Annotated in this window: 47 protein-coding genes; 19 read left to right on the top strand and 28 right to left on the bottom strand. The window is 62.0% G+C overall.

The annotated features are described in order from the left end of the window. Positions 1-546: 546 nt before the first annotated feature. From PMI24_RS21990 to PMI24_RS21950, 9 genes are all read right to left on the bottom strand, one after another. A complete protein-coding gene (locus PMI24_RS21990) occupies positions 547-1,587 on the bottom strand; it encodes an AI-2E family transporter (RefSeq protein WP_007957818.1) in 1,041 nt (346 codons plus the stop codon). Between the two features lie 70 nt (positions 1,588-1,657). Next, a complete protein-coding gene (locus PMI24_RS21985) occupies positions 1,658-2,464 on the bottom strand; it encodes a DUF4892 domain-containing protein (RefSeq protein WP_007957816.1) in 807 nt (268 codons plus the stop codon). Between the two features lie 127 nt (positions 2,465-2,591). Beyond that, the gene (locus PMI24_RS21980) at positions 2,592-3,446 is read right to left on the bottom strand and encodes an alpha/beta hydrolase (protein ID WP_007957814.1); all 855 of its coding nucleotides are present in this window, start codon (positions 3,444-3,446) and stop codon (positions 2,592-2,594) included. Beyond that, positions 3,443-4,249: an alpha/beta fold hydrolase gene (locus PMI24_RS21975; RefSeq protein WP_007957812.1), complete on the bottom strand. Its 807-nt coding sequence runs from the start codon at positions 4,247-4,249 to the stop codon at positions 3,443-3,445. Before PMI24_RS21975 ends, PMI24_RS21980 begins: the two co-directional genes overlap by 4 nt. Positions 4,250-4,367: 118 nt before the next feature. Next, positions 4,368-4,811, bottom strand: coding sequence for a hotdog fold thioesterase (locus PMI24_RS21970; RefSeq protein WP_007957810.1), 444 nt, complete (start codon positions 4,809-4,811; stop codon positions 4,368-4,370). A 31-nt stretch (positions 4,812-4,842) separates the two neighbouring features. Beyond that, on the bottom strand, positions 4,843-6,498 hold the full coding sequence (locus PMI24_RS21965) for an AMP-binding protein (protein WP_007957808.1): 1,656 nt from the start codon (positions 6,496-6,498) through the stop codon (positions 4,843-4,845). Positions 6,499-6,579: 81 nt separating this feature from the next. Continuing rightward, positions 6,580-7,032 (bottom strand): phosphohistidine phosphatase SixA, encoded by a 453-nt coding sequence (gene sixA / locus PMI24_RS21960; RefSeq protein ID WP_007957806.1) that lies wholly within the window; start codon positions 7,030-7,032, stop codon positions 6,580-6,582. Then, positions 7,029-7,376, bottom strand: a complete 348-nt coding sequence (locus PMI24_RS21955; protein ID WP_007957804.1) for a DUF4389 domain-containing protein — start codon at positions 7,374-7,376, stop codon at positions 7,029-7,031. Before PMI24_RS21955 ends, sixA begins: the two co-directional genes overlap by 4 nt. 18 nt (positions 7,377-7,394) lie before the next feature. After that, positions 7,395-8,420: an NAD(P)H-dependent glycerol-3-phosphate dehydrogenase gene (locus tag PMI24_RS21950; RefSeq protein ID WP_007957803.1), complete on the bottom strand. Its 1,026-nt coding sequence runs from the start codon at positions 8,418-8,420 to the stop codon at positions 7,395-7,397. Positions 8,421-8,616: 196 nt separating this feature from the next. On the opposite strand from PMI24_RS21950, the gene PMI24_RS21945 reads away from it, so the two are divergent. From PMI24_RS21945 to PMI24_RS21920, 6 genes are all read left to right on the top strand, one after another. Further along, complete coding sequence (locus tag PMI24_RS21945; RefSeq protein WP_007957802.1) at positions 8,617-10,740, top strand: TonB-dependent receptor plug domain-containing protein; 2,124 nt, start codon at positions 8,617-8,619, stop codon at positions 10,738-10,740. Then, positions 10,741-11,673: a hypothetical protein gene (locus tag PMI24_RS21940; RefSeq protein WP_007957801.1), complete on the top strand. Its 933-nt coding sequence runs from the start codon at positions 10,741-10,743 to the stop codon at positions 11,671-11,673. Next, positions 11,670-13,571, top strand: a complete 1,902-nt coding sequence (locus PMI24_RS21935; protein ID WP_007957799.1) for an ATP-binding protein — start codon at positions 11,670-11,672, stop codon at positions 13,569-13,571. Before PMI24_RS21940 ends, PMI24_RS21935 begins: the two co-directional genes overlap by 4 nt. A 247-nt stretch (positions 13,572-13,818) precedes the next feature. Continuing rightward, positions 13,819-14,334 (top strand): 3-hydroxyacyl-[acyl-carrier-protein] dehydratase FabA, encoded by a 516-nt coding sequence (gene fabA, locus PMI24_RS21930; RefSeq protein WP_003227150.1) that lies wholly within the window; start codon positions 13,819-13,821, stop codon positions 14,332-14,334. 11 nt (positions 14,335-14,345) lie between these two features. After that, positions 14,346-15,566: a beta-ketoacyl-ACP synthase I gene (gene fabB, locus PMI24_RS21925; RefSeq protein WP_007957797.1), complete on the top strand. Its 1,221-nt coding sequence runs from the start codon at positions 14,346-14,348 to the stop codon at positions 15,564-15,566. 276 nt (positions 15,567-15,842) lie between these two features. Beyond that, on the top strand, positions 15,843-16,031 hold the full coding sequence (locus PMI24_RS21920) for a hypothetical protein (protein ID WP_007957795.1): 189 nt from the start codon (positions 15,843-15,845) through the stop codon (positions 16,029-16,031). Between the two features lie 97 nt (positions 16,032-16,128). Here the strand turns inward: PMI24_RS21920 and PMI24_RS21915 are convergent, their stop codons facing one another. From PMI24_RS21915 to PMI24_RS21885, 7 genes are all read right to left on the bottom strand, one after another. Then, positions 16,129-16,671: a DUF2058 domain-containing protein gene (locus PMI24_RS21915; protein WP_007957793.1), complete on the bottom strand. Its 543-nt coding sequence runs from the start codon at positions 16,669-16,671 to the stop codon at positions 16,129-16,131. A gap of 26 nt (positions 16,672-16,697) precedes the next feature. After that, entirely contained in the window at positions 16,698-17,531 is an 834-nt protein-coding gene (gene mazG, locus PMI24_RS21910; protein WP_045121848.1) for a nucleoside triphosphate pyrophosphohydrolase, read from the bottom strand. 5 nt (positions 17,532-17,536) lie between these two features. Beyond that, on the bottom strand, positions 17,537-19,780 hold the full coding sequence (gene relA, locus PMI24_RS21905; RefSeq protein WP_007957789.1) for a GTP diphosphokinase: 2,244 nt from the start codon (positions 19,778-19,780) through the stop codon (positions 17,537-17,539). Positions 19,781-19,868: 88 nt separating this feature from the next. Then, positions 19,869-21,254, bottom strand: coding sequence for a 23S rRNA (uracil(1939)-C(5))-methyltransferase RlmD (gene rlmD, locus PMI24_RS21900; protein WP_007957786.1), 1,386 nt, complete (start codon positions 21,252-21,254; stop codon positions 19,869-19,871). Beyond that, on the bottom strand, positions 21,254-22,156 hold the full coding sequence (gene cysM / locus PMI24_RS21895; protein ID WP_045121847.1) for a cysteine synthase CysM: 903 nt from the start codon (positions 22,154-22,156) through the stop codon (positions 21,254-21,256). The genes rlmD and cysM overlap by 1 nt, the downstream gene beginning before the upstream one ends. A 169-nt stretch (positions 22,157-22,325) precedes the next feature. Next, on the bottom strand, positions 22,326-23,750 hold the full coding sequence (locus PMI24_RS21890; RefSeq protein ID WP_007957782.1) for a sensor histidine kinase: 1,425 nt from the start codon (positions 23,748-23,750) through the stop codon (positions 22,326-22,328). Next, entirely contained in the window at positions 23,737-24,459 is a 723-nt protein-coding gene (locus PMI24_RS21885) for a response regulator transcription factor (RefSeq protein WP_007957780.1), read from the bottom strand. The genes PMI24_RS21890 and PMI24_RS21885 overlap by 14 nt, the downstream gene beginning before the upstream one ends. Before the next feature lie 216 nt (positions 24,460-24,675). On the opposite strand from PMI24_RS21885, the gene PMI24_RS21880 reads away from it, so the two are divergent. Both PMI24_RS21880 and PMI24_RS21875 read left to right on the top strand, forming a co-directional pair. Then, entirely contained in the window at positions 24,676-27,429 is a 2,754-nt protein-coding gene (locus tag PMI24_RS21880) for a response regulator (protein ID WP_007957774.1), read from the top strand. An 83-nt stretch (positions 27,430-27,512) separates the two neighbouring features. Continuing rightward, the gene (locus PMI24_RS21875; protein WP_007957772.1) at positions 27,513-28,502 is read left to right on the top strand and encodes a 2-hydroxyacid dehydrogenase; all 990 of its coding nucleotides are present in this window, start codon (positions 27,513-27,515) and stop codon (positions 28,500-28,502) included. 10 nt (positions 28,503-28,512) lie between these two features. On the opposite strand, the gene PMI24_RS21870 is transcribed toward PMI24_RS21875, so the two are convergent. Beyond that, a complete protein-coding gene (locus PMI24_RS21870; RefSeq protein WP_007957771.1) occupies positions 28,513-28,953 on the bottom strand; it encodes a hypothetical protein in 441 nt (146 codons plus the stop codon). A gap of 133 nt (positions 28,954-29,086) precedes the next feature. Between PMI24_RS21870 and PMI24_RS21865 the strand changes: the two genes are divergently transcribed. Both PMI24_RS21865 and PMI24_RS21860 read left to right on the top strand, forming a co-directional pair. Further along, a complete protein-coding gene (locus PMI24_RS21865; protein WP_007957770.1) occupies positions 29,087-29,521 on the top strand; it encodes a hypothetical protein in 435 nt (144 codons plus the stop codon). After that, a complete protein-coding gene (locus PMI24_RS21860; protein ID WP_007957769.1) occupies positions 29,521-29,925 on the top strand; it encodes an META domain-containing protein in 405 nt (134 codons plus the stop codon). Before PMI24_RS21865 ends, PMI24_RS21860 begins: the two co-directional genes overlap by 1 nt. Before the next feature lie 127 nt (positions 29,926-30,052). On the opposite strand, the gene PMI24_RS21855 is transcribed toward PMI24_RS21860, so the two are convergent. Further along, positions 30,053-30,520, bottom strand: a complete 468-nt coding sequence (locus tag PMI24_RS21855; RefSeq protein WP_007957768.1) for a TlpA disulfide reductase family protein — start codon at positions 30,518-30,520, stop codon at positions 30,053-30,055. Positions 30,521-30,634: 114 nt separating this feature from the next. Between PMI24_RS21855 and arsC the strand changes: the two genes are divergently transcribed. The 3 genes from arsC to PMI24_RS21840 are packed head-to-tail and all read left to right on the top strand — an operon-like array spanning position 30,635 to position 32,008. Next, complete coding sequence (gene arsC, locus PMI24_RS21850) at positions 30,635-30,988, top strand: arsenate reductase (glutaredoxin) (protein ID WP_007957767.1); 354 nt, start codon at positions 30,635-30,637, stop codon at positions 30,986-30,988. Then, positions 30,985-31,581 carry an NAD(P)H:quinone oxidoreductase gene (wrbA, locus tag PMI24_RS21845; protein ID WP_007957765.1) on the top strand — a complete coding sequence of 199 codons (597 nt, stop codon included), beginning with the start codon at positions 30,985-30,987 and terminating at the stop codon, positions 31,579-31,581. Before arsC ends, wrbA begins: the two co-directional genes overlap by 4 nt. Before the next feature lies 1 nt (position 31,582). Then, positions 31,583-32,008 carry a DUF2069 domain-containing protein gene (locus PMI24_RS21840; protein WP_007957764.1) on the top strand — a complete coding sequence of 142 codons (426 nt, stop codon included), beginning with the start codon at positions 31,583-31,585 and terminating at the stop codon, positions 32,006-32,008. A 99-nt stretch (positions 32,009-32,107) separates the two neighbouring features. Here the strand turns inward: PMI24_RS21840 and PMI24_RS21835 are convergent, their stop codons facing one another. Together PMI24_RS21835 and ttcA are read right to left on the bottom strand one after the other, a co-directional pair. Next, positions 32,108-32,782 (bottom strand): DNA-3-methyladenine glycosylase I, encoded by a 675-nt coding sequence (locus tag PMI24_RS21835; protein WP_007957763.1) that lies wholly within the window; start codon positions 32,780-32,782, stop codon positions 32,108-32,110. 132 nt (positions 32,783-32,914) lie between these two features. Then, entirely contained in the window at positions 32,915-33,739 is an 825-nt protein-coding gene (ttcA, locus tag PMI24_RS21830; protein WP_007957762.1) for a tRNA 2-thiocytidine(32) synthetase TtcA, read from the bottom strand. A gap of 289 nt (positions 33,740-34,028) precedes the next feature. On the opposite strand from ttcA, the gene PMI24_RS21825 reads away from it, so the two are divergent. Together PMI24_RS21825 and PMI24_RS21820 are read left to right on the top strand one after the other, a co-directional pair. Then, positions 34,029-34,631 (top strand): Yip1 family protein, encoded by a 603-nt coding sequence (locus tag PMI24_RS21825; protein WP_007957761.1) that lies wholly within the window; start codon positions 34,029-34,031, stop codon positions 34,629-34,631. A 158-nt stretch (positions 34,632-34,789) separates the two neighbouring features. Then, a complete protein-coding gene (locus PMI24_RS21820; protein ID WP_007957760.1) occupies positions 34,790-35,284 on the top strand; it encodes a SprT family zinc-dependent metalloprotease in 495 nt (164 codons plus the stop codon). 8 nt (positions 35,285-35,292) lie between these two features. On the opposite strand, the gene PMI24_RS21815 is transcribed toward PMI24_RS21820, so the two are convergent. Continuing rightward, a complete protein-coding gene (locus PMI24_RS21815) occupies positions 35,293-36,474 on the bottom strand; it encodes a CaiB/BaiF CoA transferase family protein (protein WP_007957759.1) in 1,182 nt (393 codons plus the stop codon). Positions 36,475-36,617: 143 nt separating this feature from the next. After that, the gene (locus tag PMI24_RS21810; RefSeq protein ID WP_007957758.1) at positions 36,618-37,952 is read right to left on the bottom strand and encodes a dicarboxylate/amino acid:cation symporter; all 1,335 of its coding nucleotides are present in this window, start codon (positions 37,950-37,952) and stop codon (positions 36,618-36,620) included. Between the two features lie 353 nt (positions 37,953-38,305). On the opposite strand from PMI24_RS21810, the gene PMI24_RS21805 reads away from it, so the two are divergent. Continuing rightward, positions 38,306-39,304 (top strand): AraC family transcriptional regulator, encoded by a 999-nt coding sequence (locus tag PMI24_RS21805; protein ID WP_007957757.1) that lies wholly within the window; start codon positions 38,306-38,308, stop codon positions 39,302-39,304. Positions 39,305-39,308: 4 nt separating this feature from the next. Here PMI24_RS21805 and PMI24_RS21800 read toward each other — a convergent pair whose 3' ends face one another. From PMI24_RS21800 to PMI24_RS21790, 3 genes are all read right to left on the bottom strand, one after another. Continuing rightward, positions 39,309-40,655 carry an ATP-binding protein gene (locus PMI24_RS21800; RefSeq protein ID WP_007957756.1) on the bottom strand — a complete coding sequence of 449 codons (1,347 nt, stop codon included), beginning with the start codon at positions 40,653-40,655 and terminating at the stop codon, positions 39,309-39,311. After that, a complete protein-coding gene (locus PMI24_RS21795; RefSeq protein WP_007957754.1) occupies positions 40,652-41,329 on the bottom strand; it encodes a response regulator transcription factor in 678 nt (225 codons plus the stop codon). The genes PMI24_RS21800 and PMI24_RS21795 overlap by 4 nt, the downstream gene beginning before the upstream one ends. A gap of 104 nt (positions 41,330-41,433) precedes the next feature. Further along, a complete protein-coding gene (locus tag PMI24_RS21790) occupies positions 41,434-42,039 on the bottom strand; it encodes a hypothetical protein (protein ID WP_007957751.1) in 606 nt (201 codons plus the stop codon). Between the two features lie 140 nt (positions 42,040-42,179). Here PMI24_RS21790 and PMI24_RS21785 point away from each other — a divergent pair, with 140 nt between their 5' ends. Both PMI24_RS21785 and PMI24_RS21780 read left to right on the top strand, forming a co-directional pair. After that, on the top strand, positions 42,180-42,971 hold the full coding sequence (locus PMI24_RS21785; RefSeq protein ID WP_007957749.1) for a dienelactone hydrolase family protein: 792 nt from the start codon (positions 42,180-42,182) through the stop codon (positions 42,969-42,971). A 151-nt stretch (positions 42,972-43,122) separates the two neighbouring features. Next, the gene (locus tag PMI24_RS21780; RefSeq protein ID WP_007957747.1) at positions 43,123-43,848 is read left to right on the top strand and encodes a 4'-phosphopantetheinyl transferase family protein; all 726 of its coding nucleotides are present in this window, start codon (positions 43,123-43,125) and stop codon (positions 43,846-43,848) included. 6 nt (positions 43,849-43,854) lie between these two features. Here the strand turns inward: PMI24_RS21780 and PMI24_RS21775 are convergent, their stop codons facing one another. Continuing rightward, positions 43,855-45,465, bottom strand: coding sequence for an ATP-binding protein (locus PMI24_RS21775; RefSeq protein WP_007957745.1), 1,611 nt, complete (start codon positions 45,463-45,465; stop codon positions 43,855-43,857). Beyond that, positions 45,462-46,184, bottom strand: a complete 723-nt coding sequence (locus PMI24_RS21770; RefSeq protein ID WP_007957742.1) for a response regulator — start codon at positions 46,182-46,184, stop codon at positions 45,462-45,464. Before PMI24_RS21770 ends, PMI24_RS21775 begins: the two co-directional genes overlap by 4 nt. A 735-nt stretch (positions 46,185-46,919) precedes the next feature. Here PMI24_RS21770 and PMI24_RS21765 point away from each other — a divergent pair. Further along, on the top strand, positions 46,920-49,814 hold the full coding sequence (locus PMI24_RS21765) for a ribonucleoside-diphosphate reductase subunit alpha (RefSeq protein WP_007957741.1): 2,895 nt from the start codon (positions 46,920-46,922) through the stop codon (positions 49,812-49,814). Between the two features lie 228 nt (positions 49,815-50,042). On the opposite strand, the gene PMI24_RS29535 is transcribed toward PMI24_RS21765, so the two are convergent. Then, positions 50,043-50,303 (bottom strand): hypothetical protein (locus tag PMI24_RS29535; RefSeq protein ID WP_238553856.1); only part of this gene is annotated, 261 nt, incomplete at its 5' end.

The following is a 50,303-nucleotide window of genomic DNA, read 5'->3' as shown; positions in this document are numbered from 1 at the left end:
GGAGAGGGAACTGACCGAGGTGATTGTGAGAGGTACGCCGACGTGAGATACCGAGGTGAACTCGGGTTTTGAAGCACATAAGTTCACTACTGCCTCCGCGCCAGCACCAACACCAACACCAACGTCAGAGTCAGCTTCCACATCAACTTCCGATTTCGCTTTGGCTTTGGCTTTGGCTTCCCACCACTCAACACAATGAGCGTTAGCTCGAGTACCGCTCTTGACGTGCCGGCCCCGTTGGAAGGCTGAGTGGAGGGATTTATCCGGGGGTGGGAGCGCAGCGACCGTGCGGCGCAGCCGCATGCATCGAGAGGAGGTGCAGCGAAGCAAACCGTAGGCGATGCCCCCGGATGAATCCCGGAGCGAAGGAACGCCGAGCCTCAGCGAGGGGCCGAACGCAGGGGCCCAGACCTTTGGTTCCTTTGGGGCGTTTGCCAAAGGGACTCGCCGTAAGGGCGAAACCATAAGCCACCGTTACCGAAAAAACGGATATGTACACAGTCAACCCAAAACCTGGTCGGCCTTGAGGCCGCCAAGTCCAAAGCCTCAAACCCGAGCCTGACTCTTACTCCAATCCGTCAACAAACTATAAGCAACAGCCAAAAGCGTAGGCCCAATAAACAACCCGATAAACCCAAACGCAATCAACCCGCCAAACACCCCAAGCAACACAATCACCAACGGCAGATTCCCGCCCCGGCTGATCAGATAAGGCTTGAGCACGTTATCCACGCCACTGATGATGAACGTCCCCCAGATCCCGAGAAACACCGCCATCCCGTACTCACCCTTCCAGGCCAGCCAAGCCGTAGCCGGAATCCACACCAGCGGTGGCCCCATCGGAATCAAACTGAGCAGAAACGTCACGATCCCCAGCACCAGCGCCCCCGGCACCCCGGCAATCAGGAACCCGATCAGCGCCAGCACCGCTTGCGCCGCCGCCGTACCGATCACCCCGTTGACCACCCGCTGCACCGTACCGGCCACCAGATCGATGTAGTACCCGGCCCGGTCACCGATCAAGCGCTCCAGCAGACTGTGCACGAACGCCGCCAGTCGCGGCCCGTCGCGGTAGAAAAAGAACACGAAGACAATGCTCAGGGTCAGCTCGAGAATCCCGCTGCCGATCTGCGCACTGCGCGCCAGCAACCAGTTGCCGACCTGCCCCAGATAAGGTTTGACCGTCACCATCAGGGCCGCGCCCTGCTGATCGATGCTGTTCCAGATCCCGACAAGCCTCTCGCCCACCACCGGCACGCCGCCCAGCCAGCTCGGCGCCTCGGGCAATCCGTCGACCTGCACATCCTTGATGAACGCCGTGGCATCACGCACGTGATCGGCCAGGTTAAAGCCGAGCCACACCAGCGGCCCCGCCACCAGCAGCATCCAGCCCATGGTCAGCAACAGCGCCGCGAGGGATTCCCGGCCATTGAGCCAACGGGTCAGCAGGCGCATCAGCGGCCAGCTGGCAAACGCCAGCACCGCACCCCAGAACAGCGCCGACCAGAACGGCGCCATCACCCAGAAACTGGCACCAAACAGCACCAGCAACAGGATCTGCACCAGCAGACGATCATTATTGGGCATGTGAAATCTCGAAAAAAATCAGTCAGGCAAAGAGTAGGCGAACACGTCGAGCGTGTCCGCCAAAGACACCTTATCGCAACAGATCGATACGCAGACCTTCGCCATCGACACTGCCGGTTTCCATTCGCGCGGCGCGCACGCCTTGCCCGATCAGCGCTTGCCGCCAGGCCTCGGCTTTCGGCCCGGACACCGTCACCCGCAACGTGGTGTCGAGGTTCAGGCCACGGGACAACAAGCGCAGCCAGGTGTCATCCGGATCGCCAGCGAGCTTGGGAAAGTCCAGTTCGCCGGTGCTTTTCAGTTCCCGCAGCAGCGTGGCCGAGGTCGGCAGCAGGTCACCGAGCGGTGCCAGCGCCTCGAACTGTTCGACGTGCAGATAGGCTTTGCGATTGCCGCGGGTGATGCTGTAAAGCGCCACCAGCGTGTTGTCGCGCGGGGCCGCGAGCCTCAGCAGCAGATAGGCCTGCTGCTCGTCGGCACCGTACAACTTGGCGTTGCCGAATACCTCGTTGGCCCACAGGCTGCTCTCGCCGCAATCCCGGGCCTGGCACCAGAACAACAGCTGCGCATCCTGCTTTTGCAGGGCTTCGCGAGCGAGAGTGAAGGCTTCGGTGGCGGAATGTTCCGGCGGCAATTCGTAGGTCACCGAGGTGGTTTGCCCCCGGGCGCTGACCTGGCCGTCGAAACGCAACTGGCCGCTGATCTTGCGGATCGAGCCGAGCGGGTAGATCCGCTCCAGCTCCACGGCGGGGCGATAGTCGACGATCTGCGCATCGGCCACACGCGGCACGATCGGCAGGTCCTGACTGCCCGGCAGGTCGGCAGCGAATAGAAAGGGACTGAAACAGCACAGCGCCAGCAGACTGATAGATCGCATGGACAGGCTCATCGCAGGGGCATGGCCTGGGTGCCTTGAGGGCAGTTCGAAGTCGCAGCGGTGTAGAAATCCATCTTGGTTGTCTCCCATTTCAACCTGCCCAGCCTCGACAGTTGCCGGGAGCAAGTCAAGGAATGGCGAAGAACCGATTGAAACAGTCTGCGACAAGGTCGGCCCCCGCCTCATCGTTAAGGTGCAGATGGTGCCCGCCCGGCAGCTGTTCCCGGTCAAAGGGTAGACGTTCCAGCAGCTCCGGATGTTTGGCCAGCATGCCGTCGGCGGCGACCACCAATTGTGCGGGGCAGGCAATGCGCTGCACGAACGCCATCGCCTGTTCCTGGGTCAGACGCAGCGGCGACGGCAGGGTCAGGCGGTTGTCGGTGCGCCAGGTGTAACCGCCGGGCACCGGCATCAGACCGCGCTGCGCCAGCAGTTCGGCGGCTTCGCGACTGACCGCCACCAGCCCTTTCATGCGCGCTTCGATCGCCCGGTCGAGGGTGTTGTAGACCGGTTTGCGCTTTTCCCGAAGATCGAGTTGCGCCTGTAAGGCCATGCCCATGCGCTCGGCGGCGTTTTCGCCTTTGTCGGTAGGAGGAATCACCCCGTCGATCAACGCCAGATGGGTGATGCGTTCGGGCAACGACCCGGCCAGCACCAGCGAAACAATCGCGCCCATGGAATGCCCGAGCAGGCCGAAACGTTTCCAGCCCAGTTGTTCGGCGACCTGCAGCACGTCATGGGCGTAATCCCACAGTGCATAACCGGCGCCGTTCGGCCGGTGCCCGGAATGCCCGTGACCGGCCATGTCCAGCGCCACGATGCGCAAGCCTTTGAGCTTCGGCGCCAGGCGCGCGAAGCTGTTGGCGTTGTCCAGCCAGCCGTGCAGGGCGATCACCGGCAACCCGTCTTCCGGGCCGAACAGGTGCGCCGCCAGTTCGATATGCGGCAGGCTCAGGCGCACTTCTTCGACGGCGGGGTTCATGCGCAATCCTTGTCTTGCCGGCGCTCCCAGCGATCGAACAGGTTTTTCAGTAATTGCGCGGTGTCCTGCGGACGCTCAAGCGGAAACATGTGACCGCCAGGCACGGTCAGCGACTCGCCTTGAGGCAGGCGCCCGACGAAGCGGGTGTGGTGGTTCATCACCACACGGCTTTTGTGCCCGCGCACCACCGCCAGCGGCACTTTCAATTGCCGGGTATGCGCAGGACTGGTGTGCGGCACGCCGCGATAGATGCTGATCTCGGTCGCCGGATCGAAGCGCAGGCGCAGCTTGTCGCCGACCTTGTGCAGGCCGTGCTGCAAGTAGGCATCGAAGCATTCCGGATCAAAGCTGCGGAACAGGGTCTTGCCGGCAAAATAACCACGGGCGCTGTCCAGATCGGCAAACTCTTCGCGCCGCCCCAGCGTACGACCGGCCGGGGTCAGTTTGTCGATGAAACCAAAGCGCTTGGCGGCGCGGATCACCCATTGATCCGTGCGGGTCAGCACCGGCGAATCGAGCATCACCACGCCCCGATACAGTTCAGGGCAACGCAGTGCGGCGTGCAGATGCAACATGCCGCCGAAGGAATGGCCAACACCCCACACCGGTTCATCTTGCTGCTGCAAGTGATGGGTGAGTTCATCGACCAGGTGGTACCAGTTGTCACCCGCCGGGAAACGCGGGTCATGGGCGTGTTGTTCCAGATGCGCGACCCGGTACTCGGGCGCCAGCGCCGCGAACAGTTTGCCGTAGGTGCCCGAAGGGAAACCGTTGGCGTGGGCGAAGAAGATCGGTTGCGACATACCGGCAAATCCATGAGCGGAAAACAGGCGTTGATTGTCCGTAAGACCGCGTCCCACAGCAATGACCGTAACTGCCAGGAATGATGACAGTCCGGTCAGGGCTATGACGCTTCGGCCATCAACGTGCCGGCGGTTGTTCTCCCAGCGGCACCACCGCCATGGTCAGGCGCGACACACAACTGGCCTTGCCTTCATCGCTGGTCAGGCGAATGTCCCAGACGTGGGTGGTGCGGCCGATGTGGATCGGTTTGGCCACTGCCGTCACCCGTCCGCTGCGCAGTCCGCGCAAGTGGTTGGCGTTGATTTCCAGGCCGACGCAATAGAACTTGCTGGCGTCGATGCACAGGTAACTGGCCATCGAGCCGACCGTCTCGGCCAGCACCACCGAGGCGCCGCCGTGCAGCAGACCATAAGGCTGATGGGTGCGATGGTCGATGACCATGCTGGCCGTCAGCGATTCCTCGTCGAAGGACTCGAAGCGAATGTCCAGCACTTCGCCGATGGTGTTTTTCTGGATTGCGTTCAACTGCTCGATGTTCGGAGTGGTGCGCCACAAGGTCATCGCAGGCTTCCTTTGTTGTTTTGATCGACGCTCAATCCTGCCACAGCACCGCCTCGCTGCGCTCGCTCCATTCTTCGAAACGTGCTCCGTAGGTGTCTTCGATGATGTTGCGTTTGATTTTCAGGGTCGGTGTGAGAAAACCGTTCTCCACCGCCCAACTGTCCTTGACCACCACCAGCCGGCGCAGGCGCTCGTGCTTGTCGAGTACGGCGTTGACCTCCTCCAGCAATTTTTCCAGGCTCGAATGCAGCGGCGCGCGGGCCTCTTCCCGGCCCACGGCCGACAGCACGCACAACCCCAGCGGCGCACTCAGACCATCGCCGACCACGCAGACCTGCTCGATCCGCGAATGCACCGCCAGCCGGTTTTCGATCGGCGCCGGGGCGACGTACTTGCCCTTGCTGGTCTTGAAGATTTCCTTGAGCCGCCCGGTCAGGCGCAAACGCCCTTCGGCGTCCTGCTCGCCCTTGTCGCCGGTGCGCAGGAAGCCGTCTTCGGTGAGAGTCTCGGCGGTTTTCTGTGGTTCCTTGAAATAGCCGAGCATGTTCGCCTGGCTGCGCACCTGCACTTCGCCGGACTCATCGATGCGCACTTCCACGTCGGGGCATGGCCGGCCGATCCAGCCTTCCTTGTATTGCCCCGGCAGGCAGATGTGCGAATACCCGCAGCTTTCGGTCATGCCGTAGACCTCCAGCACGTCGAGCCCGAGTTTCTGATACCAGCGCAACAGGGTCAGCGGCACCGGCGCCGCACCGGAAAGCGCGACGCGCAGAGCATCCAGCCCCAACCCGGCCAACACCTTGTGGCCGATGCGTTTGCCGATCAAGGGCAGACCGAGGAGGAAATCCAGGCGTTTCGCCGGGATCTTGCTGTAGACACCCATCTGGAACTTGGTCCAGATCCGCGGCACACCGAACATCGCCGTCGGCCGCGCCCGCTTGAGATCGGCGAGGAAGGTGTCGAGGCTCTCGGCGAAAAACACCGTCTGCCCGGTATAGATCGACGCCAGTTCGACGAACATCCGCTCGGCGACATGACACAGCGGCAAATACGACAGCAGCCGGTCGTTCTCATTGAGACCGAACAACTGCGTGCCGCGCGTCGTCGCGAAGCCGAGATTGGCGAAGCTGTGCATCACGCCCTTGGGCAGGCCGGTGGTGCCGGAGGTGTAAATGATGGTCGCCAGTTGCTCGGCGGCGGGACGCGGATCGTCCTGGATCGGCGAGCTGCGCTGCACATCGTCCCAGTTGAAATCGAACGTGCCCGGTGGGTGCAGCGGCAGGCTGACGGTGGTCAGGCCCGCCGGCACGCCCGGCGACATGCCCGGCCAGTCATCGAGCTTGCCGATGAACGCCAGCACGCTTTCCGAGTGGGTGAGCACCTGATTCACCGATTCGGCGGTGAGGTTCGGGTAGAGCGGCACCGAGACATGCCCGGCCATCCAGATCGCCAGGTCGGCGATGATCCAGTGCGCGCAGTTTTTAGAGATCAGGGCGATGTGGCTGCCTTGCGGCAACTCCCGGGAGCGCAGCCAGTGCGCGGCGCAGCGGGCCTGATGGCCGACGTCGGCCCAGGTCAGTGTCTCGACCTGCCCGCCGCCGATCGGCTGCACCAGAAAACGCTGACGCGGGTGCCGGGCCTCGCGTTCGTAAAACACGTCCAGCGGCAAACGGAAGGCGGAAGACATTCGACTCGCTCCTGTTTTTTGGTCTGGAGCAAGCGTAGTCAACCAAGCAAGTGCTTGGTTGACTATTTCGTACAAAAAATTTCAGGGATGTTTAAGGCTGTTGAGCGTCATCGAACCGATCAGCAATTCGCTGTGTTCAAGCTCTGCCAGCCCGGCGGTGCTGACCTTTTCCGGCGGGTAGCCCGCACCGTGTTGCAGGTAGCTGAGCAGATTGCCCACCAGCGGATTGTGGCTGACCAGCAGCACGTTGCTCACCGACACCAGTTGCTCGGCCACGCGGTCCGGATCAACTTCCGGGGTCAGCCACTCGACCGTGCGGATCTCCGGCTCGAAGCCGAGAGCTTCGCGCACCAGTTGCGCGGTCTGCTGCGCCCGCAGGTAAGGGCTGGCGTAGATGGCGGTCAGCGGCTGGCCCATCAAACGGGCTGCGCTGCTCAACACTTCCTTGCGACCGTGGGCGGTCAGTTCACGCTCGGAGTCGGGGCGCGAGCCATAGGGCTCGGCCTCACCGTGACGCAATACCCAGAGTTTCATAGCTTGGGTTCCTCATCCCGGGCCGGATGCGGTGCTGGCGCGACAACGTGTGGCGCTTCACCTTCCGGAGTACGCGGCGTCGGCCAGTCGGCGAACGGCCAAGGTTTCTGGTCGCTGTGGAAGCTGCCGAAACGACCGATCTGCGCCAGAAACTGGCTCAGGCTGTCGCCGAAATTCATCAGGCTGGCGCTCGGGGCGCCATAGATCAAACGATAGATCAACTGCACCAGCACCACCGCGCCGAGGATGAACTGCGCTACCTGCCAGACCAGCACGTAGACGATCATCCACAACACCCGCAGGAGGATGGATTCATATTTGGCTTCGGTTTTCGGATCGTTCATGCCCTGCTCCCTGCTGAATCAGTTGAAACCACTGGTGGAAATAAAGTCGACGTCGGTTTTCGGCTCGCCTCTCATCAGAAGACCGATCACCTGCTCAAGCGTGCGCCCTTCGAACAGGATCGCATGCAATCCGGCGACCAGCGGCATGTACACACCGACGTCCTGAGACTTGGCCTTGAGCACTTTCAGGGTGTTGACCCCTTCGGCCACTTCGCCAAGGCGCGACACCGCTTCGTCGAGGCTCAAGCCCTGACCGAGGGCGAAACCGACCTGGTAGTTGCGGCTTTTCGGCGACGAGCAGGTGACGATCAGATCGCCGACCCCGGCCAGACCGAGGAAGGTCATGGGGTTCGCCCCCTGATTCACCGCAAACCGGGTCATCTCGGCCAAGGCGCGAGTGATCAGCATGCTCTTGGTGTTCTCGCCCATCTCCAGCGCCACCGCCATGCCGGCGATGATCGCGTAGACGTTTTTCAGTGCACCGCCCAGTTCAACGCCGAAACGGTCGGCGCTGGCGTAGACGCGGAAAGTGCGGCCATGCAATGCGGCCTGCACCGCTTTGCAGAGTTCTTCGTCTTCGCTGGCGACCACAGTGGCAGTCAGCGCGTGTTCGGCGATTTCCCGCGCGAGGTTCGGCCCGGACAGCACGCCGATGCGCGCCTGCGGGGCGATCTCTTCGAGGATCTGGCTCATCAGTTTGAAGGTGTGGGCTTCGATGCCCTTGGTCAGGCTGACCAGCATCTTGCCGCTCAGGCGTTCGGCGTGCGCCGCCAACACCGTGCGCAGCGCGCTGGACGGCAACGCGACGAAACACAAATCGCAGGCGTCGAGGGTTTCCTGCAGGTCGGTGACCGCAGTCACGCCCGGCAGAATCTTGATGCCTTTGAGGTAACGTGGGTTTTCGCGATTGACCCGGATGGCCTCGGCCTGCTCGGGGTCACGCATCCACTGCCGGACTTGATGGCCGTTCTCGGCCAACAGATTGGCCACGGCGGTACCGAAACTTCCGCCTCCCAGGACCGCAATCGGGCGCTGTTCAGTCATATGTAATCCGTTAATCCATACCAGTGGCGATGCCGGCATTATACGGAGCGTCCCCTTCTCGGACAGCCCCGGCGTCAATTACCCGCACTTGTAGGAAGAAGACCAATAAAACCGAGGAAAATGCCTGCAACGTGACTGGAAAAGTCGTCGACCTCGGTTAACATGCGCGCCAATTCTTTGCTATCAAGGCTGCGTCGTGTTTTCTGGCCCCCCTTCCCCGCGTTCGTCCCTGCTGCTGGCGCTGCTGTTCAGCCCGGTGCTGCTGGCGGACGACCTGTTTGTCGACAGTGAGGCCTTGCCGCAGATCCTGACCGCCACGCGTTTGAAACAGTCGCCGGCGGAAGTCCCGGGCAGCATGACCGTACTCGACAGCGAACTGATCAGCGCCAGCGGTGCCCGAGACATCAGCGAACTGTTGCGGCTGGTGCCGGGAATGATGGTCGGCAATATCAGCGGCAATCAGGCAGTGGTGAATTATCACGGGACCAACGCCACTGAAGCGCGACGCATGCAGGTACTGATCGACGGCCGCTCGGTGTACCGCGCCGGTCTGGCGACCGTGGACTGGAGCGACATCCCGGTGGCCATGGAAGACATCGAACGCATCGAAGTCTTTCGCGGCCCGAACACCGTTAGCTACGGCGCCAACGCGCTGATGGCGGTGGTCAACATCATCACCCGCAACCCGGCGGACAGCCACGGCACACGGCTGAAGCTGACGCGCGGCCAACGCGGTATCAACGACTTCTACGCCAGCCAGAGCACCGGCTGGAATGGCGGCGATCTGCGTCTGTCGCTGTCCGGCCAGGAAGACGACGGCTTCGACAGCGACCGCACCGGTGCCGATTACCGCGACAACCGCCGCTTGAATCGCTTCAGCCTCGCCGTCAGCCAGACCCTGAGCGACAACCAGAGCCTGGACTGGCAGCTCAACGCCAAGGACGGGACCAATCAGCGGCCCTATACCTACCGTCCGGTGTTCTCCGGGATTACTGCTGCCGGGAACAATTCCGACGTGGTTGCCAAGGACTACGCCGGTTCGGTGCGCTGGAACCTCGACCTCAATCCCGATCACAGCCTTTATGTGCAAGGCTCGGCGCAACACTGGGACCGCCAGCAGACCTGGCGCGCCTGTGACGCCGAAGTCTCGTTCAGCCCGCAACTGACGGAACTGTGGCAGCTCAACCCGAACTACACCGAACGCCTCGCACGCAACATGACCCTGTTCACCGGCCCCGGCGCACCCGCCGGCACGCCGCAGGAAATGACCCTGGCCAATCAGGTACTGGATCAGTGGCGCAACGGTGCGCGCCAGACCCTGTGCGGCGACATCGACCAGAGTGCCCGGGAATCGCGTTACGACCTGGAGTTGCAGGACACCCTCAGCCTGTCCGATAGCCTGCGACTGGTCAGCGGCCTGAACTATCGTTACGACCGGGCCGATTCCGAGACCTATTTCAACGGCACGCTGGACGACACCACCTGGCGCGCATTCGGCCAGCTGGAATGGCGCGCCAGCGAACACTGGCTGTTGCAGGGCGGCGCCATGTTCGAAGACACGCAATTGATCGGCAGCTCGCTGACGCCCCGGTTTGCGGTCAACTACCTGTTCAACCCGCGCCACAGCCTGCGCGCGGTGTATTCGGAAGCCATCCGTTCGCCGGACATGTTCGAGAACAACGTCAACTGGAGTTATCAGGTGACCAACCTGCGGCCCGCCGCCTATGGCCAGTCTTCGGCCCGCTACTTCGTCAAGACCCGGGGCCCCGGCGATCTGGACCAGGAGCACATGCGCTCGCGGGAACTGGGCTACAACGGCTTTTTCCCGGAGTGGGGCCTGGCGTTGGACGTGAAGCTGTTCTACGACGAAATCACCGGGATGATCAGCGAGCCGCTGCGCAACAATCAGTACATCGCCAGCAACGCCAACGATTCGCGCTTTCGCGGCACCGAAACGCAACTGGACTGGCGCCTGAGTGCGGCCGACCGCCTGCGCCTGACGTACGCCTTCGTCGACGCCGAGGCAAGCAATCCGCTGGACCAGCAATTCACCGCGCGCAACAGCGGTTCGGCGGGCTGGCTGCGTGATTGGGGCCACGGCTGGAACAGCGCCCTCTTCTATTACGGTGACAACGCGCTCAACGGTTACCGCTTCGAGCGGGTCGACACGCGCATCGCCAAACGCATCGCCCTGGGCAAGGCCCAACTGCAACTGGCCGGTGTGCTGCAACAACGCCTCGACCATGAGCCGACCACCTTCGTCGACAACAATTACGACGAACGCCGCGTGGTGTATTTCAGCGCCGAGCTGGAGTTCTAGATGCGTTACGCCATGTCACGGAAGATGCCAACACTCGGCCAATGGCTGGCCGGGCTTTGTCTGTTCCTGACAGCATGGCTGCATGGCGTGGCGGTGCAGGCGGCCGACATTCTGCTGACTGGCGCCGAGGAAAGCCCCGGCGTGCAGTCCTTCGTTCAGGCCCTGAGCGAACTGCGCCCGACCGATCGCGTGCATTTCCAGCCGCTGGCCAGCCTGCCGGCGCCGGGCAAGTTGCCGTCGAGCCTGCGCCTGATCCTGCTGGATCTGCCGAGCCTCGACTGGCGCATGCAGGAAAGCCAGGGACCGGCGACGTTGGTCCTGCGCATCAGCCGCCTGCAAGCCCGGCAACGCTTCGGCGACGCGCAACCGCCCCACTTGAGCCTGCTCTGGGCCGATCCGCCGCTGAGTCGTCAGTTGCAACTGATCCGCCGGATCCTGCCCCAGGCCGGGCGAGTCGGCGTGTTGTTCGATCAGCACAGCGAGTTCCTGCTCAAGGAGCTGCAATCGGCGGCCCAGCCGCTGAACCTGCAAATCGTCCCGCAACGCTGGGACAACACCCACGACAGCCGCCCCTTGCAGACCGTGCTGAAAAACAGCGACGTGCTGCTGGGCCTCGACGACCCGGACCTGTACAACCCGAAAACCGCGAAGAACCTGTTGCTCAGCAGTTACTCTCGGCAACTGGCGCTGGTCGGGCCGAATGTCGCTTTCGTCCGTGCCGGCAGCCTGGCCAGTACCTACAGCGATCAGAACGACTGGCTGGCTGTCCTCGACGAATTGCTGGACCGGCCACCGGCCACCTGGCCGCGCACGCTCTATCCCGAGCGTTTTAAAGTCTCAAGTAATGCGCAGGTGGCTCGTTCCCTAGGGATAGAACCGATGAATGAAGCGTCTGTCGCCGCAGAGCTGGCCGAAGGAGAGCGCCGCCCATGATTTTCCGCCGTTGGGACATCAACACCCGCACCCAGTTGATCAGCCTGGGCCCTGCGCTGTTGCTGACCTTGCTGCTGATCAGCTTTTTCACCTTCGTGCGCATTCAGGATTTGCGTCAGGAGCTGAACCACACCGGCCAGTTGATCGCCAACCAGCTCGCACCGGCCACCGAATACGGGGTGATTTCCGGCAACAACGAAGTGCTGGAAAGCCTGCTCAAAGCCACGCTGGCCACGCCGAACGTGCGGTTTCTGGAAGTGCAGGACAGCGCCAACCGGATTCTGGCCTACGTCGAACAGCCGGCGGATGCGCACAATCGTCCGCATCAGGTCGAGGTGTTCCAGGCGCCGGTGCGGCTGCAACGTATCGCTTTGCACAACGATTTCTTTCAGGACGGCAAGAGCAATCCCGGCGTGGCCAGCGAGGATTATCTGGGGCGGGTGATCGTCGGGCTGTCGAATGACGCCTTCAGTCAGCGCCAACAGGAAATTTTGCTCAAGGCGGGAATTCTGGCGTTGTTCGCCCTGCTCTTCACTTTTGTGCTGGCGCGGCGGCTGGCCGGCAGCCTTTCGCAGCCGATTCGCGACATCGGCAACGCGGTCAAGGCGATTCAGGACGGCGACTACAAGACCCCGCTGCCGATTGTCGATGACACCGAACTGGGCGCCCTGTCCCAGCACATCAACAACCTGGCCCAGGCGCTGGAACAGGCCAGCCGCGAACAGCATCAGGCGATGGCGCAACTGATCCAGACCCGCGAAGAGGCGGAGAAGGCCAACAACGCCAAATCGGACTTCCTGGCGATGATGAGCCATGAACTGCGCACCCCGATGAACGGCGTGCTGGGCATGCTGCAATTGCTGGAAACCACCGACATGACCGAGGAGCAGGTCGAGTACGCGGCGCTGGCTTCCGAGTCCACCGAGCATCTGCTCAAGGTGATCAACGACATTCTGGATTTCTCGCGCATCGAGCGTTCGGAACTGGAGCTGGAGCACATTCCGTTCAACCTCGCCGAGGTGATCGGCGCCTGCGCCCAGTCGTTCCAGCACAGCGCGGCGCAACGCGGGCTGGCATTGCAACTGCGGATCCCCGACGACATGCGCGACTTGCAGGTACAGGGCGATCCGACGCGGATCCGGCAGATTCTGGTCAACCTGGTCGGCAACGCGCTGAAGTTCACCGAACAGGGGCGCGTCAGCATCGAGGCGCAGTGGCAGTCGCTGGATCACGAGTTGCTGTGGTTCACCTGCGCGGTGCGTGACAGCGGCATCGGCATTTCGCCGGAGAGCCTGGAGCTGATGTTCAACGCGTTCCAGCAGGCCGACAGTTCGATTTCCCGTCGTTATGGCGGAACCGGCCTGGGCCTGCCGATTGCCCGCACCCTCGCCGAACGGATGGGCGGCACCTTGCGCGCTCAGAGCGAAGAAGGTCGCGGATCGGTTTTCACCCTGGAAATACCCCTGGCTTTATATAAGCAGGCACTGCCCGCGCTGGCGGCACCGCGCGCACTGAACGGCGACGGTCACGGCGAAGGGCGCAATGTCCTGCTGGTGGAGGACAACCCGGTCAACCAGACGGTGATCGAAGCCATGTTGCGCAGCCTGGGCTTCACCGTCAGCGTCGCCACCGATGGTGTGCAGGCGGTGCGCAGTGCCGGGGATAACCGTTTCGAAGCGATCCTGATGGATTGCCGCCTGCCGCTCATCGACGGTTACGAAGCGACCCGCCAGATCCGCCGTTTGCCCGGCTGCGGCCATGTGCCGATCATCGCCCTGACCGCCAATGCGTTGCAGGGCGACCGGGAAAACTGCCTGTCGGCGGGCATGAACGATTACCTGGCCAAGCCATTCAAACGCAATGATCTGCAGCAGATTCTGCAGCGCTGGGTGCAGTAACGGGGCCCTTTCGAGCATCTGCGACTGGCGTGAAAAGCGAAAGTGCGGCAGTCTTAGGCACCCGAACGGGCCTCAAAAGGGGCTTGAATAAAAATTTCAGTGCACAAGTGTACATTCATGTCCTTGGTGCTGTGACTTTCACCACAACGCAATAGTCTATGAGTAGGCTGCCGGTACGAGGCATGAACGCGTCGATCGGCCGGGAAGATTTGCCCCACCTGCCGCATGGGATTATTGAGGAGCTCGCATGACCAAACAAAACGCCTTTACTCGGGAAGACCTGCTGCGCTGCAGTCGCGGTGAGCTGTTCGGCCCAGGTAACGCGCAACTGCCCGCCCCGAACATGCTGATGGTGGATCGCATCACCCTGATCAGCGAAGAAGGCGGCAAGTACGGCAAAGGTGAATTGGTCGCCGAGCTGGATATCAACCCTGACCTGTGGTTCTTCGCTTGCCACTTCGAGGGTGATCCGGTGATGCCGGGCTGCCTGGGTCTGGACGCCATGTGGCAACTGGTCGGTTTCTTCCTGGGCTGGCAAGGCCTGCCGGGCCGTGGCCGTGCGCTGGGTTCGGGCGAAGTGAAATTCTTCGGCCAGGTCCTGCCGACCGCCAAGAAAGTCACCTACAACATTCATATCAAGCGCGTCCTCAAGGGCAAGCTGAACCTGGCCATTGCCGACGGTTCGGTGACTGTCGACGGTCGCGAAATCTACACCGCCGAAGGCCTTCGCGTCGGCGTGTTCACCTCCACTGACAACTTCTAAGGGTTATTCGCATGCGCCGCGTCGTTATCACTGGTCTGGGCATCGTTTCGTGCCTGGGCAATGACAAAGAGACCGTCTCCGCTAACCTGCGTGCAAGCCGCCCTGGCATCCGGTTCAACCCGGAATATGCCGAAATGGGTCTGCGTAGCCAGGTTTCCGGCTCCATCGACCTCAACCTTGAAGAGCTGATCGATCGCAAGATCTATCGCTTCGTCGGCCACGCAGCGGCTTACGCCTACCTGGCCATGAAGGACGCCATCGCTGACTCCGGTCTGACCGAAGAGCAGGTATCCAACCCGCGTACCGGCCTGATCGCAGGTTCCGGCGGCGCGTCGACCCTGAACCAGATGGAAGCGCTGGACATCCTGCGCGAGAAAGGCGTCAAGCGCGTCGGCCCATACCGTGTAACGCGGACCATGAGCAGCACCGTTTCGGCTTGCCTGGCCACCCCGTTCAAGATCAAGGGCCTGAACTACTCCATCGCTTCTGCCTGCGCCACCAGTGCTCACTGCATCGGTACCGCCATGGAACAGATCCAGATGGGCAAGCAGGACATCGTGTTCGCCGGTGGCGGTGAAGAGGAGCACTGGAGCCAGTCGTTCCTGTTCGACGCGATGGGCGCCCTGTCCAGCAAGCGCAACGACACCCCTGAGCAAGCCTCCCGCGCCTACGACGCTGACCGTGACGGTTTCGTCATCGCCGGCGGTGGCGGCATGGTCGTGGTCGAGGAGCTGGAACACGCTCTGGCCCGTGGCGCGAAGATCTACGCGGAAATCGTTGGCTACGGCGCGACCTCCGACGGCTACGACATGGTGGCTCCAAGTGGCGAAGGCGCAATCCGCTGCATGCAGCAGGCGCTGTCCACCGTCGACACCCCGATCGATTACCTGAACACCCACGGCACTTCGACTCCGGTCGGCGACGTTGCGGAAATGAAAGGTGTGCGTGAAGTGTTCGGCGACAAGGCACCGGCCATCAGCTCCACCAAGAGCCTGTCGGGTCACTCCCTGGGCGCCGCCGGCGTTCACGAAGCGATCTACTGCATGCTGATGATGGAAGGCAACTTCATCGCCGGTTCCGCCAACATCGACGAACTGGACCCTGAAGTGGCCGATCTGCCGGTGCTGACCAAGACCCGCGAGAACGCCACCATCAACACCGTGATGAGCAACAGCTTCGGCTTCGGTGGTACCAACGCCACCCTCGTGCTGAAGCGCTGGGAAGGCAAGTAATTCCCTTCCGCTGAGCCGCACATGAAAACGCCCCGACTGGTTCGGGGCGTTTTTTTTCGCCTGGAGAAAAGCATTTTCAGCGGCGCAAAGATGAAACGTTTGTCATGCAACTTACCGCCCTGCGACTGAATGTCGCGGATTCAGCGGGCTCCAGCGCTGTTGCAGATTTCGCAAGAATACATTGCACAAATCGGGCATTTACTTAGCAGGCTAACAAAATCTATAACAGAGGCCTGCACACGCCTTGCTGCAGATAACAGAGATTGGAGCTAGCAGATGACTGTAAAAGTAACTGAACGCGACGATTCACACATGTCCCATGAAGGCGTAGCCGCCGGCGTACGGATCTGGGATGTGCATCAACAAGACTTGCTGGTCGGCATGTTCCACAACGAGATCGACGCCCACAACTACAAGGCCGAACTGGAACTGCAAGAACGCCAGCGGGATCTGAAATCCGCCTGAATCAATACCACAGCATTGAAAACGACAAACCCCGCCATGAGCGGGGTTTGTCGTTGCTGGGTGCTTCATGGCCGCTTCGCAGCCCGGCGAAACCCGATTACCACATCAGATCATCAGGGATCACATAGGCCGCGTACGGATCGTCCTCGGCATTGACCTCTTCGACCTTCTCGTTGAGCTGCACGATGCGCTGTGGATCGCGCTCCTGAATCTTCAGGGCCGCCTCACGAGGAATCACTTCGTAGCCGCCAGCGTGATGCACGATCGCCAGCGAACCGCTGCTGAGCTTGTTGCGCATCAGCGTGTTGACGGAGATGCGCTTGACCTTCTTGTCGTCGACGAAGTTGTAGTAGTCCTCAGTCGTCAGCTTCGGCAGACGCGAGACTTCGATCAACTGCTTGACCTGGGCGGCGCGGGCCTTGGCCTCGGCCTTCTCCTGCTGCTGACGGTTCAGTTCCTGGTCGCGTTTGACCTTCTCGGCCTGGGCTTCCTGGGCAGCACGCTGCTGGGAGTCGTCCAGTTCGATCTGGCCCTTGTGGGCCAGGCGCTGTTGTTTCTGTTTGTCTTTGCTGACCTGCTTGGCCTGCTTTTGGTTGACCAGCCCTGCTTTGAGCAACTGGTCGCGAAGGGAAAGGCTCATTGATGCTTACTCACTTAGGCAACGGCTCAGCCGCAGCTGGGCAAATTCTTTTCCTGACGTTTGGCTTCGCCCCACAGGGCGTCCAACTCTTCGAGGGTGCAATCTTCTATGGGTCGGTGGGTGTCGCGCAATGCCTGTTCGATAAAACGGAAACGTCGTTCGAACTTGCCGTTGGCGCCACGCAACGCGGTTTCCGGATCGACCTTCAGATGACGGGCCAGATTGACCACGGAAAACAGCAGATCGCCGATCTCGTCGGCCACCGCTTGCGGGTCATTTTCGGACATGGCTTCGAGCACTTCATCGAGCTCTTCACGGACCTTGTCCAGCACCGGCAAGGCATCCGGCCAGTCGAAACCGACCTGCCCGGCGCGCTTCTGCAACTTGGCCGAGCGGGACAGGGCCGGCAATGCAGCCGGCACATCGTCGAGCAGTGACAGTTGCTGCGGCTCGGCGGATTTCTCGGCGCGCTCTTCGGCCTTGATCTCCTCCCAGCGCTGCTTGACCTGCTCTTCGTTCAGACGCGGCACGTCCAGCGGCGCATACAGATCGCCGGTGGGGAACACGTGCGGATGACGACGAATCAGCTTGCGGGTGATGCTGTCGACCACGCCGGCGAATTCGAACCGCCCCTCTTCCCGCGCCAGCTGGCTGTAATACACCACCTGAAACAGCAGATCGCCCAACTCGCCCTGCAAGTGGTCGAAGTCGCCGCGCTCGATGGCGTCGGCGACTTCGTAGGCCTCTTCAAGGGTGTGCGGGACGATGGTCGCGTAAGTCTGCTTGATGTCCCACGGGCAACCGTACTGCGGGTCGCGCAGACGGTTCATCAGGTGCAGCAGGTCTTCAAGGCTGTAGATCGGTTTCATGGAGTCCGGTTACGCCGCGTTTCGATGATGTTCGGCAACTGGGAAATCCGCCCCAGCAACCGCCCCAGCGCGTCCAGACCCGGGATCTCGATGGTCAGGGACATCAGCGCGGTGTTGTCCTCCTTGTTCGAGCGGGTGTTGACCGCCAGCACGTTGATCCGCTCGTTGAGCAGCACCTGCGAAACGTCACGCAGCAGACCGGAACGATCGTAGGCGCGGATGACGATGTCCACCGGATAGGTGAGCACCGGCACCGGGCCCCAGCTGACCTGGATGATCCGCTCCGGCTCGCGCCCGGCCAGTTGCAGCACCGAGGCGCAGTCCTGACGGTGAATGCTCACGCCACGGCCCTGGGTGATGTAGCCGACGATCGCGTCGCCCGGCAACGGCTGGCAGCAGCCGGCCATCTGGGTCATCAGGTTGCCGACGCCCTGGATCTGAATGTCGCCGCGCTTGCCCGGTTTGTAGCCGGTGGCCTTGCGCGGAATCAGTTCCAGCTGTTCGTTGCCGCGTTCCGGCTCAACCAGTTGTTGCGCCAGATTCACCAGTTGCGCCAGACGCAGGTCGCCAGCCCCGAGGGCGGCGAACATGTCTTCGGCGGTTTTCATGTTGGCCTTGTCGGCCAGCTTGTCGAAATCCACCGCCGGCAGACCGAGGCGATTGAGTTCGCGCTCGAGCAGGGTCTTGCCCGCCGCGACGTTCTGATCGCGCGCCTGCAACTTGAACCAGTGCACGATCTTCGCCCGCGCCCGGGACGTGGTGACGTAGCCCAGGTTCGGGTTCAGCCAGTCGCGGCTCGGGGTGCCGTGCTTGCTGGTGATGATTTCGACCTGCTCGCCGGTCTGCAGGCTGTAGTTGAGCGGAACGATGCGCCCGTTGATCTTCGCGCCACGGCAGTTGTGACCGATTTCGGTGTGCACGCGGTAGGCGAAGTCCAGTGGCGTCGCGCCCTTCGGCAAGTCGATGGCGTGACCGTCCGGGGTGAAGATGTAGACCCGGTCCGGCTCGATATCGACTCGCAGCTGTTCGGCGAGACCACCGATGTCGCCCAGCTCTTCGTGCCACTCGAGCACCTGACGCAGCCAGGAGATTTTCTCTTCGTAGTGGTTCGAGCCGGACTTTACGTCGGTGCCCTTGTAGCGCCAGTGCGCGCAGACGCCGAGCTCGGCCTCTTCGTGCATCGAATGGGTACGGATCTGGACTTCCAGCACCTTGCCTTCCGGACCGATCACCGCCGTGTGCAGCGAGCGGTAGCCGTTCTCTTTCGGGTTGGCGATATAGTCGTCGAACTCTTTCGGGATGTGCCGCCACAGGGTGTGGACGATGCCGAGCGCGGTGTAGCAGTCGCGCATTTCCGGCACCAGCACGCGCACCGCACGCACGTCATAGATCTGGCTGAATTCCAGACCCTTGCGCTGCATTTTGCGCCAGATCGAATAGATGTGTTTGGCCCGGCCGCTGATGTCGGCTTCGACGCCGGTGGCCTGCAATTCGTCCTTGAGCTGGGTCATCACGTCGGCGATGAAACGCTCGCGATCCAGCCGCCGCTCATGCAGCAGCTTGGCGATCTGTTTGTATTGATCGGGTTCCAGGTAACGGAAGGACAAGTCCTCCAGTTCCCATTTGATATGACCGATGCCGAGTCGATGCGCGAGCGGCGCATAGATGTCGAACACTTCCCGGGCGACCCGGTTACGTTTTTCGTCGTCGGCGGTTTTCACCGCGCGGATCGCGCAGGTACGTTCGGCGAGCTTGATCAGCGCGACACGCACGTCATCGACCATCGCCACCAGCATCTTGCGCAGGTTTTCCACCTGGCCCTGGGTGCCGAGGACCATCGACTGGCGAGGGCTGAGGCTGGCACTGATCGCCGCCATGCGCAACACGCCGTCGATCAGCTTGGCGACCACCGGGCCGAAGCGCTGGCTGACTGCCGCGAGTTCGATCTGGCCTTCGCGCACGCCGCGATAGAGAACCGCAGCCACCAGCGAATCCTGATCGAGCTTGAGGTCGGCGAGGATCTCGGCGATCTCAAGGCCCGTGCTGAAACTGCCGCTGCCTTCGGACCAGAGATTCTTCGCCGCATTGGATTGTTGCTCGGCCTGGCGAGCGTACTCGCAGGCCTCTTTCAAGGCTTCGCGATCCAGTGCCAGATCGACACTGACCGCATGATCGAGCCAAGCCTCGAGATTGATACTGCCGTCAGTGTTGATCGGCTGGTGTGCTCTCACCTGTACCATCTTGCTTTACCTTCCCTACGACGCAGATTCAATGCGTCAAATCACTGACCTTCAATGCCCGTTCGCGCTCGCGGGGCCAATGCGAGCGCTACGGACGACCAGTCGGATCAGACGAGCCATCCTGGCTCGCTTCAAATAACGCCATGGCCTCGACATGTGCCGTCTGAGGAAACATATCGAGAATCCCGGCACGTTTTAACCGGTAGCCCTGCTTGATCAATTCGACCGTATCGCGCGCCAGAGTTGCAGGGTTGCACGACACATACACCAACCGTTCGGCGCCCAGGGTCGCCAGCTTGCGCACCACCTCGAAAGCACCGTCACGCGGTGGATCCAAGAGTACCGCAGAAAAGCCGTTTCCGATCCACTGGGCATCGGTCAAAGGCTGGGATAAATCGGCCTGAAAAAACTTTGTGTTATGCAAATTGTTGCTAGCGGCATTCGCGGCCGCGCGATCGACCATGGTCTGCACGCCTTCGACCGCCACCACTTCACGCGCGGCTTTCGCCAGCGGTAAAGCGAAGTTGCCCAGACCGCAAAACAGGTCGAGCACACGCTCTTCGCTCGTCGGTTTCAACCAGTCCAGCGCCTGGGCGACCATGGCCTCGTTGACCCCGGCATTGACCTGGATGAAATCCCCCGGCCGGTAGGCCAGTTGCAGATCCCATTGTTCCAGGCGGTAACCGAGCGACTGGGCATCATCCACCGGCTGCGGTTCGCCTTCGCCATGCAGCCAGAGTTGCGCTTCATGGAACGCGCAGAAATCCTTGAGGATCGTCAGATCAGCTTCGGACAGCGGCGCCATGTGACGCAGCAGAACGGCGATTGACGAGCCACTGAACAATTCGACATGCCCCAGCGCCTGAGGTTTGCTCAGGCGACGAAGCATCTCCGGCAAGCGGGTCATGATCGGCTGCAAGGGCTGTACCAGCACCGGGCATTCGCTGATCGCGACGATGTCCTGGCTGCCGGCGGCACGGAAACCGACCTCAAGCTTTTTGGCCTTGCTGTCCCAGCGCACGGCGATCCGGGCGCGGCGACGGTAGCCGAATTCGGGACCGGTCAACGGCGCCGCCCACTCCTCGGGCTCGGCACCGGCGACTCGCGACAACTGCTCGGCGAGCATGCGCTGTTTCAGGGCAAGCTGTTCGTTGTGGGGCAGATGCTGAACGCTGCAACCGCCGCAACGGCCGGCGTGCTGACAAGGTGCGGGACGACGCAATTCACTGGCGGTGAATACGCGCTCGGTGCGCGCCTCGACCACTTTGCCGTGGGCGCCGAGCACCCGCGCTTCGACCTCTTCACCGGCGAGGGCGCCGAGGACGAACCAGGTTTTGCCTTCAAAAAACGCGATGCCGCGACCGTCATTGGCCAGGCGCTCGATGCTCAGGCGCTGCTTTTTGCCGGTCGGGATTTGCGGGGCCTTGCTGCCGCCGGTGGGCTGGAAGCGCAGGCCTCTCTCGTGCTTGGCCATCAGTTGGGCGCGTCGAAAATGCCGGTCGACAGGTAACGGTCGCCACGGTCGCAGATGATCGCGACGATCACCGCGTTTTCAACTTCTTTGGACAGGCGCAGCATCGCTGCCACCGCACCGCCCGAGGACACGCCGCAGAAGATACCTTCTTCGCGGGCCAGACGCCGGGTGACGTCTTCGGCTTCGCTTTGCGCCATGTCGACGATGCGGTCGACGCGCTCGGCCTGATAGATCTTCGGCAGGTATTCCTGCGGCCAGCGGCGGATGCCGGGAATGGCCGAGCCTTCCATCGGTTGCAGGCCGACGATCTGTACGTTGTCGTTCTGCTCCTTGAGGTAGCGCGACACGCCCATGATGGTGCCGGTGGTGCCCATGGAGCTGACAAAATGGGTGATGGAGCCCTGGGTCTGCCGCCAGATTTCCGGGCCGGTGGTGGTGTAGTGCGCTTCAGGATTGTCGCCGTTGGCGAACTGATCCAGCACCTTGCCACGGCCTTCGGCTTCCATCCGCTGGGCCAGATCACGAGCGCCTTCCATGCCCTCTTCCTGGCTGACCAGAATCAGCTCCGCGCCGTAAGCGGTCATCGCCGCTTTACGCTCCGCGCTGGAGTTGTCCGGCATGATCAGGATCATCTTGTAACCCTTGATCGCGGCGGCCATCGCCAGGGCGATCCCGGTGTTGCCCGAGGTCGCTTCGATCAGCGTATCGCCTTCGTGGATCTGCCCGCGCAACTCGGCACGGGTGATCATCGACAGCGCCGGACGATCCTTGACCGAACCCGCCGGGTTGTTCCCTTCGAGCTTGAGCAAAAGGGTGTTGCTGGTGACACCGGGCAGGCGCTGCAAACGCACCAGCGGCGTGTTGCCGACGCAATCGGCGATGGTTGGGTACTGCAAGGTCATGGCGTTTTTCGCAATCCGGACAGCGGGGGCGCCTATCATACCGGCAAACCTGCGCAGGCCATATCACGCAAAGTGTGGTGCTTATGGTTTCTTGGAATAAGCAATAAAAGTCGCGCCAGTGGTGCGACTTTTAAATAGTGTCAGCAGCGCTGACACTTTCTTGTGCAGCTCAAACAATCTGCGGGCGACTCATGTCCACTGTGAGAGCTGGCTTGCCAGCGAAGACTTCAGGGCTGACAGCACTGTCATCCGCCACCAACCGCAGATTCAAGCGCAATCCCGACGGGCCGTTCTCGGCCCACAGGGTTCCGCCCTGGCGTTGCACCGCGTTTCTCGCGATGCTCAGGCCCAGACCAAATCCACCGTCCCCCGGCCGCGAGCCGTCAAGGCGGATGAAGGGCGAGAAGATCCGTTCCAGATCCGCTTCGGCCACGCCGCCGCCCTCGTCCTCCAGCCACAGGTGCCAGTAATCGCCATCTCGCCGACCGTCGAGCCGCACGATGCCGCCCGGTGGCGAATGGCGAATGGCGTTGCGCAGAATGTTTTCCAGCGCCTGGGCCAAGGTGTTGAGATTGCCGCGTACCCAGCAGGAAGCTTCCACCCCGCACTGCAACTGCCCGACCGGACAACAGCTTTCGTAGCAGGCGTTTTCGGTGAGCATTTCCCACAGCGCCTGGATCTGGATCGCTTCGTCCGGCAACGGTGCGCGTTCGGTGTCGAGCCAGGCCAGTTGCAGGGTGTCTTCCACCAATCGCTGCATCACGTCGACTTCGCGACCGATGCGCTCGCGCAACGGTTGCAGTTGCTGCTCGCTTTCGCTGGCGACCCGCAACCGGCTCAGAGGCGTGCGCAGTTCGTGGGACAGGTCGCGCAGCAGTTGCTGTTGCAGGGCCACGGTGGATTGCAGGCGTTCGGACATCGAGTCGAAGGCACGGGCCAGTTCGCCGAGTTCATCGGGGCGCTGGGTGATGCCGCTCGACAACCGCACATTCAATTGATCGGCGCGCCAGGCGTTGGCTTGTTCGCGCAGATTGTTCAGCGGCACCACCAGCAGGCGATACAGGCCGATGCACAGCAGCAAGGTGAACAGGCCGGGAATCACACCGTTGGTGATGACACGCCAGAACACCCGGTATTTGCCTGGCAGGAATCGCTCGGGCAACTCGATGACCAGACTGCCGGCAGTCGGGTCAGTGGGGAACGGGACCCGCAGCCACGGCCGGCCCTTTTTGTGAATCGGCCAGTCAAGGCCTCGCAGGAAAGTCAGGTGCTGAAGCTCTTGAGCGTTCAACGGCTGGCTGCCCAGTGACTGCAGATTGCCGCCGATCACGCCGACCCAACCGGCTTCGCGCAATTCCATGCTTTGCAACCAGCTATCGATGCCGTCACGCTCGCCCTGCTGCCAGGCGCGCTCGGCCTCGGCGGCATAACGGCTCAGGGTGCGACGGGCGTCATCGGAGAGGAACTGATTGCGCTGTTCCATGTACCGGCCCCACGACCAGCTCAGCCAAATCATCAGCAGACAGAACGCCACCAGCAGGCAGGCGAGTTTCCAGAACAGCGAGTGCCGGCCCGGCAGGTCAGACACTTTCATCGACGGCACTCAGGACGTAACCCTTGCCCCACACCGTGCGCACTTCCCGCTCGGTGTAGCCGACCGACTTGAGTTTGCGGCGGATCTGGCTGATGTGCATGTCGAGGCTGCGGTCGTGGGCCGCATAACCGCGCTGAAGAACGTGCTGATAAAGGAAAGCCTTGCTCAGCACTTCCTCGTCGTTGCGATTGAGGGTTTCCAGCAGGCGGTATTCGCTGCGGGTCAGGCCGGCGGGTTGGTCGAGGTAAAACACGTCGCACTGCTCATCGTCGAAACGCAGCCCGCCGACCGGCACTACCGGGGTGACTGCAGCTGGACGACGGTCGAGGGCGACCCGGCGCAGGATCGCTTCGATCCGCACATGCAGCTCGGCCATGCTGAAGGGTTTGGGCAGATAGTCGTCGGCGCCGAGGCGAAACCCGCTGATACGGTCAGGTTCGGCACCGAGGGCTGACATCAGCAACACCGGCGTGGAATGGCTCTGACGCAGTTGGGTCAGGACGTTCAGACCGTCGAGCCCCGGCAACAGAATGTCCATCAACACCACGTCGAACGGCTGGCGCCGGGCAATGCTCAGGCCTTCGCTGCCGTTCTGGCACCAGGTGACCTGGAAGCCGCTGCGGCCCAGTTGTTCATGGACATAGGCACCGAGGACGGGATCGTCTTCGATGGAAAGAATGCGGGGCTGGCCAATAGAGACAGGAGTCATGACTATCTGCAAATAATTCTCAGTTGGGCGATTATTCAAGATTGCCCGGCGCCCGGCAACCCAAGCTTGACCTGTCGGACAGATGACCGCTCCCCAAGCGAAGGACGACGACATCATTTTTCCCAAGATTGCCCGCAAGCAAATCGCTACACTGCGCCGATACCGCGTGCCGGACGCACGTGTGAGTCAACGATCAGCGGGATGCAGGAGAAAGGCGTGCTCAAGAAACTGGGAATCAAAGGTCGCGTATTGTTGCTGACCCTGTTGCCGACCAGCCTGATGGCACTGGTGCTGGGCGGGTATTTCACCTGGACGCAGCAGTCCGACCTGCAAACCCAACTGATGCAGCGCGGCGAAATGATCGCCGAGCAACTGGCTCCGCTGGTGGCACCGGCCATGGGCCACGGCGATGCCGAACTGCTTGAGCGCATCGCCACCCAGTCCCTCGAACAACCGGACGTGCGCGCCGTCACCTTCCTCGCGCCCGACCGCACTCCCCTCGCCCACGCCGGCCCGACCATGCTCAATCAGGCACCGAGCGGCGACAGCGCGCACTTGCTGCGACGCAGCGGCAACGACGCCACGCGCTATCTGCTGCCGGTGTTCGGCAAACACCGCAACCTCGCCGGCGAGCTGATCCCGCAAGAGTCCGACCGCCTGCTCGGCTGGGTCGAACTGGAGCTGTCGCACAACGGCATGTTGTTGCGCGGCTATCGAAGCCTGTTCGCCAGCCTGCTGCTGATCGGCGCGGGACTGGCCGGCGCCGCGTTGCTGGCCTTGCGCATGGGCCGCACGATCAACCGCCCGCTGAGCCAGATCAAACAGGCCGTCGCGCAGCTCAAGGACGGCCACCTGGAAACCCGCCTGCCGCCGTTGGGCAGTCAGGAACTGGATGAACTGGCGTCCGGCATCAACCGCATGGCCGGCACACTGCAAAACGCCCGCGAAGAATTGCAGCACAGCGTCGATCAGGCCACAGAAGACGTGCGTCAGAACCTGGAAACCATCGAGATCCAGAACATCGAGCTGGACCTGGCCCGCAAGGAAGCGCTGGAAGCGAGCCGGATCAAATCCGAATTCCTCGCCAACATGAGCCACGAGATTCGCACGCCTCTCAACGGCATTCTCGGCTTCACCCACCTGTTGCAGAAAAGCGAGCTGACCCCGCGCCAGCTCGACTATCTGGGCACCATCGAAAAGTCCGCCGACAGCCTGCTGGGGATCATCAACGAGATCCTCGATTTCTCGAAGATCGAGGCCGGCAAACTGGTGCTCGACCATATCCCGTTCAACCTGCGCGACCTGTTGCAGGACACCCTGACCATCCTCGCCCCCGCTGCCCACGCCAAGCAGCTGGAACTGGTGAGTCTGGTGTACCGCGACACGCCGTTGTCGCTGGTCGGTGATCCGCTGCGCCTCAAGCAGATCCTGACGAATCTGGTGAGCAACGCGATCAAGTTCACCCGCGAAGGCACCATCGTCGCCCGCGCCATGCTCGAAGAAGAAAACGACGACAGCGTGCAGTTGCGCATCAGCATTCAGGACACCGGCATCGGTTTGTCGAACCAGGACGTGCGCGCATTGTTCCAAGCCTTCAGTCAGGCCGACAATTCGCTGTCGCGCCAACCCGGCGGTACCGGTCTGGGGCTGGTGATTTCCAAGCGCCTGATCGAACAGATGGGCGGCGAAATCGGCGTCGACAGCACACCGGGCGAAGGCTCGGAATTCTGGATCAGCCTGAACCTGCCCAAGACCCGCGACGACGCCGAAGACCTGCCTTCCGCGCCATTGCTCGGGCGCCGGGTGGCGGTGCTGGAAAACCACGAACTGGCGCGTCAGGCCCTGCAGCATCAACTGGAAGACTGCGGCCTCGACGTCACGCCGTTCAATACCCTGGAAAGCCTGACCAATGGCGTTACCGGCGCCCATCAGACCGAACAGGCCATCGATCTGGCCGTGCTCGGTATCACCAGCAACGACATGCCGCCGGAACGCCTCAACCAGCACATCTGGGACCTTGAGCACCTCGGTTGCCGGGTGCTGGTGTTGTGCCCGACCACCGAGCTGACGCTGTATCACCTGTCGGTGCCCAACCCTCACAGCCAGCTGCAATCGAAACCGGCCTGCACCCGCAAACTGCGCCGGGCCTTGTCGGACATGGTCAACCCGCGCCAGCCGCGCAGCGAACCGGGCGAACCGTTGTCGAGCCGCGCGCCGAAAGTGCTGTGTGTCGACGACAACCCGGCCAACCTGTTGCTGGTGCAGACGCTGCTCGAAGACATGGGCGCCAAGGTGCTGGCCGTGGAAAGCGGTTACGCGGCGGTCAAGGCGGTGCAGAACGAAACCTTCGATCTGGTACTGATGGACGTGCAGATGCCCGGCATGGACGGACGCCAGAGCACCGAAACCATTCGCCAGTGGGAAAGCGAGCGGCACTGCACGCCGCTGCCGATCGTCGCCCTCACCGCCCACGCCATGGCCAATGAAAAACGCGCGCTGCTGCAAAGCGGCATGGACGACTACCTGACCAAGCCGATCAGCGAGCGGCAACTGGCGCAGGTGGTGCTGAAGTGGACGGGCCTTGCGTTGCGCAATCAGGCGCCGGACCGTGGCGGCGAAAGCCTGCTGGGCAATCAGGAACTGCCGATACTCGATCACGAGGAAGGTCTGCGCCTGGCTGCCGGCAAAGCGGATCTGGCGGCGGACATGTTGGCGATGCTGCTGGCCTCGCTCGAGGCCGACCGCGAAGCCATCCGCACGGCCCGCGACAATCAGGATCAGAACAGCCTGCTCGAACGGGTGCATCGTCTGCATGGTGCAACTCGCTATTGCGGTGTGCCGCAATTGCGCGCCGCCTGCCAGCGTAGCGAAACCCTGCTCAAGCAGCAGGATCCCAAGGCCTCGACCGCGCTGGACGAGCTGGAGCGGGCGATCAATCGTCTGGCGGCCCAGGCCAAGATCAGCGCCTGATCCACGGCAATGCCGGTCAACGCCGACGCAGCTAAAGTTGTCGCGGGTGATTTGCGCCCGCGTCGATGCTCCAGGAGGATTTCATGCGCACGATCGTTTTCAGCAGCCAGACCTACGACCGCGACAGTTTCCTCGCCGCCGACTGCCCGGCCGGGATCGAACTGCACTTTCAGCCAGCCCGGCTCAGTCTCGATACCGCAGCGCTGGCCGAACATCACGAAGTAGTCTGCGCGTTCATCAACGATGACCTGAGCGCCCCGGTGCTCGAACGTCTGGCTGCCGGCGGCACACGCCTGATCGCCTTGCGTTCGGCCGGCTACAACCATGTAGACCTGGCCGTCGCCAAACGCCTGGGACTGGCCGTTGTGCGCGTACCGGCCTACTCGCCCCATGCGGTGGCCGAGCATGCGGTGGCGTTGATCCTCGCCCTCAACCGGCGCTTGCATCGCGCCTACAACCGCACCCGCGAAGGCGATTTCAGCCTGCACGGGCTTACCGGTTTCGATCTGGTGGGCAAAACCGTCGGCATCGTCGGCACCGGACAGATCGGCGCGACCTTCGCCAAAATCATGCACGGTTTCGGCTGTGAACTGCTGGCTTACGACCCTTATCCGAACCCTGCCGTCGAAGCGTTGGGCGCGCGCTACCTGAGCCTGCCGGACCTGCTGGCGCAAGCGCGGATCATCAGCCTGCACTGCCCGCTCAACGAACAGAGCAGACACCTGATCAACCGCGATTCGCTGGCGCACATGCAACCGGGGGCGATGCTGATCAACACCGGGCGCGGCGGTCTGGTGGACACGCCGGCGCTGATCGACGCCCTGAAGGACGGCCAACTCGGTTATCTGGGACTGGATGTGTATGAAGAGGAAGCGCAGCTGTTTTTTGAGGACCGCTCCGACCTGCCGCTACAGGACGACGTGCTGGCGCGGCTGCTGACGTTCCCGAATGTGATCGTCACCGCGCACCAGGCATTCCTGACCCACGAAGCGCTAGGCGCGATTGCCGCGACCACCTTGCACAACATCGCGACCTGGGCGGCAGGTACGCCGCAGAACCAGGTCGAAGGCTGAGCGATCGGACTCAGACCGGAGGCGGCGTCGGGGTAATCGCCACGCACAGGATCAACAGCGCCAGCCAGCCGAACCCCAGCAAACGTTGCTTGAAGGAGTGCCCGCTGCGCAGCAGGAACCAGACAAACACCAGCGGCATCAGAAACGCCATGATCTTCAGCCAGCCTTCCACCGGGCGCGAACCGTCCGGGTTCAACACCGGTTCGACAGGCTGCGAACGACGGCGTCGCCCCGCCGCGGCCGGCATGATCTTCGGCCGCTCGGGGGCCGGCGGCGGAACGAAGGCCTCGGGCACTGCCTTGTTACGCGGCAGGCTGCCAAAGGAAATCGTCGACGCGCCCTTTTCGGCGTGAGGAGCCTGTGCATCTGCCAGCGGAGCCCCGCAATGAATGCACGCCGTGGCTTCGGAGCTGATGCTCCGCTTGCATTCATAACATTCGATCAGCGCCATGTTCCGTTCCTTGAAAATGAAGGCGGCAGTTTGCCACGACTGCGGTGTCGATTTGAACCGGATCGAAGGTCGCACGCGCGCATCATTCTGCAATCAAGCCCGTGCTAGCATGTCGCGCATATTTGGAGGACCCATGGTCGAACACGATTTCCGCTACACCCTGATGAACCCGCAACACACCCTCACCGAATGCCGCGCCCTGGTTCCGGGCCGTTATCAGGTCACCGGCAACGGTGGCTCGATCCGCATCGGCGACGTGCTGGTCGTGACCCTCAAAGGCAGCAAGGACTTGTCCATGCGCCTGACCGTCGACACCGTCCGCCACCTGATCAACCCACCGGGTCAATGGACTGCCATGACCACCGGCCCGGTGTTCGGTGAGCTGGCGATCCACACCTGGCAGGTCAACTGCGACAGTTGCGCCAAAGAGCTGAGCTTCGAATTCGCGGTGGACGCCAAGCTGGGCAAGCCTGCGGAAAAACCGGCCGCCACGGCACGCATCGCGGAACTGGGCTGGAAAGCCGTCGGCGACAAGCACCTGTGCCCGAAATGCCAGGAGCCGGCGTGATGAAACACCTGGCCCTGACCGCCGCTGTCGGCGCCGGCCTTATGGGTTGCGCCGCGGAGCCTGTGCAACTGCAACAGAACCGCAGCTACATTCTGGAATGGATCGGCGAACGTCCGCTGATGGACTACAGCCACCTGACCGTGACCCTCGGCGATGATGGCCGGGCGTATGGCAATGGCGGCTGCAACCACTGGTTCGCGCCGTACACCCTGGAAGGCGACAAGCTGAGCTTCGGCAAGATCGGCAAGACCCGCAAACTCTGCGCACCGGCGCTGATGGAACAGGAGCAACGCTTCCTCCAGGCCCTGGAACACGTGGAGCGCTGGGACATCTCGCCGATCGAGCAGATGCGCTTCTGGCCGGCTGAAGGCAAGCCGTTGCGCTGGTGGCTGGAAGAAGGCTGATCCTTTAGATCGATCGTTCCCACGCTCTGCGTGGGAATGCATCCAGTGACGCTCTGCGTCACAGCGGACGCGGAGCGTCCGGGGCGGCGTTCCCACGCAGAGCGTGGGAACGATCAGCCAAGGCGAATCAGTTGGTCGCCTGCAACGCCTCAAGCTTCGCCATCACCCCCGCCGCCGTCTGCTCGCCCATCAACTGTTCCCGCACCTTGCCCTTGTTGTCGATGATGTAAGTCACCGGCAAGGCTTCACTGCGCGGCAGTTCGAACAGTTCCGACGGATCCTGCGCCAGCACGGTGAACTTGATACCCAGTTTTTCGCTGGCGCTCTTCAGCTCTTCACCCTGCACGTTGTCGAAATTGACCCCGAACACGCCGATCTTCTTGCCCTTGAGCTCGTCGGCCAGGTGATTGAGTTCCGGGATTTCCGTGCGGCACGGGCCGCACCATTCGGCCCAGTAGTTGAGCACGACCCATTGTTTGTCGAGGCGCTCGGACGCCACTTTCTGCCCGTTCTGGTCGATGCCGTAGTCGTTACCGCAGCCCCCCAGCATCAACGCCCCGATGATCGTCAATGCCGCTGCCAGTGCCCGTGTCATGTCGTGTTCCTTGTGAAAAATTGAATGCGCCTGCGACCCATCGCCTCCCAAGGTTCTGGATTGCGCGCTGCACAGTTAGAATAGCCGCCACTCTACGCAAGAAGCGACCCGCCCATGACCGATCTGACGCTTTATCACAACCCGCGCTGCTCGAAATCCCGCGGTGCGCTCGAACTGCTCGAAGCCCGTGGCCTGACGCCGAACGTGGTGCGCTACCTCGAAACCCCGCTGGACGCCGCGCAGATCAAGGCCTTGCTCGGCAAGCTGGGCATCAGCGCACGGCAACTGCTGCGCACCGGCGAAGACGAATACAAGACCCTGAACCTGGCCGATGCCAGTCTCACCGAGAAACAATTGATTGAAGCGATCGCGACGCATCCGAAGTTGATGGAGCGACCGATTCTCGAAGCCGGCGACAAAGCTGTCATCGGCCGCCCACCGGAGCAGATCCTGGAGCTGTTGCCGTGAGTGCGCCGTACATTCTGGTTCTGTATTACAGCCGCAGCGGCTCGACCAACGAGATGGCCCGGCAGATTGCCCGTGGCGTCGAGCAGGCCGGCCTCGAAGCGCGCTTGCGCACCGTGCCGGCGATCTCCACCGAGTGCGAAGCCGTGGCACCGGACATTCCTGATGAAGGCGCGCTGTATGCCACGCTGGATGACCTGAAGAACTGCGCCGGCCTGGCCCTCGGCAGCCCGACGCGTTTCGGCAACATGGCCGCGCCGCTCAAGTACTTCCTCGATGGCACCAGCAACCTGTGGCTGACCGGCGCGCTGGTCGGCAAACCGGCCGGGGTGTTTACCTCCACCGCCAGCCTGCACGGCGGTCAGGAAACCACGCTGCTGTCGATGATGCTGCCGCTGCTGCACCACGGCATGCTGATCACCGGTCTGCCCTACAGCGAATCGGCGCTGCTGGAAACCCAGGGCGGCGGCACGCCGTACGGCGCCAGCCATCACGCCGGGGCCGACGGCAAAAGCGGTCTCGATCAGCACGAAGTGGCGCTGTGCCGCGCCCTCGGCGCACGCCTGGCCAAGACGGCCCAGAAACTGGGGAACTGAGATGGCCAGAAAGCCGAAAGTCCTGCCCGCCGTCGAGTGGCTGGAGCCACGGGTACGGGCCATGCGGGTGATCAGTCTGCTGTGCTTTTTCGGCCTGGCCGGACTGCTCGCCGCTTATTACCTGGTGTTCGCCGACCTGCACGGCGCGCGGCCGTGGGTGATTCTGCTGATCGAGCTGATCCCGTGGATCGTGCTCGCACCGGGCATGATCATGGGCAGCGCACGCGGGCATTCGTGGATGTGCTTTGTGGTGAACCTGTATTTCATCAAGGGCGCGCTGGCCGCGTATGACCCGAGCCGGCAAATGTTTGGCGTGCTGGAGATGATCGCCAGTCTGGCGGTGTTCTGCTCGGCGTTGCTGTATGTGCGGTGGCGGTATCAGCTGAATCGCAAACTGGCGGGCGAAGGCGAAGTCTCCGTCGCCTGACACACCGCTATCGCCAGCAGGCTGGCTCCCACACTGGATCTGCGTAATTCACAAATCTTCTGTGGGAGCTAGCCTGCTAGCGATACGGGCGACGCGGTATCAATGATTGACGGTGTACGCCAGCATCATCGATATCTGGCTCATCGGCCGTCCACCGCTCTCTTCATGCCACTGGTTGAACGCGTTCTGCACCGTCGCCAGATCCCGCAGACTGCTCGGCACCTTGTCGACGATCTTCTGTGCATTCAGTGCCGCGACCACGTCGTAGCTCGGCACGAACGTATCCTTGCCGACCATCCGCAAAAACCGTGGCGCCGACAGCCCGCCCAATTGATGGCCGTGCTTTTTCAGATAGGTCCACAGGCCAACAATGTCGGTCACCGGCCAGTCGGCAATCAACGCGCCGAAACTGCCCTTCTCTTTCTCGACATCCAGAATGAACTGCGCATTGCGCGGCACGCTTTTCAGCTTGCCCAGGTGACGGATGATCCGCGCATCCTGCATCAGCCGCTCAAGGTGTTCGGCGCTCATCAGCACGACCTTTTCCGGGTCGAACTTGAAGAACACTTCCTCGAAGGCCGGCCACTTGGCGTCTACCAGGCTGTGCTTGAGCCCGGCCCGAAACACGCGCAGGGCCATGGTCGAGAGGTAACGGTCGTCGCTGATCTTGCGCAGTTGCGCCGGGGTCTTGGGAACGGGCAGATGGGCTTCCAGTTCAGCCGCCGAACCGAAGCGGTTCAGACAGTATTCGTGCAGCCACTTGTAGTCGCGCATGCCCTCTCCTTTTGAATGAAACGAAAAACCAATGTGGGAGCCAGCCTGCTGGCGATAGCGCAGTGTCAGTCAACCATGTCGGGGCTGGCACATCGCAATCGCCAGCAGGCTGGCTCCCACAATGGGTACGGCTTACAGGTTTACGACATTGACGAAACGCGAAGCCGCCGTCTCGTCGATCTTCAGGCTGGTGAAGTCAAACAGGTTACGGTCAGCCAGCTGCGACGGGATCACGTTCTGCAGGCTGCGGAAGATGCTTTCGGTACGGCCCGGGGTCTTGCGCTCCCAGTCCACCAGCATTTCCTTGACCACCTGACGTTGCAGGTTTTCCTGAGAACCGCAGAGGTTGCACGGGATGATCGGGAATTGCTTGAAGTCCGAGTAGGCCTGGATGTCTTTCTCGTTGCAGTAGGCCAGCGGACGGATCACCACGTTGCGGCCGTCGTCGGCGCGCAGCTTCGGCGGCATGGCCTTGAGGCTGCCGTTGAAGAACATGTTGAGGAAGAACGTCTCGACGATGTCGTCGCGGTGATGACCGAGGGCCATTTTGGTCGCGCCGATTTCGTCGGCGAAGGTGTACAGCGTGCCGCGACGCAGGCGCGAGCACAGCGAGCAGGTGGTCTTGCCTTCCGGGATCAGCTCCTTGACCACCGAGTAGGTGTCCTTCTCGACGATGTGGTACTCGATGCCCAGCTCTTTCAGGTAGGCCGGCAGCACGTGCTCGGGGAAACCCGGCTGCTTCTGGTCCATGTTCACGGCGACGATCTCGAACTTGATCGGTGCAACCTTCTGCAGGTGCATCAGCACGTCGAGCATGGTGTAGCTGTCCTTGCCCCCGGACAGGCAGACCATGACCTTGTCGCCGTCTTCGATCATTTTGAAGTCGGTGACGGCTTCGCCGGCCAGGCGGCGCAGGCGCTTTTGCAGTTTGTTCTGGTTGACCGTAAGAGTGCCCATGACGCGAAATCCGTGAGGTGTGACGAAAGGCGGGCATTTTACGCAAAAACACCGGGGTTGTGGCCACAGGTTGTCGCCCCCTCGAATGCCCGTTTGCACAGACCCCGACGCGATTACCCCGAGGTTTTACAGCGCGATTTGCTCTAAGCCCCTATCACCTGTGCGGTTAAGACCTTTCTATACTGCGACATAAGGTCGCACACAATCTGAAGACCTGTATTTGCTCGGCCGCATTGGCCCGTAGGCGCTCCGCTGGGGGGCGATGGCAATAACGAGAGGAGTGACTGGCATGATCCATCACGTAGTGGGACTTTTTACCCACCCTGATCAGGAATGGAAGGAAATCCGTGGCGACCAGGAAGAAAGCATCAGCCACATGTACCTGACGCACACGCTGATTCTGGCGGCGATCCCCGCTGTTTCGGCATTTATCGGCACGACTCAGGTCGGCTGGGTGATCGGCAACCGCGCACCGGTGATGCTCACCGTCGAAAGCGCGTTGTGGATGACGATCATGTCTTATCTGGCAATGCTCGGCGGGGTCGCGGTCATGGGTGCCTTCGTGCACTGGATGGCCCGCACCTATGACGCCAACCCGAGCCTGGCCCGTTGCGTGGCATTTGCCACCTACACTGCGACACCGTTGTTTGTCGGCGGGCTGGCGGCGCTCTATCCGCACATGTGGCTGGGGATGATCGTCGGCACGGCGGCCATCTGCTACACGGTGTACCTGTTGTATGTGGGGCTGCCGACCTTCATGAACATTCCGTCCGACGAGGGTTTCCTGTTTTCCAGCTCGGTGCTGGCAGTGGGTCTGGTGGTGCTGGTCGCCATCATGGCGTTTACCGTGATTGTCTGGGGACTGGGCGTGGGGCCCGTCTACACCAATTAGCGACCGGTTCCTCCCGAGAAGAACAAGATCCGCCAACACAGGCCGCCGCAAGGCGGCCTTCTCATGCCTGGAATAAACGTCGCGACCATTCGGCAGTTTGGCGATACGCAACGCCGAAAGGTTGCGGCATACTCCAAATCTCTGGAGATCCATCAAGCATGCCCGAGCAACTCAATACCCGCGTCGAAGACTGTTTCCAACTCGCTGAATCCTTTTTCAAACGTCCCTTCAAACGCCCCGTGGTGAGCCTCAAGCTGCGCGGGCAAAAAGCCGGGGTCGCGCATCTGCACGAGAACCTGCTGCGCTTCAATCCGCAGCTGTACCGGGAAAACACCGAACATTTCCTCAAGCAGACCGTGGCCCACGAAGTCGCTCACCTGATCGCCCATCAACTGTTCGGCGACCGCATCCAGCCCCACGGCGAGGAGTGGCAACTGATCATGCGCGGCGTTTACGAATTGCCGCCGGACCGCTGCCATACCTATGAAGTCAAACGCCGCAGCGTGACCCGCTACATCTATAAATGCCCGTGTGCGGATAGCGATTTTCCGTTTTCGGCGCAGCGCCATAGCCTGGTCCGGCAGGGGCGGCGTTATTTGTGCCGGCGCTGTCGGAACACATTGGTGTTCAGTGGCGAGATGCGGGTCGAGTAATCCACAAGCTACGCGACGACTTTCGCGGCACGTAATTCGGCAATTCGCTCAGCACTCAACCCCAACTCCGCCAACACCTGATCCGTATGCTGCCCCAGCGCCGCCCCGACATGTCGCGGCGCCGGCAATGCCTCGGAGAACTTCAGCGGGCACGCCATCTGCGCCTGCGACGAGCCATCCCCACGCGGCACCTGCGTCACCAGTTCCCGCGCCTGCAATTGCGGATGCTGCACCGCCTCGCCTAGGTTCAACACCGGTTCGACACAGGCATCGATCCTGGCAAATAGCTCGCACAGCTCGGCAAAGTCATGTTTCTCGAACTCGACCTTCAAGGCGTCCTTGAGCGCCCGCTGCTGCTCGGGTTTGGGTGACAAACCCTGCGCCGCCAGCTCTGGCCGGCCCAGCGCCGCACACAGTTGCTGCATGAAGGCCGGCTCCAGACTACCCACCGACATCCAGCGCCCGTCGCGGGAGCGGTAGTAATCGTAGAAGCTGCCACCATTGAGCATCTGATCCTCCCAGCCTGGCTCCTCGCCACAGGCCAAATACCCGGCACCGGCCATGGCATTCAGACTGAATGCACAGTCGGTCATGCTCACGTCCAGATGCGTGCCCTGCCCGGTTTGTTGGCGGGAAATCACCGCCGCCAACAGGCCGATCACCCCGTGCAACGAGCCGCCCGCGATATCCGCCACCTGCATGCCCAGCGGCAACGGCCCGTTGTCGGCACGCCCGGTGTAACTGGAGAGCCCGGCCAGCGCCAGATAGTTGATGTCATGGCCGGCGCGATCCTTGTACGGTCCGGTCTGGCCGTAACCGGTGATCGACACATAAATCAGCTTCGGATTGACCGCCTTCAGCGCTTCGTATCCCAGCCCCAGGCGCTCCATCACACCGGGGCGGAACTGCTCCAGCACGATGTCGTAATCCACCAGCAACTGCTTCACCAGCTCCAGCGCCTCGGGCTGCTTGAGGTCCAGCGCCAGGCTGCGCTTGTTGCGGTTGAGATAAGCGTGACTGGCCGAGACGCCGTGATCGTGAGGCGGCAACACCCGCACCAGGTCGAGGCGGGTCGGCGATTCGATGCGCAGCACCTCGGCGCCCATGTCCGCCAGCAGCAGCGAGGCGAACGGCCCCGGCAGCAGGGTCGAGAAATCCAGAATCTTCAGTGAGGCCAGCGGTGCAGACATGGGCGATCTCCATCAACGATGCATGCAGCCTAGGCAGCCATCGGCGATGGGGCAATTACCGGATCCATCAGTTGCGCTGACCGTTGCGCTCAAACAGCAGGCAAGAAAAAACCCGCCGAGGCGGGTTTCCATTCAAGCGATGCTTACTTCACATTGCTCGGGGTCGGGCCTTCGGCCACGCCCAGGTCATCTTCAGGACGGGTATCGGCGATACCGCGACCGCCCGACGCCAGCTCGGCGTCCAGCACGTCGGTGTCCAGTTCCTTGACCCACTTGGCCACAACGATGGTGGCAACGGCGTTGCCGACCAGGTTGGTCAGGGCGCGGGCTTCGGACATGAAGCGGTCGATACCGAGGATCAGCGCCAGACCGGCCACCGGCAGGTGGCCTACGGCCGACAGGGTGGCCGCCAGCACGATGAAGCCCGAACCGGTCACACCGGCTGCGCCTTTGGAGGACAGCAGCAACACTACCAGCAGGGTGATCTGGTGAGTGATGTCCATGTGGGTGTCGGTCGCCTGAGCGATGAACACGGCCGCCATGGTCAGGTAGATCGCGGTGCCGTCGAGGTTGAACGAGTAGCCGGTCGGGATCACCAGACCCACCACCGATTTCTTCGCGCCCAGACGCTCCATCTTGATCAGCATGCGGGGCAGTACCGATTCCGAGGAGGAAGTACCCAGCACGATCAGCAGTTCTTCACGGATGTAGCGGATCATCTTCAGCACGCTGAAGCCGTGCATGCGAGCGATACCGCCGAGCACGATCAGGATGAACGCCAGGCAAGTGATGTAGAAGCAGATCATCAGTTGACCCAGCTGCACCAGCGAGCCGACGCCGTAGGCACCGATGGTGAACGCCATCGCACCGAAGGCACCGATTGGCGCGAGCTTCATGATCATGTTGATGATGTTGAACATCACGTGGGCAAAGCGATCGATGAAGTCCAGGATCGGCTTGCCGTAGGCACCCAGGCGATGCAGGGCGAAACCGAAGATCACCGAGAACATCAGCACTTGCAGAATGTCACCGGTGGCAAACGCGCCGACGATGGTGGTCGGGATCACGTTGAGCAGGAAGCCGACAACGCTCTGGTCTGCGCCCTGGGCCACGTAGGTCGCGACTTTAGAGGCGTCGAGGGTGCTGACGTCGATGTGCATGCCGTTGCCCGGTTGCACGATGTTGACCACGATCAGGCCGACCAGCAGGGCGATGGTCGAAACGATTTCGAAGTACAGGAGTGCGTAACCGCCGGTCTTGCCGACCGATTTCATGTTCTGCATGCCGGCGATGCCGCTGACCACGGTGCAGAAGATGATCGGGGCGATGATCATTTTGATCAGTTTGATGAACCCGTCACCCAGCGGCTTTACGGCCACGCCGAACTGCGGGTAGTAGTGGCCGAGCGCAATACCGATACAGATTGCGACGATCACCTGGAAATACAGGGATTTGTACAGTGGCTGACGAGTCGTCATTGCAAAGTTCCTCAAGAGTCCCGCGTGGCAACATCCATCTGTTGAACGCGACACTTGAATTGCGAACCCTCCTGCACTGGAGGGATTTGTTGTGTCGAACGGCGCTTTTCCGGACCGGCTCGGCGCACGCTTCTGTCGCTCTTATCGCAAACGTCGTGCCACTTTGGTGCAAATCGCTGCAAGCCTTTTGATATCAGGGGATACGGCTTTTTCTGTGTCACCGTTCGATTACTCAAGTGTGGCGGATTTCCGCCAACTCGCCCGACCTCGTCCTACAATTTGGCGGAAATCCGCCTTGTTACCGATCAAAGGCAGCCGCTACCATCGATCGCCAGAGGAAGGATCTGCCGCTCATGCGCGAACGCACCATCGCCAGTCACTTTGCCCGCGCCGCCCTCGGTGGCGCGCGGCGCTCGGGTTACGACTATTCGGACCTGCTGCAGCAACTGGGCATCAGTTCCGAACTGCTTGACGAGCCGCGCGCGCGGATCGCCCCGGAGCAATTCACCCAGTTGATCCAGAACCTGTGGCTGGCCCTGGACGACGAATACCTGGGCTTTGGCAACGCGCCGAGCAAACCCGGCAGCTTCGCCATGATGTGCCACGCCATCATTCATTGCCGCAGCCTGGAGAAGGCTCTGCAACGCGGCTTATTGTTTTATAGCCTATTCCCCGAAGCCCCGCGCCTGACCCTGAGCCATGAAGACGAATGGGTGCGCCTGAGCCTCGACGATACGCAATTGTGGGACCCGGATCACTTTCTCAGCGAGAGCCTGCTGGTGATCTGGCACCGTCTCGGCAGCTGGCTGATCGGCCAGCGGATTCGCCTGGAACAGGCGAGTTTCAGCTACCCGAAACCGGCGCACGGGGCGGAATACGATCTGCTGTTTTCCTGCCCGCTGGAGTTTTCGGCAACGCAAAGCAGCCTGGTATTTCACAGTCGTTATCTGCACATGCCGCTGTTGCAGGACGAACGCACCCTCAAGCATTTCCTCGAACGCTCCCCCGCCGACCTGCTGTCCCGCCCGGACGACGGCAACAGCCTGAGCAGCCGACTGCGCCGTTTGCTCAGCCACGACAGCGCACGCTGGCCGGACCTGGAAGCCGTGGCCGCGCACCTGCACATCAGCCCGCAAACCCTGCGCCGGCATCTGCGCGAGGAAGGCACCAGTTTTCAGGAATTGAAGGATCAGCTGCGCCGCGACATCGCGATTTATCACCTGGGGCGGGCGGATCTGTCGTTGCAACAGATCGCCGAACAGCTCGGGTTTTCCGAGCCGTCGGCGTTTCACCGGGCGTTCAAGAAGTGGACGGGGCTGACGCCGGGGGCTTATCGGGCGCAGGAGCAGTAGACCGTCACACCGCCGGAAAATGAATCCTGAACGCCGCCCCGCCCATCGGCGAATCCCCCAGGGTCAACTTGGCGCTGTAGCTCTCGATGATGTCCTTGACCACCGCAAGACCAATCCCCTGCCCCGGATGCTGGCGGTCGAGGCGTTCGCCGCGTTCGAGAATCCGTGCGCGCTGATCCGGTGGTACGCCGGGGCCGTCGTCTTCGATGCACAGTTCGCTTACGGAATGGCTTTCACGCACGCTGATGCGCACTTCGCCCAGGCACAGGCGATAGGCGTTTTCCAGCAGGTTGCCCATCATTTCCAGCAGGGCGCCCTGCTCGATCGGCACGTAACAGTGCTCCGGCAGATCGAAGGCGACACGCACGTGTTTGTCGCGGTAGACCTTGTCCAGCGTGTCGCACAGGCTTTGCAGCACCGGGCGCAGGCGCACCTGATGGCGCACCAGACCGCTTTTGCGCAGGCTGGCGCGTTGCAACTGGTAGCCGATCTGCTGGCTCATGCGTTCGATCTGGGTTTGCAGCACCCAGGCTTGATCGCGGTCTTCGGGGCGCTGGGCCATGTCTTCGCTGACGCCTTGCAATACCGCCAGCGGGGTTTTCAGGCTGTGGGCCAGATCGTCGAGGGAATCGCGGTAACGGCTGCGCTGCTGGCGTTCGCTGTGCAGCAGGCGGTTGAGGGAACCGGTCAGGCGCAGCAGTTCGCGCGGGTGCTGTTCGCTGAGGCTTTCGAGGGTTCCGCCTTCGATTTCGTCGAGTTCCTGACTGAGCCGGCGCAAGGCTTTCAGACCCCAGGTCAGGCCGATCCACAGCAATGCGAGCAGCACCAGCAGCGCCGCACCGAATCCGAGGTAGAGATTTTCCCGCAGGCCTTCGAGCGTGGTTTCGTATTCGCGCACCGGTTGCAGGGCCACGATACTGAAGGCTGCGCTCTTGCCGCCGAGCAATTTCACTTCGACGTCATAGACGAAGAATTCCTGCCCGTTGGCTTCGCGGATCCGCGCGAACTCGTTGCCGAGGCCGTCGTAGCGCGGCGTGTAGTTGATCTTCTCTTCCTGGGTGCCCTTCGAGCGCCAGACCAGATGCCCTTCGCGGTCATAGATGTAGCCGAGCAAGCGATTGTCCGTGAGGTTGAAGCGCTCGTCGGGCAACTGCGCCGGCATCATCAATCGGTTGTTCTCAACCCGCGCGGCGGAGATCAGCGTGGTGACGTCGGACGCCAGCCGCTGCTCGATCGAGTCCTGCAGCGCCAGGCTGAACGCGCCCTGCATCGCCGGGAGCAACGCGAGCATGAACAACACCGCCAGGGTGGTGGCGGCGAGCATCAGCCGGACGCGAAGGGAACGGATCAAGTGCAGCGCTCATTGAACAGATAACCGAGGCCGCGCACGGTGTCGATCGGCTTGAACCCGGCCGGACCTTCAAGCTTGCGGCGCAGACGGCCGACCAGCACTTCGATCACGTTCGGATCGCGCTCGTCGTCATCCGGGTACAACTGTTCCATCAGCCGATCCTTGGGCACCACTTGCTGGTGATGACGCATGAGGTATTCGAGGATCCGGTATTCGTAAGCGGTCAGCGCCAGCGGTTGCTCATCGAGGGTCGCCTGCTTGCGATTGAGGTCGAGCAACAGCGGGCCGGCGACGATGGTCGACTGGGTGAAACCGCTGGAGCGGCGCAGCAAGGCATTGAGCCGCGCTTCGAGTTCTTCGAACTGGAACGGCTTGACCACGTAATCGTCGGCGCCGGCGGCCAGGCCTTCGACCTTGTCCTGCCAGTTGCCGCGCGCGGTGAGGATCAGGATCGGAAAGGTCTTGCCGCCCGAGCGCAACTGGCGGATCAGGTCGAGCCCGCCCATGCCCGGCAGGCCGAGGTCGATCACCGCCAGGTCAAAGTTGAATTGCCCGGTCTGGTACAACGCCTCTTCGGCATTGGCCACGGACTCGACCACGTGACCGCTCTCCGTCAGGCGGGTTTGCAGGTGATGGCGCAACAGCGCTTCATCTTCGACGACCAACAGTTTCATGACGCTCTCCCGGGTAAATCGACAACTCCAAAGGCTTTCGCCTCACATGGCTGCGCCGGGTCGCCCCTCGAAGGACGACCCGGCGCGGGCCTGACGCCAATCGCTTAGAAAGCGTAGTTGGCCGACAGGTAAGTCTGGGCGCTGCTGGTCAAATCCAGCGAGCCTTGCTTGCTGCCGCCGCTCTCTTTCATCTCGGTGCTGGCGTTGCTGCGCAGGTAACGGTAACCGAGTTCGACCGAGGTGTTCTGCGAGACTTGCTGCAACACACCGAACTGGCCGCCGACGGCGTAACCGATGTCGCTGTCGCGGCTGTAGCTCGGCGAGTCCTGGGTCAGCTTGGTCAAACCAGCCGTGGCACCGCCGAACAGCTTGGTGCTGCTGCCCACCGGGTAGAACAGATCGTAGCTGCCCAGCAGGTTTTCCTGGCGCAGTTTAATGCCATTGTGCGAGCCGGACACGTTGTCGTAGGTGGCGTAGTAACGACCCTGGCTGTTTTGCTGACCCAGGCGCAGGCCGTAGGTGTTGTTGCCGTCGATGGCCGCGGTGGCGTCCGGATGGCCGAGGTTGTCGTTCAGGGCGTTGGATTTCTTGATCTTGTCGCTGGTCTGGCCAAAGGTCAGGCCGGCAAAGTTGGTGGTGGTGTCGGCATGGGCGGCGATGCTTGCGCTCATGACGGTGAAAGCCAGCAGCAGTTTGTTCAAACGAGTCATTGAGTGTTCCTCAGTTGTGCTCTTCGGGTATGGCGCAAGGTTACTGACCCTCCCCTGTACCGCCCCTGAACGCTCTCTGAACCTCGCCTGAATGAAATGAACTAGGCTGTTTTGAACCTTTATTGTCAGGAGACCCGATCATGCGCCTGCTTTTAACCCTCGCCCTCCTTGTCTTCAGCGGCCTCAGCCAGGCTGCGATCAAGACCGAGGAAATCCCCTATCAGAGTGCCGACGGCACGAAGCTGATCGGTTACTACGCCTACGACGACGCGATCAAGGGCCCGCGCCCCGGCGTGGTGGTGGTGCATGAATGGTGGGGCCTGAACGACTACGCCAAGCGCCGCGCCCGGGATCTCGCCGGGCTCGGCTACAGCGCGCTGGCCATCGACATGTACGGTGAAGGCAAGAACACCGAGCACCCGAAAGACGCGATGGCGTTCATGCAAGCCGCCACGCAAAACGCCGATGCGGCCAGCAAGCGCTTTCAGGCCGGGCTGGATCTGTTGAAGAAACAACCGCAGACCGACAAGGATAAAATCGCCGCCATCGGTTACTGCTTCGGCGGTGGCGTGGTGCTGAATGCGGCACGTCAGGGTGTGCCGCTGGCCGGCGTGGTGAGTTTCCACGGTGCGCTGGCCACCAAGACTCCGGCTACGCCGGGCAGCGTGAAGGCGAAAGTCCTCGTCGAACACGGCGCGCTGGACAGCATGGTCACCCCGGACAACGTCACGGCGTTCAAGTCGGAAATGGACAAGGCCGGCGCCGACTATCAATTCGTCAGCCTTGACGGTGCCAAGCACGGGTTCAGCAATCCTGACGCGGATCGCCTGAGCCACGGCGATCACGGTGGCCCGGATATCGGCTACAACAAGGCTGCCGATGAAAAATCCTGGGCGGACATGCAGGCGTTCTTCAAGAAGATTTTTGGTTAGGCAGGGACATCGCGGCGCGGCCATCGCCAGCAGGCTGGCTCCCACATTTGCATGGCGAGCGTTTGTGGGAGCCAGCCTGCTGGCGATGATCGCGCCGCCGATTTAAACCTTGCCACTACCCAGCCCTGACGCTTACCGGCAAAATGCCGACATGACTGCCAGCCCTTTCCTCCCCGCCTGCTGCACCCCGCTCGATGCCCATTGGCCGCTGCCGACGGTATTGCCCGACACCGTGCTGCTGAGCACCCATTTCGACCCGTCACAATTGCTCGGCGATGACTTCCGGCGCAGCGCCATCGAGCCGCCGCCGAGCATTCAGCGTTCGGTGGCCAAGCGGCAGGCGGAATTCCTCGCCGGGCGAATTTGCGCCCGGGCGGCGTTGCAGCAGTTGGAAGGCTCGAGCACTGTTCCGGCGATCGGCGAGGATCGCGCGCCCATTTGGCCGGCGCACATCTGCGGCTCGATCACCCACAGCACCGGTCGTGCGGCGGCGATTGTCGCCAACAAGCAGCACTGGCGCGGACTGGGCATGGACCTGGAAAACCTGCTCAACGCCGAACGCGCCGAACGACTGGCCGGAGAGATCCTGACCCCACCGGAATTGCAGCGCATGGCCGCCGGTTCCCGGGATCAGATCGCGCTCTGGGTGACCCTGACCTTTTCGGTGAAAGAAAGCCTGTTCAAGGCGCTGTACCCGATCGTGCAGCAGCGCTTCTACTTCGAACACGCCGAGGTACTGGAGTGGAATGAACAGGGTCAGGTGCGGCTGCGGCTGCTGACGGACCTGTCCAGTGAATGGCGCAACGGCACAGAGCTCGATGCACAATTCGGCGTGCAGGACGGGCAGTTGCTGAGTCTGGTCAGCATCCAGGCGTAAGCGGTTTCAGCGCCGCTCCTGATTCCTCGGCCAGCTCAGGCTGAAGCACGCTCCGCCCAGACTCTTGCTCTTGCCGATCAGCGCCCGGCCATCGTGCCAGTGGATGATCCGACGCACGATCGACAGGCCCAGCCCGTGCCCGCCGGACGCCCGGGTGCGGCTGTCATCCAGGCGCAAGAACGGCGTGAAGATTTTCTCCCAGGCGGTTTCCGGCACCCCGGGGCCGTCGTCCTCGACATCCACCCGGCAACGCATCTGCCCGACCTGATAACTGACCGTGACCTTCGAGCGTGCATGGCGCATGGCGTTGCTCACCAGGTTCTGCAGGGCCCGGTGCAGGTAACGCGGCTCGGCCTCGACCCACGCGTCATCGCAATCCGCCGCCGACAGGCACAAGCCGCGCTGTACCGTGACTTCGGCACGCAGAGGCGCCAGCTCTTCGATCACCTGATTGACCAGTGCATCCAGATCGATGCGCTGGAAGGTCAGCGCCGGCGAGCCCTGCTCCAGCCGGGCGTACGTGAGCATTTCATCGACCAGTTTGTCGAGGTCCTCAATGTCGTGGTCCATGCCCTCGCGGTATTTTTCCAGCGCCTGCGGGGTGGTGGCCGAGCCGATCATCTCCAGCCCGAAACGCAGACGCGCCACCGGCGTGCGCAGTTCGTGGGACACCGCGCGCACCAGTTCACGCTGGATCGCGAGCAACTGCTGCAAGTGCTCGGCCATGCCGTTGAACGCCGCCGCCAGCTTGCCCACCGAGTCGGCACCACGGGCCGGCACCCGGGTTTCCAGGCTGCCTTTGGCGATGCGCGTTGCGGCAGCTTCGAGCCCGCGCAAACGCCGTTCGAGCTGGCGCACCAATAAATAGACGATCAGGCCGATCAGGGTCAGGCCGAGGGCAGCGATCAAAACCAGCCATTCCGGCGGGTACGGGTTCATCTGATACAGCGGCCCGATTTCCAGCACCCACGGCGTGCCGACCATGCCGGCGAACACCCGGATCGAATCGCCACCCTTGCCCAGCGCCATCACCGTATCGCCCTCGGACACCCGACGGCTCTGGTCTTCGTCCATGTCCGCGTCGCTGACGGTGACCAGCCGCAAATCGAAGCCGAAGCCTTTGTCTTCTTTCAACTGCGCCAGCCGTTTGGGCTGCTCGCCCACGGGCACCCGCACCAGTTCATCGGCCAACAGGTAAATGGTCGCCCGGGCCAGTTGTTCGCTGATCTGCTGCACCTCGCCCACCAGCACCAGTTGATCCTTGTCGCTGACCAGTCGATAGACCTTGGCCGCGTGCGGGCCGGTCTGCTCGACCAGCGCCTGGCCGCGCTGCACCCGGGTGCGCTGGGTCAGGTCTAGGTCGGTCTGGGCGAAGGTCTTCAGCGCCAGCGGAATCCCGAGCAGCCGCTCCCACACCAGCAAGGCGCGATGGCGCTCGGTTTCGTTCATCGGTTGCAGGTTGTCGGCCATCAGCGAAAACGTGCCGTGGGCCAGACGCTCGCGGTATTGCTCGCTGCGCACCTGGTTGAGCAGGTGCAGCGCCAGCACACCGAGTACCGCCACCAGAATCAGCGCCGCGCACATGCCGCCATAGATGCGCAGGAAGATCGAGTTCACAGCGGCAGGTCTGCGCAGGCTTCCGGCACGAACAGGTAGCCTTTGCTGCGGATGGTCTTGATCAGGCGCGGGTGGTCGGGGTCGTCGCCGATTTTCGGGCGGATGCGCGAGATGCGCACATCGATCGAGCGATCCTGGCCGTCGTAGCCAATGCCGCGCAGTGCGGTGAAGATTTCTTCCCGGGACAGGATCCGCCCGGCGTTGGATACCAACAGCCAGAGCAGATCGAATTCGGCGCTGGTCAGCTCGATGCCACTGTCGCTGAGCCAGGCTTCGCGCAAGGCGTTGTCCACCACCAGCGGACCGAATTGCAGCCGACGCGGATTGCCCGCCGGCGGCTCCGGTGTGTCACTGCGTCGCAGCAACGCCTGGATGCGCGCCAGCAACAGACGCGGGCGCACCGGTTTGCAGACATAGTCGTCGGCACCTAGGTCGAGGCCGAGGATCTGGTCGGCGTCGTCGGTGCGCGCGGTGAGCATCAGGATCGGCCCTTCGTAGCGGTCACGGACCTTGCGGCAGATGCTCAGGCCATCTTCGCCGGGGAGCATCAGGTCGAGGATCACCAGGTCCGGCTGTTCCTTGATGATCCGCGCCGCCGCCAGTGCACCGTTGCCTTCGATCTCCACGCGCAATCCGTTGGCTTGCAGGTATTCACGGGTCAGTTCGGCCAGACGCTGGTCGTCCTCGACTATCAATACCTGCCAGGCTTCTTGCTCCACGGGTGACCTCTGCTTGCCGATGCTGCTTATAAAGGAAGGATCCTCCCGTCTTTTTGTCATCTTTAAGGAGGATAAGAATGCGTGCGCATGGGCCGATTGTATAAACGGCGTACAGCCAGAACACAAGTCGGTAAATGCGTTCGGACAAGGCGGATTTTTGTGATAGGGTTCGCGCCCTCAAAATTCCGCCGCGGCATTTTTTTGCGGTGGAAAACAGTGACAAACGGTCTAGCTCAGCAGGTTCGCGGCCTACACGTGAATTCGACATTTCGCACACAATTTACGCACAGGGTTATCCACAGGCTGTCCGTTGCAATCCTCCCCCAAAACGCATTATCTTGTAGCCCGCGCTTGAAAAAACCCTACATGTAGGGGTTGAGGCCAAAAAACCAAACACAAACCGGACAGTGAATTCAAGGCTTTTTATTGCCATTGTCGGGTTGAACCAAACGTATTTTCAGAAGCCCAAACCGCGCCTGCGGATGGCTACCGTTTTTCAGCCGATCACGGCGTAAACGGTACGGGTGTTGCAGTCCCAAACTGCTCCCCGAAAGGAATGCGGTTTCACGCGTATCGCGCGAACCGAAGACTTCGGCATGGAAGCGGCGCCCACAAGGCCCCCTTCCTGAACTGTCCCGAAGTCGTTACCCGGCAACTGCCGGTCGTAGTGCTTCAGGACGGAACGGTGGGCACCGTGATGGTGCCCAAACAAACATAGAGAACGTGGAGACACCCATGCAAACCGACACAACTCGCGAGAACCCGCAGGGCACCTTGCCGCAGGCCGCCGATTCGAATTCGGATCTGGCTGCCACCGCGCCTGGCCAACTGCGTGTGATCAAGCGTAATGGCACTGTCGTTCCTTACACCGATGACAAGATCACCGTCGCTATCACCAAAGCGTTTCTCGCAGTTGAGGGCGGCACCGCTGCCGCTTCGTCGCGAATCCACGACACCGTTGCCCGCCTGACCGAACAGGTCACCGCGACCTTCAAGCGTCGCATGCCATCGGGCGGCACCATCCACATCGAAGAAATCCAGGACCAGGTCGAACTGGCCCTGATGCGTGCCGGCGAGCAGAAAGTGGCTCGCGACTACGTGATCTACCGTGACGGTCGTTCGAAAGAACGCGCTGCACACGCCCCGGCCGAGGCCGCGGTCAACGCTCACCCGTCGATCCGCATCACCCGCGCCGACGGCAGCCTCGCGCCGCTCGACATGGGCCGCCTGAACACCATCGTCACCGAAGCCTGCGAAGGTCTGGCTGAAGTCGACGGCGACCTGATCCAGCGCGAAACCCTGAAAAACCTGTACGACGGCGTGGCCCTGAACGACGTCAACACCGCCCTGGTGATGACCGCCCGTACCCTGGTCGAGCGCGAGCCGAACTACTCGTTCGTGACCGCCCGCCTGCTGATGGACACCCTGCGTGCCGAAGGCCTGGGCTTCCTGGGCGTGGCCGAAAGCGCCACTCACCACGAAATGGCCGACCTGTACGCCAAGGCCCTGCCGGCCTACGTTGCCAAAGGTATCGAGTTCGAACTGCTGAACCCTGTGCTGGCCTCCTTCGACCTGGAAAAACTGGGCAAGGCGATCAACCACGAGCGCGACCAGCAATTCACCTACCTGGGCCTGCAGACCCTGTACGACCGTTACTTCATCCACAAGGATGGCGTGCGTTTCGAACTGCCGCAGATCTTCTTCATGCGCGTGGCCATGGGCCTGGCGATCGAAGAGAAGCAGAAAGAAGACCGTGCGATCGAGTTCTACAACCTGCTGTCCTCGTTCGACTACATGGCTTCGACCCCGACCCTGTTCAACGCAGGCACCCTGCGTCCACAGCTGTCGAGCTGCTACCTGACCACCGTGCCGGATGACCTGTCGGGCATCTACCACGCGATCCACGACAACGCCATGCTGTCGAAATTCGCCGGTGGCCTGGGCAACGACTGGACGCCGGTTCGTGCACTGGGTTCGTACATCAAGGGCACCAACGGCAAGTCGCAAGGCGTGGTTCCGTTCCTGAAAGTGGTGAACGACACCGCCGTCGCCGTTAACCAGGGTGGCAAGCGCAAAGGCGCTGTATGTGCCTACCTGGAAACCTGGCACATGGACATCGAGGAGTTCATCGAACTCCGCAAGAACACCGGTGATGACCGTCGTCGTACCCACGACATGAACACCGCCAACTGGATCCCTGACCTGTTCATGAAGCGCGTCTTCGATGACGGCAAGTGGACCCTGTTCTCGCCGTCCGAAGTACCGGACCTGCACGACCTGACCGGCAAGGCCTTCGAAGAGCGCTACGAGTACTACGAAGCCCTGACCGAGTACCCAGGCAAGGTCAAACTGTTCAAGACCATCCAGGCCAAAGACCTGTGGCGCAAGATGCTGTCGATGCTGTTCGAAACCGGCCACCCATGGCTGACTTTCAAAGACCCGTGCAACCTGCGTAGCCCGCAGCAGCACGTCGGCGTTGTTCACAGCTCGAACCTGTGCACCGAGATCACCTTGAACACCAACAAGGACGAGATCGCGGTCTGCAACCTGGGCTCGATCAACCTGCCGAACCACATCGTTGACGGCAAGCTGGACACCGCCAAGCTCAAGCGCACCATCGATGTAGCCGTGCGCATGCTCGACAACGTGATCGACATCAACTACTACTCGGTACCGCAGGCGAAGAACTCCAACTTCCGTCACCGTCCGGTCGGCTTGGGCATCATGGGCTTCCAGGACGCGCTGTACCTGCAGCACATCCCTTACGGTTCCGACGCTGCCGTCGAGTTCGCCGACAAGTCGATGGAAGCGGTCAGCTACTACGCGATCCAGGCTTCCTGCGACCTGGCTGACGAGCGCGGCTCGTACGAGACGTTCCAGGGTTCGCTGTGGTCCAAAGGCGTACTGCCGCTGGATTCGCAACAGATCCTGATCGAAGCACGTGGCCAGAAGTACATCGACGTCGACCTGAACGAGTCCCTGGACTGGGCACCGGTTCGCGCCCGTGTACAGAAAGGCATCCGTAACTCGAACATCATGGCCATCGCACCGACCGCTACCATCGCCAACATCACCGGCGTATCGCAGTCGATCGAACCGACCTACCAGAACCTGTATGTGAAATCGAACCTGTCGGGCGAATTCACCGTGATCAACCCGTACCTGGTTCGCGACCTGAAGGCTCGCGGTCTGTGGGACTCGGTCATGATCAACGACCTGAAGTACTACGACGGTTCGGTTCAGCAGATCGAGCGCATCCCGCAAGAACTCAAAGAGCTCTACGCGACCGCGTTCGAAGTGGACACCAAGTGGATCGTTGACGCCGCCAGCCGTCGTCAGAAGTGGATCGACCAGGCCCAGTCGCTGAACCTGTACATCGCCGGCGCATCGGGCAAGAAGCTGGACGTGACCTATCGCATGGCCTGGTACCGTGGTCTGAAAACCACCTACTACCTCCGTGCCCTGGCCGCAACCAGCACCGAGAAGTCGACCATCAACACCGGCAAGCTGAACGCTGTTTCCAGCGGCGGCAACCACGGTGACGATTCGGTCCTGGCAGCCCCTGCCGGCCCGGCTCCAGTACCGAAGGCTTGCGCCATCGACGAGCCGGATTGCGAAGCTTGCCAATAAGCTGAGCTGAATCGGGCGTTGCAAAACGCCTGACCCGAGAAACCCCCGACAGACTTCTGGTTTGTCGGGGGTTTTCTTTTGCCCGCGCAAAAAGCAAAAGCAAAAGCCCACCCTCACCCTGGCCCCCTCCCGGAGGGAGAGGGAACTGACCGAGGTGTTTGGGGGAGGTACGCCGACGTGAAAGGCCGAGTTGAACTCGGGTTTTGAAGCACATAAGTCAACTCATACCTACGCGCCAACACCGACATCGGCATCGGCATCGGCATCGGCATCGGCATCGGCATCGGCATCGGCATCGGCATCGGCATCGGCTTCAGCATTCACTTCCGAACCAGCATCAGCACCAGCTTCCACATAAACTTCCGCTTTCGCTTTTGCTTTGGCTTCCAACCACTCAACACAATGAGCGTTAGCTCGAGTACCGCTCTTGACGTGCCGGCCCCATCGGAAGGCTGAGTGGAGGGATTTATCCGGGGGTGGGAGCGCAGC

The sequence above is a fragment of the Pseudomonas sp. GM25 genome, from assembly GCF_000282255.1.
In the GTDB taxonomy this organism is placed as follows: Bacteria; Pseudomonadota; Gammaproteobacteria; order Pseudomonadales; family Pseudomonadaceae; genus Aquipseudomonas; species Aquipseudomonas aphyarum.
This window is presented reverse-complemented; position numbering and strand designations above follow the sequence as displayed.

What these genes read in the sequence shown, in the direction of transcription:
- PMI24_RS21990 (WP_007957818.1), bottom strand. Translation starts at nt 1,587, where the DNA reads ATGCCCAATAATGATCGTCTGCTGGTGCAGATCCTGTTGCTGGTGCTG.
- PMI24_RS21985 (WP_007957816.1), bottom strand. Translation starts at nt 2,464, where the DNA reads ATGCGATCTATCAGTCTGCTGGCGCTGTGCTGTTTCAGTCCCTTTCTA.
- PMI24_RS21980 (WP_007957814.1), bottom strand. Translation starts at nt 3,446, where the DNA reads ATGAACCCCGCCGTCGAAGAAGTGCGCCTGAGCCTGCCGCATATCGAA.
- PMI24_RS21975 (WP_007957812.1), bottom strand. Translation starts at nt 4,249, where the DNA reads ATGTCGCAACCGATCTTCTTCGCCCACGCCAACGGTTTCCCTTCGGGC.
- PMI24_RS21970 (WP_007957810.1), bottom strand. Translation starts at nt 4,811, where the DNA reads ATGACCTTGTGGCGCACCACTCCGAACATCGAGCAGTTGAACGCAATC.
- PMI24_RS21965 (WP_007957808.1), bottom strand. Translation starts at nt 6,498, where the DNA reads ATGTCTTCCGCCTTCCGTTTGCCGCTGGACGTGTTTTACGAACGCGAG.
- sixA (WP_007957806.1), bottom strand. Translation starts at nt 7,032, where the DNA reads ATGAAACTCTGGGTATTGCGTCACGGTGAGGCCGAGCCCTATGGCTCG.
- PMI24_RS21955 (WP_007957804.1), bottom strand. Translation starts at nt 7,376, where the DNA reads ATGAACGATCCGAAAACCGAAGCCAAATATGAATCCATCCTCCTGCGG.
- PMI24_RS21950 (WP_007957803.1), bottom strand. Translation starts at nt 8,420, where the DNA reads ATGACTGAACAGCGCCCGATTGCGGTCCTGGGAGGCGGAAGTTTCGGT.
- PMI24_RS21940 (WP_007957801.1), top strand. Translation starts at nt 10,741, where the DNA reads ATGCGTTACGCCATGTCACGGAAGATGCCAACACTCGGCCAATGGCTG.
- PMI24_RS21935 (WP_007957799.1), top strand. Translation starts at nt 11,670, where the DNA reads ATGATTTTCCGCCGTTGGGACATCAACACCCGCACCCAGTTGATCAGC.
- fabA (WP_003227150.1), top strand. Translation starts at nt 13,819, where the DNA reads ATGACCAAACAAAACGCCTTTACTCGGGAAGACCTGCTGCGCTGCAGT.
- fabB (WP_007957797.1), top strand. Translation starts at nt 14,346, where the DNA reads ATGCGCCGCGTCGTTATCACTGGTCTGGGCATCGTTTCGTGCCTGGGC.
- PMI24_RS21920 (WP_007957795.1), top strand. Translation starts at nt 15,843, where the DNA reads ATGACTGTAAAAGTAACTGAACGCGACGATTCACACATGTCCCATGAA.
- PMI24_RS21915 (WP_007957793.1), bottom strand. Translation starts at nt 16,671, where the DNA reads ATGAGCCTTTCCCTTCGCGACCAGTTGCTCAAAGCAGGGCTGGTCAAC.
- relA (WP_007957789.1), bottom strand. Translation starts at nt 19,780, where the DNA reads ATGGTACAGGTGAGAGCACACCAGCCGATCAACACTGACGGCAGTATC.
- rlmD (WP_007957786.1), bottom strand. Translation starts at nt 21,254, where the DNA reads ATGGCCAAGCACGAGAGAGGCCTGCGCTTCCAGCCCACCGGCGGCAGC.
- cysM (WP_045121847.1), bottom strand. Translation starts at nt 22,156, where the DNA reads ATGACCTTGCAGTACCCAACCATCGCCGATTGCGTCGGCAACACGCCG.
- PMI24_RS21890 (WP_007957782.1), bottom strand. Translation starts at nt 23,750, where the DNA reads ATGAAAGTGTCTGACCTGCCGGGCCGGCACTCGCTGTTCTGGAAACTC.
- PMI24_RS21885 (WP_007957780.1), bottom strand. Translation starts at nt 24,459, where the DNA reads ATGACTCCTGTCTCTATTGGCCAGCCCCGCATTCTTTCCATCGAAGAC.
- PMI24_RS21875 (WP_007957772.1), top strand. Translation starts at nt 27,513, where the DNA reads ATGCGCACGATCGTTTTCAGCAGCCAGACCTACGACCGCGACAGTTTC.
- PMI24_RS21870 (WP_007957771.1), bottom strand. Translation starts at nt 28,953, where the DNA reads ATGGCGCTGATCGAATGTTATGAATGCAAGCGGAGCATCAGCTCCGAA.
- PMI24_RS21865 (WP_007957770.1), top strand. Translation starts at nt 29,087, where the DNA reads ATGGTCGAACACGATTTCCGCTACACCCTGATGAACCCGCAACACACC.
- PMI24_RS21860 (WP_007957769.1), top strand. Translation starts at nt 29,521, where the DNA reads ATGAAACACCTGGCCCTGACCGCCGCTGTCGGCGCCGGCCTTATGGGT.
- PMI24_RS21855 (WP_007957768.1), bottom strand. Translation starts at nt 30,520, where the DNA reads ATGACACGGGCACTGGCAGCGGCATTGACGATCATCGGGGCGTTGATG.
- arsC (WP_007957767.1), top strand. Translation starts at nt 30,635, where the DNA reads ATGACCGATCTGACGCTTTATCACAACCCGCGCTGCTCGAAATCCCGC.
- PMI24_RS21840 (WP_007957764.1), top strand. Translation starts at nt 31,583, where the DNA reads ATGGCCAGAAAGCCGAAAGTCCTGCCCGCCGTCGAGTGGCTGGAGCCA.
- PMI24_RS21835 (WP_007957763.1), bottom strand. Translation starts at nt 32,782, where the DNA reads ATGCGCGACTACAAGTGGCTGCACGAATACTGTCTGAACCGCTTCGGT.
- ttcA (WP_007957762.1), bottom strand. Translation starts at nt 33,739, where the DNA reads ATGGGCACTCTTACGGTCAACCAGAACAAACTGCAAAAGCGCCTGCGC.
- PMI24_RS21825 (WP_007957761.1), top strand. Translation starts at nt 34,029, where the DNA reads ATGATCCATCACGTAGTGGGACTTTTTACCCACCCTGATCAGGAATGG.
- PMI24_RS21820 (WP_007957760.1), top strand. Translation starts at nt 34,790, where the DNA reads ATGCCCGAGCAACTCAATACCCGCGTCGAAGACTGTTTCCAACTCGCT.
- PMI24_RS21815 (WP_007957759.1), bottom strand. Translation starts at nt 36,474, where the DNA reads ATGTCTGCACCGCTGGCCTCACTGAAGATTCTGGATTTCTCGACCCTG.
- PMI24_RS21810 (WP_007957758.1), bottom strand. Translation starts at nt 37,952, where the DNA reads ATGACGACTCGTCAGCCACTGTACAAATCCCTGTATTTCCAGGTGATC.
- PMI24_RS21805 (WP_007957757.1), top strand. Translation starts at nt 38,306, where the DNA reads ATGCGCGAACGCACCATCGCCAGTCACTTTGCCCGCGCCGCCCTCGGT.
- PMI24_RS21795 (WP_007957754.1), bottom strand. Translation starts at nt 41,329, where the DNA reads ATGAAACTGTTGGTCGTCGAAGATGAAGCGCTGTTGCGCCATCACCTG.
- PMI24_RS21790 (WP_007957751.1), bottom strand. Translation starts at nt 42,039, where the DNA reads ATGACTCGTTTGAACAAACTGCTGCTGGCTTTCACCGTCATGAGCGCA.
- PMI24_RS21785 (WP_007957749.1), top strand. Translation starts at nt 42,180, where the DNA reads ATGCGCCTGCTTTTAACCCTCGCCCTCCTTGTCTTCAGCGGCCTCAGC.
- PMI24_RS21780 (WP_007957747.1), top strand. Translation starts at nt 43,123, where the DNA reads ATGACTGCCAGCCCTTTCCTCCCCGCCTGCTGCACCCCGCTCGATGCC.
- PMI24_RS21765 (WP_007957741.1), top strand. Translation starts at nt 46,920, where the DNA reads ATGCAAACCGACACAACTCGCGAGAACCCGCAGGGCACCTTGCCGCAG.